Origin of the sequence: Roseovarius sp. MMSF_3350 (assembly GCF_030733425.1) — a bacterium.
Taxonomy (GTDB): domain Bacteria; phylum Pseudomonadota; class Alphaproteobacteria; order Rhodobacterales; family Rhodobacteraceae; genus Roseovarius.
This window is the reverse complement of sequence record NZ_JASHIZ010000002.1, coordinates 220965-276066: the sequence shown is the minus strand read 5'-3', so window position 1 is coordinate 276066 and position 55102 is coordinate 220965. Positions and strand designations below refer to the sequence as shown.

Sequence of the window (55102 nt, the reverse complement as noted above, 5' to 3'; positions counted from 1 at the left end):
CGAACCGAGGGTGCCTGACCGAGCGTTGGTCACTGTCGCCTCGGACAGGTCGGCTTCCGGCGCATCCGGGGTGGCGACTAGAGTGTCGGTCTCTTCCGCGGGATCGGATGCGCTGGCAGGGTCAGGTTCCGTTTGGCCGGACGGCTGCGCCGCGATTTCCTGAGCAGAGTATCCAGGATCCCCGCCTTGATCTGCCGGATCCGAGGAGATTTCAGGGCTGGCAGCGACCTCGGGGACTTGCTCTATCGACGAAAGATCCTGGGACAGTTCCGGAAGATCCTGAGCGATCCCCCCACCCGCGGTCAGCCAAAACATCATGTGCGCTGTCAGAAGACCGCGCACGGCTTCAATTCCCCGTCTGTGTAATATTCGCGACCATGCCCCCGGTCTGGGTCACGACAATCGGAGGCGCGCCGTTCCCGTATTGCTGAAGGTTTGCAACGTTGTTGCTGTCAAACTGGTTGAGCTCCATAACGTTGTTTTGCCCTTCCTGCAGCATGTCCGCGCTGTTGTCCGCGCCATTCTGCCGAAGCGTCATCGCGTTGTTTTCGCCGATCTGCGTCTGGAACGCCACGTTATTCAACCCGACCTGTGACAGCGTCGCCTCGTTGCGATCCGAAACCGGGTTGTTCGTCGAGGACTGGCTGATGCTAAACGAGTTGACGGTGCCGTTGATCAGCACTTCGGCAATGTTGCCGAAACCGCTTTGTGCGATGTTACCCTGGTTGTTCGAACCGCTCAGGCGGACAAGCGCACTTTGATCCTCTCCGCGCTGATCGATCGCCAGAACGCTCGAACCGCTATCCGTGGTCACCTCCGCCAGGTTGTCCGTGCCGATCTGGTCAATCGTCACCTCCCCCGAAAGGTTGATCTGGTCGAGGTTATCCTGGGCCAAGGACAGGTTTGGCCACAGGAAAAGACAGGCGGCGCACAGATATGTCGTTCGGGTCATGGTGTCCTACCTTGCTGCAAGGTACCGCCAGGCCCGAAGGCCTGACAGCATGAGTTTAGCACATCTTCGCAGGTTACTGCATCACAGTCGAGCTGTTGCCGATGCCCTGTTGCGAGATGCCCGAGAAGTTGCCCGACGTCGCGGTCTGGTTGACCGTCGCGGTATTGCCAAGCGGGCCGACGACGCTCGGGCCGGTCTGAGCGATTTCGCTCGTGTTGTCCGAATTGGCCTGCGTCACCGAAGCGACGTTGATCAAACCGTCCTGGCTGATCAGGCTCGAATGGCCTTCGCCCGTCTGCATCACGGTCGCCAGGTGACCGCCAAGCGGTGCCTGGTTGATGGTGCTCATGTTGTCGTCGCCCAACTGGGTGACGTTCGCGGTTGCGCCAGATGGCAAGGCAGGCAGATCGCCATCTGCCGAGGATTGCGTGACGGTGCTGGTATTGCGCTCACCATCTTGCGTGACGTTCGCAGTATTGCCCAGCCCAGGCAGACCGCCCGATTGGGTGATCGTCGATGCGTTGTCGGCGCCCGACTGAACGTTCGACGCAAAGCCAGACTCGCCGCCCTGTTCGATGACCGAGTTGTGGCCAAGGCCGGTTTGCGAGATGTCGGCACTGTTGTCGTTGTCGTTCGACGCCGGGTTAAGCGCCCCGGTCCCGCTGCCCTGGTTGATGGACGCGATGTTGTCGTCGCCGTCCTGGCCGATCGTGGCGACGTTGTTGGAACCGCCGTTCGTACCGACGATCTGCGTCGTGTTGGCGGCGTTCCCCGTGCCGGTTTGCGTGATATCAGCCGTGCTGTCGGTGATATCCGCAGGGTCGAACGGGATTGTGCCTACGAACGGCACCGTGATTGTCCCCGCGCCCGGACCCTGCTGGGCCGATGCCGTGTTGGCCGATCCGCTCTGGTTGATGCCGGCAGTGTTGCCACCCTGGGTCGAGTCCTGAAGGACCGTCGCAGTGTTCGCCGCGCCGTTCGCCGCATTGTCCTGCGTGATCGACGCCGTCTGGGTGCCCGAGCCCTCGAGCTGGTCGATGATCGCGATGTTGGTGTCGGATCCGCCCCCGTCGGACTGGGTCACGTCGGCGACGTCATTGTCCCCGTTTTGGAAAATGGTGGAAGAGCCACCGGTACCACCCGTCTGGGTGACGGTCGACGCGTTGCCAAGGCCGATCTGTTCGATGGTGCTGTCATTGGCAAAGGCCGGTGCCGTGAAGGCGATGGTCATGGCCGAGGTGAGAAGAAGGTTTTTCATTTTTTTGTTCCGTTGAGAAAGTTTTTGATATGCATCCCGCGCGACCACCGCGCGGGATGTCTTTGATCAGCTTATTGGTTGACCATTGCCATGTTGCCGGTACCCGTCTGCGTGATGTTCGACAGGTTGCCGCTGGTCGCGGCCTGCACGACGGTCGCAACGTTTCCGGCGCCCACACCCGACTGCGTGATGTAGCTTTCGTTGTCATCACTGGTCTGGGTCACGGTCGCCGACTGGTTATCGTCATTCTGCATGATCGAGCTCAGGTTCATCGTACCGGACTGCGTGACCATCGCGGTGTGCAGATCGCCATCCTGCATGATCGTGCTGGTGTTGTCCGTGCCGCTCTGCACCAGTTCGGCCATGGCGCCTTGGCCATTCGACTGGTTGAAGGTGCTCATGCCGCCGGTGCCGGACTGGGTCACGGTCGCGACCGCGCTGGTGTTGGTCTGGTTGACATCGCTGGTGTTGCCCATGCCGCTTTGCGTGACCGTCGCGTTCGACTCGCGGCTCTGACCGCCTTGCTCGATGGTCGAGGTCTGGCCCGAGCCCGACTGGTCGACCGACGCCGTCACGGTGCGCGCGATCTGGGTGATCTCGCTGCTGTGGTTTTCACCGTTCTGGGTGACCGAGGCCGTCATTTCCTCGTTCGCACCCTGCGAGACGTCCGAGAAGTTGCCTTCACCGATCTGGAACACGTCAACCAGTGCGGCCGAGCCGCGCTGCTGCACGTTGGACGCGTTGCCGACACCGTCTTGGTACACGTTGGCATCGGTGAACGGGTTGGCATCTTGGCCGAACACGTTCTGCAACACGGTCGAGGTGTTGTCCTGACCGGTCTGTTCGTTGCGTGCGGTCACGCCCGAGCCGGCACCGTCCTCCGGCGGCTGGTTCGGGTTGCCCGACTGCACGATGCTCGAGTCGTTGCCAGAGCCGTCCTGGATGATGCGGCCGTTCAGGCTGAAGCCCGAGGGGATGCCATCCGGCGGGTTCTGCGGCATGCCGTTCGAGTTCTGGTCGATCGACGCGGTGTTGGTCGGCGCGTTCGGCTGGTCCGGGTTGGACTGTTCGATCCGGGCGCGGGCGTTGCCACCCAGCTGGTTGATCGTCGCCATGTTGGTCGGAACCGAGAAGCCGGGTACGCCGTTCGGGTCTTCGGATTGGGTCACCTCGGCAAGATTGCCGGTGCCATCCTGGTTGATGTCCGAGACACCTTCGTTGCCGCCGGTCTGGTCGACATTGACGGTGTTCAAGGCGCCGATCTGGTCGATCGTGCTGTCATTGGCCAGCGCGGCAGAGGCGCCGGCCATCAGTGCGAGTGCCGAGGCACTGGGAATCAGAAAACGTTTCATATCTTGAATCCTAGTTGGAATAGGGTTGTACCGCCCGGTCAGACAGGCACCCGACCGGGCGGCAAACTGGCTTTGAAATTATTGGTTGACGGTCGCCATGTTGCCGGCGCCCGACTGCATGATCATCGACATATTGCCGCTGGTCACCGTCTGCATAACCTCTGCGGTGTTGCCCGGGTTCGACGTGCTGGCGACCGGATCGCCGCCATCCTGTTCGATGGTCGACGAGTTGTTGTTGGTCGACTGGGTCACCGAAGCGAACTGATCGGCGCTGCCCGGGCCAGCCACCAGCGAGGTCTGCAACACCGAGCTGGTGTTGTTGTTGCCGCTCTGGTTGATGACGGAGGCAATCGAGCTGTTGGCGCGGCCCTCTTGAGTCACGTCACTGCTGTTGTTGTTGCCCGACTGATCAACCTCGGTCTCACCGAAGTTCGCGCTTTGCGACACGGTGCTGTTGTTGCCCGATCCGGTCTGCGACACGACGGCGTCGTTATCCAGGCCGGACTGGGTCACGTCGGACATGTTGCCGGTCGACGCTTGGTTCACGTTGGCGCTGTTCAGGTTACCACGCTGAAGAACCGTCGAAATGTGATCGGTGCCTTCCTGCGTGATCATGGCCGTCTGACCCCGGCGGTCGACCGGATCGACATCACGACCCTGCTCGACGCTCGAGAAGTTGTTCGAGCCATCTTGCATCACGTCTGCAACAGCCGACGGCGGGCCATCGTTGAACTGGGTGATCTCGGACACGTTGCTGGGATTGCCGCTGGGATCGCCCGTCTGGTTGACGGTCGCCTGTGCGCCCGAACCTTCCTGGGTGATCGTCGAGGTGTTCGATGCGGTGTTGAAATCGGGCGTGCCGTTGTTGGGATCGTCCGACTGCGTCACGCTGGCCGTGTGGCTGTCGCCGATCTGGCTGACGCTCGAGACGCCTTCCGAACCACCGGTCTGGTCGATGGTGGCGGTGTTCAGGCCGCCAATCTGGCTGATCTCGCTGTCATTCGCGAATGCCTGACCAGCAAAAGTCAGCGCACACAGCGATACACTTGTAATAAAGTGCTTTTTCATGAGGTAAACCTCCTCTAAAAGCACCAAAGGTACCTTTGGTGCCGGGTTGGCGGTCGCAATGCGACCTCTGATCAGGCGTGGTGTCTCAGGTGTCCAGCCAAGCGGACGCCACGCCTCCTCGTTTCGCCCCTGTCGGGACGACAGTCATCTCTGCTCAGGTTATTTTTTTATTGTCAGGCGTCGATGTAGCGCCCGATTTTTTCAGCGGCGTTCGTAGGTCGCTGTATTCTTGATCTGTGACGGCAGAGGGTCTGATCCGTCCGTCGTTCTTCAAATATTGCCTTATCAACCGCTGACCGACGCGGGGATCCTTGAACGTCCAGTAATCCCTGTGCGCCATTTCCAGGATCAGCGAGTAAACAGCCAGCTCGATCGCACGCCTGAATGCGACAAAGCCCGGTTCGTTCGAAGTTACCCCGGCCTCGAGTTCGAGGATCTCGTCCGCGTCGATGTAGCGGAAGACGCTTGCGCCAACGCTTGTGGAAAGGATCGATTTCTGCACCACAACCGATGCCAGCACTTCGCCGGTCTTCACGCTGACGGTGCGCAGGTTCACGCTGATCGTGTCTTTGCGGTACTCTCCGCTTGCCCCGATGCCAAGCAGCGCCGCGCCGGCGCCCCCGGTCAGAACGTTGGTGTCATAGCCCACGACCCCGCCTTCGAGGATCACGCCCGCAAACAGCATGGGCGGCAGGGCCTTGGGGTTGATTTCCTTTTCCTTCAGATAGATCTGACGCATCTCCTGGATGATGCGACGCTCCTGCAAAAGGTTGTCGAGGTTGCTGCGCTCGACCACGCGGAACCAATTTCCGTTGCCAGTATCGCGCAGCGCCTTCATCAGGACGGCGCCCCCGCCTTGCGAGACGGCCTTCGACAGCGTCTGCACGGTGTCGGAGGGCTTGAACTGACCTGTCTGGTCCTCGAAATCGTAGACGGCGATGTCAACGCGGCTGGCCGGCGGCGGCATATCGAGCAGCGTGCTGCGCGTGGCGGTGATCTGCGGCAGCGTCGGCTCTTCACGGCCCAACTCCTGGAAGGAGGTGCACCCCGATGCCGAGAGTGCCATCATGATAAGACATCCGTTAGCGACCACAATTTTCGCCTTACTCAGCATACTTTCGAATTCACCCTTCAGCTGCATCAATTCAGCGCGGTCTGCACAACGGGCAGCACGATCTCGGTGCTGGAACCGTCGAGCAAATTGGTTATCCGCACGCTGATATTATCCAGGGTACGTTCGTAAAAAATCTCCTGGTCACCGATAACGATCGTATCGGAATCCCCTGGTTGGGCCCCCGTGATCACCTCCGACAAGCCGGATGAAAGCGACGACAGCAAGCGGCTCTGAAGCTGACGGACGAAAAGGTCAGACTGCGAATTGCCAGTCGTACCAAGGGTGCCCCCGTCATCGACATGCTGGTTCTGGATATCCGCCAGTGAAAGCAGGTGCGAAGAATTGAAAGAGTCGCCGCCAAAAGAGGGATTGTTGAACTCGAAAACGAGATCTTGGGAAAGCGCCGGCCCGGTACCCGCAACGAGAGCGGCCAAAACCGCGGCGCGCTTCAGTAAAAGCTTCGGAACCACCAATATAAACCCCAATTCCTTCCTCCCCCGAGCGTTGCAGCCTAAGATCGTCGCTATGTTATCGTTTGCTTACGACGAGATCGTTAGAAGACCGCACATTCAATACGCTTGGACCAGAATAGCACCGGCACAAAATCGACATATTACAGACAAACGTGTAAAGAAATTCGTTAAACTTTCAACCTTTGTGGGAAAACAATCGGGTGCGGTATCAAGAACAATACGGACCCCGTGACATTTTTGAATCATTTCGAACCGAGCTTGTCGATCCATTTAGTGACAGGTCGGAGATTTTATTTTTGAAGTGAAGGACTTGCGATTAGCCGACATAATCATGCAGGCCGAATGTTGCTCGAACCAAATCTTTTCGTAAAAACATCTTCAAGGAGATAGCATTCAGCCAGGTTCTATCTCTGATAGAAGCGCGATCTCCTTGTCATACAAAATCGCTTCGTGAATCGAAGCAGAATTGTGGCTTGAGCGGTTGCCGGATCGTGTCTGGTCGAATCAAATCGGTCTCGCAAACGGCGACTGCAATCCAGCGGGTCCGTTGCTGACCTGTCCCCCATGGCTCCCTTATTCATCAAGAGATTCTGCGGGTTCGTGCACGGCTCCTTAACCTTGGACCGCCAGAGGCTGTATATCTCCGATTGCCTCACGATGACAGGCTGGTGACGCCCTCGGATAATGCATGGCAATCGCGACGTTGTATCCGATCGCGCTGCGGGCTCCGTCCTCGCCGCAGCGCCTACGCAACCGAACGTGAAAGGGTGACACACAGGGGCGACGCATCCCTGAAGACGACCTGCCATGGGAATGGCCACGCCTCTTTTTTTCAATAAAATCAAGTGGTACCCGCGGCCGGACTCGAACCGGCACGGCCTTTCGGCCTGGAGATTTTAAGTCTCCTGTGTCTACCATTCCACCACGCGGGCAAGCCGTTGATTTTCAACGATATGCAGTCGAATATACGGCGGAATCGAAGGCGTCACAAGCGCCAAAGCGGACATTCGAAACCGGCACAGCCGCACAAACCCCGGCACAGCGCAATTCCCCGATACCGGACACGATCTTTAGCCCCGCATTTCAAGGTGCATTCTGGGCCAAGCTGGACAAGACTGGAGATTGCTGGGAGTGGGCTTCATCGCTCTGTGGTGGTGAATACGGCAGAGTGCGCCCACCGGGTGAGCGGGCACATTTCCGGGCACACCGAATTGCATACTTCCTGCACTATGGCGAAGATCCTGGCCCGCTAGATGTTTGCCACAAGTGCGACAACCCAAAGTGCTGTCGCCCGTCTCATCTGTTCCTCGGAACCCACATCGACAATATGGCCGATATGGCATCGAAAGGCCGCGCCAGAAGCGGGCCGCAAGGTGGCGAGGCGAACGGCAACTCAGCACTCACCCTGCGCGACGTTGAACGTATGGTGCAGATGTTCCGCGAGGGGCTGACGAACAAGGCCATTGCCGAAAAACTGGCGGTTGGTCACTCGATGGTGTCGCGCATCCGCGTCGGGCGCTCATGGCGCAAAGAGACTGAGGCTATGGGGTACGAGCCGAAGCAAAGCAAGCTGTCCCCCAAAAGCGGGAAAACCAAGTGCAATCTTCTAGGGTGCAGGGAACAATGAATCCAATCGACTTTCATGTGGGCCAACGGCTTACGACAGGCCCGCGCCCGACTACAGACCGTGAACATACAGAAAAAGTGGGTTCGCCCAGAAAGGAAAGAAGATGGTAGGCGGAAGAGTTATCGAAATAGCCAAGGTGGCCGAGGGCAAGTGGCGGATATGGTGCGTGAACGGCAGCGACGAATGCGCCGTTTTCGTTGAGCCTGATGATGCCGTTGGGATGCCAGAACTTGGCGAAGAAATCTGGTGGCAGTGCGGAAAGGTTTATTTCGACGGCGATCAAAAGCAGCTGCGAAAGATAGCCAATAGTCACGACCCGAGGTCAGCATGACATGCCGCGAACGGATGGTGAAAGTGGGGTCGGGCGGAAAGGAGTGAGAGATGGATAAAGAAATAGAACCTTGTCCGTTCTGCGGGTCAGTCGATCTGGATCGAGACAAATGGAGGAAGTACATTGAGTGCAAATCTTGCGGATGCTACGGGCCGGACGCTATCTGGCCGGGCACTGCGACTTCTGCATGGAACACCCGCGCCCTAATCGCCCAAGAACAGGAAGGATGAAGGAATGAGTGAAGCGGGACAACGCTTGATAAAATCGGCGCAGGATGAAAAGAACAAACAACGAGCGCCAGAGCGTATTTGGGTTGAGGTGTGTTGCATCATTAGCGGTGAACTTCAGTGGGAGGCGGGCGATTGGGCTGTTGACCCAGACGACCTCATGCCGGAAATGGGGCCGCACATGGAATACGTCCGCGCCGACACGATAGAAGCCCTCCAGGCCAAGCTGCGAGAGGCAGAGGGGGCTTTGGAGCGCCTGCCGGACGGCTTTTGGGAGGTCTGGACCAGCAACAGCTTCAGACGCATATCACGGCAAGGTGGCGGTGACGGAGACGTTCTGTGTGGCATTACGCATAAATCAGACGGACACCCTGACCTTTCATGGAATGAGGCCCAGTGTCAGGCATTGTGCGATTTGGTCAACGGCCTCCGCGCCGCGCTTGCAGCCCTACGGGAAAGGTAATGCGTTTGCATTGCCCGAAAGCAACCCAAATCGCTTGCCTAGCAAAACCTAAATCAGATAGGCAAGCACCGCCAGCGCCAACACGCCGATGCAGAGCAACAGGCCGCGTTCGTCGGCGTTCATTTCACGGCCTCAAGCGCCAGTTCTTCGGCGCAGCGTTTTATGAAACGTTTTTCATTTCTCATAGTGTTGTTTTTCCTGTATAAATAACGAAAGGGGCCTGACGCGCCAACGTCAAACCCCTCTCTAACCGCAACGGATCGTATGGAGATCACGTCATGGCTGCAAGGCCCTTACCAACACCCGAAGAACTTCGTCAACTGCTTCGGTATGAGCCGGAGACAGGCAAACTGTTTTGGCTGCACCGGCCCAAAGAAATGTTTCCTTGTGAGGGCAGTTACAAAACTTGGAACTCTAGATTCGCAGGGAACGAAGCCTTCACGGCAAGCGTCGATCCCGGCTATCGGTACGGCACGATTAATGGGGGAAAGTTTTTCGCCCACCGCGTGGCATACGCGATTTACCATGGCAAGTGGCCAGAAAATCACACTGACCACATTAATGGCGACCCGTCGGACAACCGTATCGCCAACCTTCGCGATGTTTCCCAGTCGGGCAACATGCGCAACTCCAGAAAACAAAGCAACAATTCTAGCGGGCACACCGGTGTTTACTGGTTCGCGCGAGATAAAAAATGGCGAGCGTTGGGGTATGTCTCTGGCCGCCAGATTTACCTCGGATTATTCGACAGCATTGAGGATGCAATTGCTGCGCGCGATGAATTCAATAAGCAGAACAGTTTCACGGACCGTCACGGCAAGTGATTGTATCTCTGCCAGCTTTTTCTACAGTGACAGTCGCCGAACACACGAACCCACAAATTCCAGAACGGCTTGTTTCTATTAGCATAAGCATGGGCACACCATGAGCGATTATCTCGTGTGATTAGATTCCGAGTTAAGCGGGAAATATCGTCAAGCATGTCACTGCCTCGATAGTAACGTCTTTATATCGTTCCGTATCTCAGCGAGGTACTTGTGCGTCTCGCCTTCGTGTCGCTCAATCCGCGCGTGCGTCGCGGAAACGTCAGCCTTGCGGTCCTCTTTTTCCCGCTCGATATCTCGTTCCAATGTTCTGTGCTTCTGCTTGTTAAGGGCCTGTCCGATTTCCATGCGGACTGCGAACGCCGCCAAAACAACGCCCACCGGCCAAAGGATTTTGAACCACTCAATTACAGTCACCGCCCACACACTCCAGTCATACTGTCGTCCAAATCCGCAACCCATTCGCTCAACGGATCTTCTCCGAGCGTCGGCATGGATAGCCGCAGGTTTGCGTAGGTGCTACACCCCGCCCCAATCGCCGTCATTCCGGCGCACGCGGTCAGCAGGAGAAAGGCCGCTATCCCGACCTTCGCGGAGCCTATCGCGGCCAGCGGCTTCCCGCCTTTGCTTGTCCTCATGGAATTTAACCTCGGTTTTGTTCTTGCCGTTGCTGCGGCCCGTGAAGTACGCGACAACCGCAAGGACGGCTCCCGCAATGACGGGCCAGAACTCGGACAGTAGGCCCCAGATCATGCCCGCACCGTCACCTGCTGCTTCGTCAGGAAGCGCAGAGCCATATTCAGAACCGCCAGCCCAACCATGAATTTCATCTGATGTTCATCGGGGATGGTGTCGGTCAGGTTCACCGCCTCGACACCGCTTAGAACGGCGCTGATCAGGTTTATCCAGAGCGTTTTGCTTTGCCAAATGGGTTTCATTGAACTTCTCCTGTGCTGCCTGAGCCAACTGTGCCGGGCGGGTCGCCACACGTTACGTTGTACGGCCATTGAAAGGGGCGCGGGTCACATGGCGTCAGCGGTTCTGTGCGCGGCCACTGCGGGGGCATCGGCTCGTAATATGTTGGGAAATGCGGATGCACCTGCCAGGGTGCCGCTCGTGCAGGTTCTGGGCACGTTTTTACGTCAGGCGCGTGGGCTTTGCCGCAGTTCGGACAGTTCCATCCGTTGTTCATGTCCTGCCTCCAAAAATACTGAGAATGGCCTTGATGATTGACGCCCAGAAGCCGCCTGTGGGGGCTGTGGGGCGCTTCATGCGCTTTAGGACATAAGCCCCGTCCACGGTCTTAAGGATGCCTGACAGCCGCCCCATGCCGTTTGTCTGCCACACCGGGATATCGTCTCCGTTGGCGTCGTAATTGCCCGTCCGAAACAGGTTCATTTCAGCCGTGCGGCGCTTGCGAATTTCAGGCGGCTTCAACCACCCCATGAAGTGCCGGTATGCGTCGGCTTCGCCCGCGTTGATTGCCCGCGTGAGTTTGGCCTTGTAGATGCCGCCTGTATTGAAGTCGAACGACACCAGGGCGTCGAACTCGTGTTGCTTCAGGGGAACCCGGATAGCGCCGTTAACACGGTCCTCATACGTACCCACGTCAACGCGAAACACCTCAAGCGCAAAGTCAATCGCGCCGTCCAGATCCTTCGGCATGTCTCGCTGCATTTGGATGGGGTTAGGCCCGCCAGCTGCGGCTGTGTGCCCGACACCGAAAGTCCAGACACCTACACTGTCGCGATAGGGCGCGGGCACAATGCCTTCATGCTCTGCTATCTCTAGCAGGCCCTTGTTGGATAGTTTCATGCCACCCCACTTTCCGGCTGTGCGATGAAGTCTAGAAGTTGTTTGATACTCATGCCATTCTATCCCTGCGAGAATAGGAGCCCGCCATGAAGGTTGCGGAAACGGACAACGAAGATTACTGCGAGTTTTGCGGTGAACCGCTGAAGGATGACGAGTTCAGCGTCGTCATGGGAGAGGTGGTTTGCCACAAGTGCGAACCGCCCTCACCAAGCGAGGCAACGCATTAAAGCGCCCGCTCGTAGGTGCCGCTCATTCGGATTTGTGACGAGTTGGTGAAGTCGCCAGCGTCCATGCCTTGCGAAAGGTTTGTTGCGGCATTGAGGTAAAGCGGCTGGATTTCACCGCTCGCCAAAAGCAGTCCGCCGTTTGGCCCTTGCGTTGGAAAGCCCGCTGAATACGAAACAGTCGCGCCGTAGTCGGCACCAGAACGCGGCTGCGGCAGGCTCATGGCAATGGTTGCCGTCCCGGTGGAAGACCCCTTGGCCGAAAGCCGAATATCGCACCACCACGTAACGGTGCGGCCTTCGATGATATAACCTGCATCACGGCTGGAATACGTTTGACCGGCAGACGCCCCGCCGAACTCAATTACTGCGTCTGAAACCGTAACCCGACGATTATGCGGGCTGACGTCGATGAACTGCGATGTGCCGTTAACAATTACATCGTCGTCAATGGTGAACGACCGATCAACGTGGCATCCCTTGACGGTGGGAACGCCCTTGTTTGCCGCCGTTTCAACCAGCGCCTCAGCATCGCAACGGAATAGACAGCCATTTACCAGCAAGCCATTATCGCTGGGATTGAAGGTGGCATCCACACTTTCGTGATAGATAGGAATGTAGCCCGTCTTAACGCCGGTTTCGTTTACAAAAACGCAACCTGGGTTAACCGTGATGTTGTTGCTGTTTTCCAGGTGAATAGCGTAGCGGTCTGTCGAGCCGTGGTCAGTCGTGCCGGGTTGTGTATCTTGTTGCAGAAACAAGGTGTCACCAATTGACACATACTGCCGCCCCTCAATGTAAATCCCCTTATCACGGTAAGCGAGTTGCCGGGAAAAGCATTTCAAATCCGGCTCAACGCCAGCAGAAGAACCAACAGCGCGGGATACGTCAAAAGCAACCTTGACGTTGGTGCAGCTTGCATTGAGAACGCCGGCCTCTGCTGCCACATCGTCCGAGACATAAACAATCCCGGTTTTGCATTGGCTGATATCGCTTTCCGCATCCACGATGGGCGCGTAGCAGTCGGTCAGGTCCATGCCGTAATCGGACAGGTAATGGGCGCTGTCGTCGGCGTAGCGGATTGCGTCTTTCTGGGCCGTGGTGAACCCAGCATCAGCCACGATCTGCTTCGGCCCGATGAAGCGGAAAGCCTTGTGGATATGTCGCCCGGTAAACACAGCGGACAGCCCGCCCGTGAAGTATCCAGGCGTTGCAATGTCGTCTACGCCGCTTTCTTGCGTGATGAACTCATTGCCCGTGTCGATAAGTATATTTTCGGTATAAACAGCAAGCGCGACATAGGCCCCCGTGCGTTGGGACAGCAGGGTAATAGCCACACCGCAATTGCCCGATCCAGACACAGCGCGAACGCAGAAATCCCGAAGATCCACAAAGAACTTATCGCCGGGCGTTTTCTCAATGAGGAACGCGCCGTCAGTATTTTCCGACCCATCGACAGTTATGATTGTTCGCGCGTTGCCTTCGCCCACAATCTTGAGGTTCACATCAATCAAGGCCGTGGGCTTGCTGACTTCGACCTGACTTGCCAAGCGGTACGTGCCTGCCGGAATAAACAACGTCTGGTTATAATCGTTCGCCCAATTCGCAGCCCCCTCAAACGCGGCAGAGTTGTCGGTTGTTTCGTCGCCCAAGGCCCCCCAATGCTGCGGCGTGATTACCTCATCCGCAGGGGACCACGTTTGGCCGTCATTAGTCGTAAGAGCCGTGCCATCATCGTCGCGCACGTATCGACACACACGCCCGTCAACAATCGCGGAAATCACCTGTACAGGTGCCGGAATGTCCGCCGCTTCCGCCGCCGCATAGCTTGCGAATGCTGCCGCAGAAAGCCTGTCCAGCTCGTCCTTGTCGCCGTCCTCGAATGCGCCTTCGCTCGGGGGCTGCTGCGCACTGTCTGCCAAGGCACCTTGGGCGGCAGTAGCGTAGTCGCTGCTGTCGAACGCCTTGACCTGTGCGAGGTTTGTCACCTCGCTGTCCATAAGCGCCCCGGCTGCGGTGACATTGGCTGTGTCGGTAACGTCAGCCCCGGTTTCTATCCCGTCCAGCTTTGTTTTGTCGCCATCGACAAAAGCGCCTTCGGACAGAATGTCCTGCTTGCCTGCCAGATCAGACTCGTTGTCCTCGAACAAGATCTGCTCAAAGATAGTCGTTGTGGTGCTGCCGAAGCTTGCCTTGATATCGTACTCGCCGTTTGGCAGGGACAGCCCGAACACGCCATTTACATCGGTTTTCAGGTCAACGACCTCGGCCCCGGTTTTGTCGTACAGCGTGACTGCCGTATCGGTGCCTGCCTCAAATGCCGTGATGGTTGCCCCGGCAATAACATTCCCGGCCCGGTCAGTGACCGGCTCTGTGATGTGCTGCATGATTTGCCTGTTGTTTTAGGATGCCCAGAAGGTGACGCGGGCGTAGACTTCACCGCCGCCACGGCTTGCCGCGCGGCCAAACGATGTGCCGCTGGTGTTCTGCTCTAGCCGGTAAGTTTTGCCGGAAACGACCGCACAGCCGCCGTGCGAGTGCGCCACTGTCCCGCCTGCGGTCAGAACCGAAGACCCCTGCGCGGTAACGCTGCTGTCCGTCACGTTATAAAGCCGGGTTTGGAAGCTATCCCGACCGGGAGCTGTCCAGTTCACCCAACCATCAGATGTAAAGGTGAACTCGTTGGAACTGATGGAGACCACGCCGTCAGGGTCATATGCTTCCGTTGCGATGGCCCGCTTGGTCCATGTATCCGCCGTGACTGCCGTGGGGTCCGAGCCGTCTGCCCTGCGCTCCTCAATGACCGCAGAGGGAATGACCGAAAGCGTGTCGAAAAGAGCCTTCGTGGATTGCTGCGAGGGCGGACGCGTGGCGCTGTCCGTCGCAAAATCATCCTCATCCAGAACCTGATTGAGAACAAAGGCAGTCGTCGCAAGTTGCGTGGTGTTGGTTCCCACAGTCGCCGTGGGAGCCGTGGGCGTGCCCGTGAGGGCTGGCGAGGCTAGTTGACCCTCAAGGTTCTCCTGCACCTGCTCGATAGCGTCCTGCACGTTCGTGTCAGGGATAGCCACAGTGGGGTCAAAGCTGACGAGCGATGCCCCGCCTGCAGACGTAGGCACCGTGGGGTGCGGGTCGCTCGGAAAGCCCGGAAGCGAAGCCCCCTCGGTGTCCTGCACGTCCACCTTGACGTTCTGCGTGGCGAATGTTGCCGCAAACGTGCCGGTTGCATCTGCCGTGAGAGGTTGGGAAACCGCGACCGTTCCCGCGCTGTCGGAATACACCTCTAGCGGGGTGGTGGTTCCTGCCTCATAGAAATACGCCAACGCCCCCGCAACAATGTCGCCATTGTCATCGGTTGCGCGGGCCAGGATAATCCTGTCCGCCATGCTACTTGTCCTGTGGTTGGGGATTGCCTGCCGCGCCAGTCGCCACTATCTATAAGCGTATGAGGACGGCTTTAATTATTGTTTGGAGTTGTATCGCCGCATTTTGCGGCCTTGCGCTCTACACGCTTGGATGGGACGGGTTGATTGTTTCGATTTGGCCCGTCATTTTAGGTCTCTTGTTTACTTGGCGAATGTTCAAGGTCGCCAAATCTTACGGGCTAACTGACGACACACCGCGACGGTAAAGAGGCTCATTTGGCGAATTGGCGCTTGATGTTGCGGCGCTCTCTGCCGCCGTGAGCCTAAGAATTGTGCGAGCGTCTTGCGCCAGCGGTCCGCCATCCCGTGCGATTACACGCAATTGGCGACTGTCACCTCGTGCTGCCTTGTTCAACGCACGCAACATACGTGGCGAGGTCAGAGCCTTTGCGCTACCCCAAGATCCAAGAAGAAAGGCAGCGGTACTAATCGGAGCCTGAGTTGCAGAGGCACCCAAGCCAGCACCGACCACGACATTGCCGGTACGTGAGGCGTTGCGTTCTGCGTTGGCAGATTTAGCTAGTTCCGCGACTTCGGCCAGTTTGTTCATTTCCTTCCTAGCTTCGCCGGACAGCAAGACCGACTTGGCCTCGGGCGACATTTTGTTCCATTCCGTGAGAAACACTGCGGGCGAAAATTCATCGCCAGCCGCGTTTTGTGCGCCAGGGCGGGATTTTCCAAGGCGATCAATGATTGACGCCGAAATGTCGTTCCAGTCCTCACGCGGCACCGATGCCTTAATTTGAAACATTCTGCGGGCGTCTGAAGATGCACGATCCGCTTTTGTCATGTTAACGAACGCCTCAAATGCCCGTTCGGGGCTGTCGGCCCGAATCGTTTTGTCTAGAGACTTCTCGATGCGCTCAGCGCCGCGCCGATAATAGTTTTGCGCTCGCTTGAAGGACTTCTCTGCGGCAGGGCCTGCCTCCTGTGCGATTGTCGCCATATCCTCGCTCAGACGGGCGTAAATCTGCTTGGCGCGGCCCTCTGAAATGTCATTTAGCGCACCTCTTTGAGTGCTTAGGCTTTCACCGACCGCCGAGCGAAAGTCGGACAGTGCTTTCCAAGTCAGGCCACGCTCCAAATCATCTGCCACCGCTTCGAGCCGGGGCAAACCCAATTCAGACGCGATTTTTTCGCTGTCGCCATACTCTGCGATTGTTTCGCGAAGATACTTGACTGTTGACGGCGCAGAAACCTTTGATTGCGCGGGCATATGCCGCCCAACATCGTCAAAGAGTTCCTTGCTCTTTTCTTTAAACTCTACGACAAACTTATCCACGCCAGTTTTTAGCTTTTCACCTGCCGTAAGGGCGCTTGCAGGCTTGCCGATACGCGACACAGCGCCGTCAAACGCACTCTCAATCTCACCGACAAAACGCGCATTGTCCCGTGCGATTTGCGACCCCGCAAGCGGCACGCCCTCAAGCGCACCAGCCGTCATGGAGCGCCCCTTACCACCCGCTCCAAGAGAGGGCGTAACACCGAGGTCATCCGCAGAGCGGGCGGACTGCTCAAGTGCTGTGGGTTGGCGTTCCAGTGATTTTGCGGCTTTTGCCACTTTCCCGCTTGCGAGAGCCGCAGAGGACACACCTGATAATTCGGGCGCGGCCACCTCACCCATCATCATCAAGTCACGGGCCAACTTTCTTTCGTTGGTCGGACTACCCCCAAGCGCTTCACCGACAAGGCCAGCGCCGAAGCCGTAAACAGATCCCGCCGCGCTCAGCGCCGCGCCACCCACGTCACCAGCAAACGCTACAGGCCCCCTTGCATTTTCCGGCACCCAATCCGGCAACATTTGCCGAGTCGGGCTTTGCTCCGAATCCATGACGCCGCTGCCGAACGCCTTGAATGCCGCAATCGGTCCCTCTGTGGCATCTTCAATGGTGTCGCCAAAACGGTCACGTTGTGGGCCTGGGTCACGGTTTTCGACCGTTTGCCCCGTGCCTGCGTTGTACAGATCCCCGTTCACTGTGGGGGTCAAGGGGGCGTCATCTGCAACCGGCGCAGTTGTGCCTCCGCCAGCCATCTGCGCAACAGCACGGGCAGCGCCTTCCTCCGTCGCCCCCTCTACTTGATAGGTGGTGCCGTCTGGCCCGGTGATTTCAAATGTCGCCATCATTGCACCTTCTTGACGCGGTATTTCTGACCGTCAATTTCAACTTCTGTGAAGCCGGTGCTTTCCGCCTGCTCGGGCTGCGCCTCTTGACTGCCGCCGATCCCACCACGCGTATCTGCCCCACCGGGGGCCTGCATCGTGTCGCCAGATGCTTGCACAAGGCTCCGAGCAAACGCATCACGCTGTTCGCGCTTTTGCTGGATCGTTGCGGGGTCGTCACCATAACGCGGGAAATAGGTTTCCATCACGCGACGAATTTCCGGCTCGGTTGCAGCCGCGCCCGTTTGGATGCGAAGAACACCTTCGGCCCATTGGCGCTTAAGAGCCTCGTAGCGCCGCGCCTCTGGGGACGTGACGACATTTCCGAGGACACCGCCGCCAGCCGCCGCAGAGCGGGCGCTTACGGGATCAAAGTTGGGGTCATCTTCCATCGCATTGATCGCGGGCATGGTCTCATTCATCAGCCCGCCGAAAAGGCGCAGGGTGGATTGACGCTCGCTCGGGGGCTTGCCGCCGCCTTCATCACCGAAGCCCTCGGCCAGCCGAACGCTACCATCCGCGCCAACCTCGATGTTTTGCTTCAGTTTGTCAGAGCGATTGTATTCAATACGCGTCAACGGCTCACGCCCCGCCGCGCGTTCTTCCGCGACGTACCGGCCATACTCGTCGGCAGGCTCCGGCCCCTGCGCGTAATCCTGCGCCTCGGTCAATGCCTCGATAGTGCCTGTGGCCTGCGCCAGATGCGCAGGGAACTGCTCAAACGGGTATTGCTGCGGGTCCAGCCCGTTGCGTTGCAGCCAAGCGTTGTAGGTATCGCGGTCGCCTGCCTGATACATCGCAGCCGCGCCGCGAAGCACGCCTTGAAGCTGTTCAGCCGCCTGCGCACGCTCATCTGCCGAAAGTTTCGCCGCATCAAGTCGCGCCTGACGCTTGGCTTCCTCTTTCAGCATCCCCATTTTCTCACGGTCAATTTGCATGGACTGCCGCGTCTGCTCCATGCCCAAACGCGAACTCTGCACGTCCATAGCCGCCATCGGGTCAATTCCGGCCAGTGCGTTCAGCGCGTTCTGATCGCCACTTGCGATGCCTGCGCCGTGCTGCTGGTAGAGGTTCGTCAGCGCGTTCTGCCGTTGGTTGGCGTTTGCATAAGCCGCCGCCTCGGTTGAACGAGCGAGCGTGTTGACCAGATCCGGCTGCTGGCCTGCCAAAATTATGTTCGCGTTCATTCGGGACATGCTGGCCTCTAAGTGAAGGAAAGTTTGTTTGCAGGACGCGCGCGGGTCATGAATGCTCGTGGATCGAGGGCATTGCTCAGACGCGGCATAGGCGGCTCCTGACGCTGTGACAGGGCGTTCTGGGGTGTCGGGTTAAAGGGAGTGGCCGAAGGGCCTGACAGGGCGTTCTGTGGGGCCTGCTGGATGCCTAGAGCGGCCATCGTGTCGCTTGCTACGCCCTCCGCACCAGACCAAGCCGCACGCAGCCAATCAGGGGCATTTTCGCCCTTACCGCCTGCGCCCCAAACCGCTTCATTGCCAAAACCGATGTGCATGGAACCGGGTTGCATGTATCCATCGCCAGCGCCGATGCCCGTTACGCCGTTTGCGCGTGCCCTGCGTACGATTTCCTCGAAAATAGGACGATCTTGCGGGTTGGCCCAGTCCAGCTTGCGACCGTCTTTATAGAAAAACACGTCAGCCGCGTTGCCGTGGTCATGGCGTGTCGATCCGGTACGCGCCCCGCCAGAACCCTTTGCAGCCTGTCCGCCCGAGAACACTTCCATTTCCACACCCAATTCAGGCAGGAAGGACAGCGCCCCCATGAGCCGGTCGTTGATGGGCTGGTTGCGAATTGCGCCTTGGTTGGCGTAGCGGACATAATTCATGACTTACACCCAGCTTCCGTTGCCAAAAAGGCTGTTCGAGCCGCCGAAAATGCTGCTGCCGCTGTTGCCGCCAAGAGCGTTTTGGTAATTCCACACGCCAATGGCGTTGTTGATACCGCCGCTCAGGGCGTTTGCAGAGCCGATAGCACCCGCCGCCTGCGCGTTGCCGATGTTCGCTAGCGCATTCCCCGCGCCGGAAGCGTAGTTCGCCCCTGCGTTGGCCGCGTTGCCCGCTGCGGCCTGTCCGCTGTCCGCAATGCCAGTCAGGCGGTTGAGATAATCCTGGTAAAACCCGCCCGTAAGTGCGTTGGCGTTGTCCTGCTGCGCCTTGATCGTGGCCCCGGAGAACAGGTTGCCCCGCGATGCCGCGCTGCTGTCCACCGCTTGTTGCGTGCGGTCCAGCACGTAATCCTGAAACGGGGTTGTTTCAAAGCCGCCGTATTCCGTCCCGCCGATCGGGTTTGCGTCCGCGTATTCTTGCGCTGCGTCACGGGTGTTGAATACCTGATCACCCACGCGGAAGCGGGTTGCACCTGCGCCGCCCGGTCCAGTGCCATTTTCAGGGCGATTGCCATAGAACGGCTGGCCCTGCCCGTCCGTCCAAACACTGCCTTGGCTTCCTGCCACACGCGTGTAATCGCCAGCACCGCCGCCTGTCGCCGGATCTTGGAACTCCACAATCTCAGGAGCCGTGCCGCCGAATGTCGGACGCGGGCCGAGGCCCATTTCAAACATAAGCGCGGATTGCGCGTCATATCCACCGTCAAGAAACGGCTGGAACCGCTCGACGGTTTCACCGTAAATCCGTTCTTCAAGGTCAATCTGCCGGTTTGCCGCTGCGGTCTGCGCCTTGGCGGCGTCCTTGGCCGACTTCGACCCGATAAGACCGCCCGCAATGCTGCCGACTGCGCCGATTACGCCACCCATTATGTCAACTCCTGAATGGTGATTTCTTCATCTGGCAGGGTCAGCCGCCCAACCTCTTTGAAGCCCGCCCGCCGTACCAGCGAGAGGCAGGCGCGATTGCTTGCCGCGATGTGCGCCACGATGCTTTGGGGGCTGTAGTCGCCCCGGAACTCGTCAATCAGATCCAGCCCCGGTTGCAGGGTGTTGCCCCACGCCGAAGGCTTCACGGCAATGTGTGTCGCCGCAATTCCCGGCCAGTAGGCGTCATGAAACGCCATGCAGACCCCATCCTTGGCGTAGTAGGCCATGCCTTCTGTCGGCAGGCTTCCAGCGTCGATCCTTGATGCTTTCTGCTGTGTCGGGTGCGCGAAGTATTCCCGCGCCTCGTCAACCGTTATTCTCACGGCTCAAGCGTAGTTATTCGATCTTCGTGGTCGTTCACCTCGGCCCGCAGCGCGATAACCTCGGAAACCAGCTTTTCCAGAAACTGCTGGCTGATCATCGTGGTTTTGCCGTCTTGCCCAACAAAAGGAAGATTTGCTTGGTACTTTTCAGCCGCCATCACGCCACCTCGATAAACGCCGTGGATTCAAGCGGGATTTCCGCCTTGTCCGTCATTGTTGCCTCAAGCGTGGCTCGCCGGTACTGCCCCAAGGCATTCAGCGTAACCAGTTTGTCGTAATCGCCCTTTACGCCCGTATCGCGCCACCGTTCCCGTCCCCAGGTTCGCGCTCTGTCCTTTGACATGCGGAACATGATTTCAGGAGCGCGGCCCGATACATCGACAATCCCCGTTGCCACCTGCATCTGCACGCGCGACACCGTGAACCGCTTGCCGTCATTCTCAAGCGTGCTGGAAATGGCCCGACGCCACAAAGGCCCGTCCGCTTCCTTGTTCGACCGCTCAAGCCGCCTGATCTGTCCCGAGGCGGTGCCGACGAAAAACACGCCGTTATGCTTGGCCGATACACTCGCAGACCACGGGCCGAACTCGATGCCTTCCGCCCGTTCGTGCCATTCGTTGGAGACCAGGTCATACACCCACGCGGGACGGTCCTTGAACTGAATAACGCAGAACTCATGAGCCTCGTCTTGATAATAGAAGCACGACTGCGGCCTGCCCTGCGTGATTGAGGTTTCCACCCCTCTTGTTGAAACCGGCTTCATACTGCCTCCTGAAATAAGGAGGACTTTGTTGTTCGTTCCGACGAAAAACGCCCCGTTGGGAAACTTGGACACCAGCCCGAATGCCTTCAAGCCAAAGTCAACATCGGCCCCCGAGACAGGCTGTAGGAATGTGGTGCTTTCCCCGCTGCCGGTCAGATACCAGCGCTCAATGCTGCGTTCCCCGAAGATCCAGTATTGCGGACCAATCGCCATGCCGCGAATTATGTCGTCATCCCGGCTTTCCGCCGATGCAAAGTCTAGCCCATCGAATGACGTGCTGTCGGCAACGTCAGACCAGCCGAACCGCCGCCCGTTCTTTTCCGTTATCACCGTACGCTGGCCGATGAAGTCCACCGAACCAACATTATCAAATGCCCCTGTCAAGGGGGTTGTTACCGTCCCGTCCGAGGCGACGTTGTAATACTCACCGCCCGCCGCGATGGTGATAGCCCCGTTGTTCCCGGCCATCGTCGTATCTGCCGCGTCTGAAATGGTGCCAATCTCCACAGCATCCACAAAACCGGACACGCGGCATGTCGTGTCGTCCGGGTCGACCGGCATGATGCCGCCACCGCCTGGATTGATCCCGCCAGACTGGACCTCGTACCATTCCCCGCCCAACTCAGCGAATTGCCGCGTCGGTCCCGTTCCGCCGTCAATCCGGTACAGCTTGCCGCCGTTTACGGCGTACAGTTCGCCCTCGATTTCCTCCATTGCCCGGATGAACACCGAAGGAAGATCAACCAAAATCGACGTTCCCAGAACCGATTTCAGGATATACTTGTCGCCATGCCGCTCCCGGTACAGGTTCAACAGCCGCGACGTGTTCGATTGCTGGTTGTCGTCGTCCTGTAGGGACTGGCCGACCCATTGAACAACGGGCATTAGCGGATCCTCGGATGCGGCCAGTACCGCGAGGGCGTGCGTGTCAGTGACGTAGGCACAGACGACGCGGAAATTTCCATGTAAGCCGCTTGCATCTTGCGGAACCAGTCATCCGCATCGAATGCCTGCGGGCGCACGTAATCAGGCGAGAGGCGGCTAGCGAGAAGGTAAACCGTCCCTTCCTGGTATTCGTCAGCAAGCGGAAAAGTGTCCGATGACGTCACGTCCGTATGCTCGGTATCCACCCCCGCCAACTTCCAGGCGTGAAGCATCATGTTGAAGGCATCGACACCAACCGAGATATCGTCGGCGTTCAGGTCTTCATCCTGCGCCGTCACGTTGATCTTGCGGTAAGCCCGCGTCACGATATCGAGAACTGTTGCCATGCTGCCCTCCAAAGAAAGGAGCGCCCCCGAAGGGACGCCCCGTTATCGTTAGCCCCAGAGGCGGCACGCAAGGTCAGGATAAATCGCATCCCAACCATAGAGCGCGTCGATACGGATGATATCTTCATCCGAATCAATGTCGTAATCCTTCACGACACGCAGGCTCAGGCCGTTGTGGCTTTCCCGCGCCTTGAAGGCCGCGCCATCGGGCATTTCCAGCGGTACAGTCACCAGGGCAAAGGCGTTCTTGTGGAAGCCCATGTTTTGCGGGTAGGTCGTGCCACCCGTGCCCAGAACGTTGATATCCGCATCGTTTGCCGGTGCCGCGCTCACGGTCTGGAACGGGCCGGACGTGATGATTGCGGGCGAGATGGTCAGGGTTGCCGGACCAGTGGACGCGCCCGAGTTCGCATCTGCGATAACAGTGAACTGTTGCAGATACGGCATCACTTGCTTGCCGGTGGTGCCTTCACCCGGAACCGGGTTCACCGCATACACGCCGTCGATGGTGATGACGTCGCCAGCCTTGAGGATGCCGGTGGTGGAGTTGGTCCAGCCATCGGTGACAAGGCTTTGGGTGTTTGCGCCGGTCGCGTTGGCATAGGTCACTTCCTGCGACCCGCCGTTGACCTTGGGCGAACCCGTGGCAACGCCGACCGTGTGATTGGTGACGTTCTGCGTCGAGAAGGTGGCAAACTTGGCGATACGGCCAATCATTGCGTCCTTGTATGCAGACGAACCCATTGCGCCGACTGCATCCAGCGTAAGCTGGTCGCCAGCAACCGCGTAGTGCGCGGCGGGGTTGAGCATCATGGTCCGGTTGTCGGCCATGACGGCCATTTCGTCCAGGCGCTGCGCTGCCGCCGCAACATCGGCAAAGCTGTCCGGCGTGGTGCCGGGCGAGCCAACGCTGTTCCAGACACGGCTGTAAAGCGCGTGGCCGCTGCGGTCCATCGTGTTTGCAAGGGTAATCATTGCGGGCTTGATGTACCGCTCCGAATACTCCTCGATGGAAAGCGTCAGGTCTTGCGTCGAGAACTTCCACGACACGTGCTTGCGCTCGTCAACGGTGATGGTGGTCGATTTCTCTTCCACGTTCTGGTTGACGCGCGTTGCGCCGTCCGCCGTGTAGAATTTGACCGGCTTGCGGATCGACACGCTGTCGCCCACCCCGCCAGTGAACTCTTTCTTGTATTCACGGTGGACTTGGTTGGCGAGAACAAGGTTGTTCTCAAGTTGCGACAATGCCTCCTTGGCAATGACGCTGGGAGTGATAATGGTGTTAGCCATCTTTCAGTTTCCTTAAAGCCCGCGCCAAGCCTTGTATTCGGCCATTGTCATCTTCGAGGGGTCTTTGACCCCCGCAGATGCTTTCGGCTTCACAGGCTCGATAGGATCGGGTGTTTCGCTGGTGGTCTTTGGCTGCGGAAGGCTTAGGCGGGCCATCATGCCCCCCAACTCTACTGCCGCTTCCAAAGGGTTCATTTGCGCGATCTGCGCTGCCTCTTTAGGGTGCTTCCCAAGGTGGTAGGCCAGATCCGCGCCCATGTCCGACGACGAGATAATCTGTGCCATCGTGTCGTTGATCGGCAGGTGCGGGTTTTGGGCCACCTCTGCAAAATCAGCGTAACGGGTCTGAGCATCCTTAACCTGGGCGGCCCAATTCTCGGCTGCCTCACGTTGTTCCTGCTCTTTCAGGCTATCCAGTCGTTTCTGGTGGGTCTGGGCCTCTTCCTCGATTTCCCGCTTCTGCCGCGCGTCAAGGGCCTGCATACTCTTGTGAGCCGCAAGAGCCGCCTGGTACTCGGCGTAATCCTGGAAATCTTCTTCCTTGGGGGGCTGCGTTTGCTGCGCTGCTTGTTCGATGCGGTCAAGACGGGCCTTGAAGCGTTGCGCCTCCTGTTCCGCCTCGGCCTTTTCTTGCCTCAGCCTTTCCATTTCGGCCTTCCGGCGTTCCCGCCGTGCCTTGGAAGGGCTGATTTCTTCCTCGGATGCTTCCGGCTTTGCGCCTTCCTCACCCTCGGCGGGCTGGTCTTTCACCTGCCCTTCTGTGTTTTCCGTCGCTTCCGACTCCGTGCCTTCGGGCACAACGGCATCATCACCTGCCTCGGGGGCAGGGGTTTGCTGCTCTTCCATGATTTTTACCTTAGAAAGTGGGGCGTGGCCCCTGTTGCATCGCGCCTTGAAGCGCACGGGCGACTTCCTGTTGGACAATCTGTCCAATCGCCGCGTTTAGCTGGCCGTTTTTCGCGGCCAATTCCAATTGCTCGTTCATGACCTCGAATTGCGCCTTCTGGGCGTCAAATCCGGCCTCTTTCGCCTCGGCTTGACCCTTTTCAATCTCGGCCATGACCTTGGCTTGCTCGATCTGCGCCGCCTGCTGCTGTTGCTGCATTGCGGCCTGCATCTGCTGCTGTTCCTCGGGCGAAAGGTCGTCCATGTCCCGAATACCGGGGGGCAACATTTTCTTGAGCCGGTCTGCAAATTCATCCGCGCCGGGCCAATCCATGTTTTTCGCAATCAGGTCCGCCGTGGCTGCGCCCGCTGCCGGGAATGCACGCACGAACTCAATCATGCTCTCCGCCGCCTCCTGACGCTTGGTCGAGTAGTTCGGGCCGACCGATATTTTCACGTCATACTTGCCGATGGTCAGGCTGTTGACCGGCACCGGGCCGTCAATGGTCATCTGCATTCCGTTGATCGGCACCATCTTCTCCGCGTCGTCCTTGCCAAGAATGCGAATGATGCGGTTGGTGTCGTATACCTTCGGAATCATGTTGACGATAATGCGCCCCGAACACGCCACGGCCTTGGCTACGTTGTCCGAGTAGATCGACGTGGACACATCGCTTTCCATCTGGCGCTGACGAATGGCAACACCTGACTTCTCGTTGCTCTGATTGCCGAGTGCCGCGTCATAGACGCCTGTGGTGCCCTTCAAGTCTTCCGCAGCGGTCATGACCTCCTGCATCATGCCTTGCGATGCAATGGGCGGTGTGGCCCTCTGCGGCACGCCAGGGGCCTTATCATCCGGGTTGTACGGCAGGTAAGGCCGGTTGCTGTCGTTGGCCTGATTCCAGAATGTCTCAAACCCGGCAACCTGCTTGGGCGTGACCAGATACGGGGCTTTGGGCTGCAATGCCACAAGTTCCGTCTGTGCCGAACGCCAGTAGTTATAAAGCTGCTGCGGATCTTTGGCGAAACGAATGACGCTGGTGCGCTGAACGCGGTCGCCTACATGCAGCTCCTCGCCCATGACACCGACAACAGGAATATAATCGCACGGGATTTCCTGCGGGCCTTCCAGCACTTCCTTACCGCTGATCTTGGCCCACATGACCTTGTGAGACTTGACCTTGCGCTTGCGAACGATGTTGAGCGGCGCAACCGGATCACGCACAACCTGACCGCTCGGAAGCAAGCCAAGTTCGTATTCTTCCGGCTCCTTCCAGAAATACTCCGCGACAACCATAGAGCCTTCGTTTTGCCAGTGCTCCAAGCCGTCCGTCTCGGCGTCGTTCTCCATGTCAACCAGGGCAGCTTTGGGGTACGCCTTCCTGAAGTCGTCCTTGCGCATTTGCTCGGTGATAAAGCAGTAATCCGCATCCTCGCGCGTTGACATGCGGGCCTGCGGGTCGAAGTACACAGAGAACGGATTGTGGATCCGCTCAATTTTGATGACCTGATTAAAGCTGTCGTCGTCCTCGTATTCCGTGCGGATGCGGAAATAGCCCATCGAACACGCCGCAGCGCTTTCCCCTGCCGATTCATAAACTGACGTGGCATCCGAGGCGTACTGGATGTGCCGCACCAGACCTTCAACAATCTCGGCCACGTCCTGCGATGCTTCACTGTCCCCCGGAAGCACGTTGATGGACGGGTTCATGCGGCGAATATCGCCCGTTACCTGCCGCACGAATTGCGGAAGCCTGTTGATCGTCAGGCAGGGCCGCCCCTCTTGCTCACGCGACTGGCGGATATCATCAGGCCACTGGTGCCCTGCAATAGCCTCAAGGTCGTGCAGCGCCTCCTCGCGGTTCTCACGATCCGCGTCTACTGCCTCGTCCATGCGGTCGAGCGCGGCGCGTATAATATCGTCTTTCTTCATGCGCCTAACCAGCCCCCGCCGCCCCTGCGGCCAATGTTGAATTTCGACGCATCCGGCACCGTGTCCACCATGTCGGGGAACAACTCGGACATGGCCCAGACCAGCGAGTCCGCCCGGTCAGGTGAATCCTCGCCCTGGTAGCCTTCATTCGTGAATTGCGTCATTTGGTTCTCAAGTTCCGGGAAATGCCCAACATGGCGCACCCGGCCCTGTGCGTAGAGCGCCGCTATCGGCTCTGCCCTTACGTGCTTGCCCTTGGTGGCCCTGACCTCGATCACGTTGACGTTGGGGGCCACCGCGCGGATCGTGTGGGCAATCATGTCGCCGCCGTTGTTGACCTCTGCAACAATGGCGTCCGCCTTATGCTTGTGATACATGGCAATGGCTTGCTTGGCCCAATCCATCGGTGAGCCGCTTATGCTGCCGTCCTCGATCACATAACCCGTCTGATCGGAGGCGCGGCCACAGGCCACAATCCCGTGTTCATCGCTGTCCTCTGTGTTCGTCACAGCCGGATCAATCGCAACGACCGTGCGCTCCAACTCAGGCGCGACACCCTCGCGATATGCGTCTATGTCTTTTTGCGACCAAAGCGCCCCCGGCAAGTCCCCGAGGATTTCCGCGTTAAGTTCCTGCCTGCCCAGCCGTGTCCCGGCGTAGCGGTCGTAAACCTTCTTGATGAAGCTTTTTGCGAGGTTGGCCTTGTTGTCGAGCGTTGAGCCGCGCGTGACGTGGACCCTGCCCTCTTGCCCTGCCACGATAGCCTTGATGAGTTCCGTTGGCCGGGGCGTTGTTGTAACGCATACCTTCGGATGATCCCCAAGCCGCAAACCGAATTGCAGCATGTCCCACGTTTCCCGAGCGTAGCGATACTTCGCCAACTCATCGACCCAGGCCGTATCAAACTCAGGGCCGCGAAGCTGGTTCGGCTCTGTCCCGTTGTACCCCAGCGCCTGTGCCCCGTTGGGCCATGAAATACGCACGGGCTTGAACCGGGCCTTTGCCTCGGGGCAAACCTTCAGGATGCGGGCAACCATGACTTCCTCAAGGTCTTTTTGCGTTTCCGCTATGAGCGCAATGCTTTGAGCGCCCGCCGCAACCTGCTCCTTGACCCACTGTGCGCCGCTTTCCGTCTTGCCGAAACCACGGCCAGCCAGAACGCACCAGATATCCCAGTCACCTTCCGGCGCGACTTGCTCCGGCCTTGCCAGAAACCCGCGCCAATCTGTGAGTAGGGCCTTGGCCTCCTGATCGGTGAGTTGGGAAAGCGCCGCCGCCCTCTCACTCTCCGTCAGGCTCGCCAGACGTTCCGCTGCGCTCTGCAATGCTATCCAGGTATGCAGCCAGCTTGGCCGCGCCCTGCCCTACTTCTTCTGTTTGAATGGGCGGCATGTCCGCGTCACCACCAAGGGCCAGCTTGTCGCCAAAGACCTTCGGCAGTGCTTTCGACAAAAGCCACTTGCGCGTATCGACCCTCAGTCGTGACCGCTGAACGTGGTCGCCGTTGTACTTGTCGCCGCCTTCTTCATCGACAACCCAATCGTTCCGGCCATCGTCTGCAATCTCAAGAAGTTCATCGGCCATTGCGAGGTATCCAGCCTCTCTAGCCTTTGTGTATTGCGTATAAAATCCTTCACGATCTTCCGCCGCCCAGAGGCGCACCGTGCTTTCGTGCGGCATACCTTCATCGCGACAAACCGCCCTGAGGGTTTCGCCCGTCATGAGCCTTGCGCAGATTTCGTCAGCGACTTCTTGCGAATAGATTGACGGACGCCCACGCGCCTCGACTGCCTCTGTCATTGCTGCCCCTTACGACGCGACCGGCGCTTGCGGAATGCAAGGTTGGCCTTCGCGCCTGCTAGGTGTTGGTATGCTTCTTGCCTGCGGCCTTGCTCATGCTGCCGCCTCACTTCCGTGCCTTTCGGAGTACCCATTTTGCCTGTTGAACTCCGCACGAGCGGCGATGGCATCTTCAAGATCTTCAAAATACCCAATATGTTTTTTGCGGCCATCGGCACCGCCAGACACCTGCCACTTACCGTAACGCTCGTACCAGTAAATGCCGTTATGCCCGCTGGTGTTATTGGACTTCATTTTAGAATTTCGAGAATTCTTTGAACTATTCACATCACGCAAGTTACCGATACGATTGTCCGCACGGTCGCCGTTGATGTGGTCAATCTGGCCCTTGGGCCATTTCCCGTAGTAGACAACCCAGGCCACACGGTGAGCCTTAAGCATCACGCCGCCAATAGCACCTTGACGATTTCCCCGCATTTCTCGCCGCGAACGACTTACACCAGCCATAATGGCGTCACTCTATGGCTTAGCGTGTCTGCGATTTTCCACGCCGCCGCTGAAATAGAAAAAGCCACCCCGGTTAGGAGGTGGCTGTGTGTTGGAGCGGACAGAGGGAATCGAACCCTGCTCACGAAGGCTTGGAAGGCCCCGGACTTGTCCCGCAAGCTTGTCCGCTGAATCCAGATGCGCTGTGCGCAGGGCTGGTGACTTGTTGAGCGCGGCGAGGGTGATCAACTTCCCCGGCCAGATTGCGGGCTGGTCTCTGTGCGCCCGTCGAGCCCGCGCTCATGAAGGTGTGCCGCCTGCGTGCAATTTGCTACGTGAGCCATCAGGCCATTAAAACGACACACCCACATCAACGCGGCTGAATCAAAAAAGCAGGCAAAACGCAAAATCTCGCCCACCTCTCCGACGATACCCACAATAGGGCAATTAGATTTACAGTCAACCCTACAGTTCAAGCGCGTCCGCCAATCTCGTTAGTGCCTCCTGCATGTGTTCAATGCCCTTGCGATAGTTCCTGCCGCGATAGCATTTGAGTTCACCCGGCCCATTGCCCCGAACGCAGATGCAATCCAGTAGCGCCCGGTCCTTGCTATGAATAAGCCCAAAGATCGAGGTGAACTTGCTGATCCGGTCCATCAGGATTGCGATGTGCTGGTCAGGCTTGGGCGACGTATCCACCTGGATTGCCTTGATAGCTGGTGGGCTTTTTTCCGTCTGCTCATAGGCCATGCGCACGGCCAAGGCGGCAAGCACTTGACGTTGTTCCAGAATGCCCCGCCTTTGATATTGCTCCACCATGTCGATGCGCCGCGCCCGCTTTACCCCGTTGGGGTTGATCTTCTTGCCCGTGAGCGGGTCTGTGTAGTCCGCAGGCTCAATGACGGGGGTATACCCGTTAGACCGCATCCAGTTGGCTGTGACGCGCTGTGCGTGCTGCTTGCGGGCCGCGTCGGCCTTCTTGTCACCAGTGGGTTCCTCCGCCTTCCTGACGGCCTCTCGCGCCTTTGGATTGCGCATGAGGTGGCTTCGAAACTCACGCACGATCCTTGGCACGTCTCCGAGAACCGCCAGCGTCTGTGACCCCATGTCCCACGTTGTCGCGGGGGTGTAGGGTTTTGCCTTGCCTGTTGATTTTGCCATGCTACTCGTCCCTCTGAAAGTGCAGTTCCGCCCGCTCCTTTGCGGTTGCCCCGATCTGCCTCCGCAGCGTGTTGATATACTTCTGGTCCTGCTCATGCATCCGCTGTAAGTCCTCCACCCGCTTGCGTAGCCCCACGTTCTGCGCGGTGAGTTCGGCGTTGCGCTTTTCCAGGCGAAGGATGCGGATTTCGTCTTCATCGGTCATTGTGCTGCCACCATCAGTAGATCCTCGTATCGTCCCCATTGCGTTGCGATTGCCTTCGCCATGCCGGGAAGCGCAGCAATACATTTGCCGTCATGCTCAACCCACGGCCCCCACTCCTCAGACATTGGTCACCTCCCACGGCTCCGCCGGTAGCGACACGTCCATCTTGTGCGTCTGCTCGGCGTAGCTGCTGCCCGGCGCGTAGCGCTCTACCTGGACGACCCTGCGGCCCTCTTTCGGTGCCACGCGGAACCGATGGCGCAGGCAACGGTTGTTAGCGTATTTGCCAACCGCCGTGCAGCCGGGGTATGTGCAGGTCTTTCTGTAGTATTGGTCGCTCATGTCATCACCTCAAAACGGAATTGGGTCGCCATGCTCGAAAAACTCCGGCGTCAGCTTGATGTCCGGCAGTTTCGAGATTTCGGCGTGGGGGGAATGATGCTTGGCGGCTTCGACCAGGACGCTGTTCGCATAACCGCGCAGCGCCATGGCGGCTTCCCGCATCGTGAATAACTTCAAATCCGGGCGGCGCTCCCTGATGCGGGCCTGGTCCTCGATGTCCTGCACGATGCCGAACTTGAAGCCGTCCAGATCGAACTCCCAGACATCGCCCGGTTCTGGGTTGTGCCCTGCAGCTTCGGCCTCCTGGTTCATGGCGGCGAGACCCCTCATGCAGACCTGCGCCCGCTTGGCGACTTCCTCGGGGTCGTCGGCCTCCATCGCCGCATTCAGCTTCGCCATGGCCGAACCGTATTTCTGCGCCGTCTCGACGCTGACCAGTTCGGGGAACCCCGGCATAGGTGACGTGCGTTTCCCTGACGGCTGGCACTATTCGGACCCGATTACAGGCTGCACCTACTGCCCCGAATGCTGGGCGGAAATCATTGCTGCCGAGCCGGAGGAGGCAGCCCAATGACCCACCTCACCGAAACCACCACCCGCGACAAACCGGACCTGATCAACCCCGAACTTGAGAGCGCGGATTACTTCGGCCTACCGGGGGAGAAACGCGCCCCTCCCGGTTCCTGGCTGGGCTGGGTCATTATTGGATCGGCGCTGTTCTGGATCTTCGTGGCGCTATGGGGAGCGGGAGTGGTGTGATGCGTGATGGAAGGCCGATGTTTCACAATTTTCGCCCATACCGCATTCGTGGATGGCTGCTTGAAATAGCGTATATCCGCGTCACCCGTGCCATCTGGGGGCCACCCATACATGAACACGATTGGGTAGTGGGTTGTAAGTGTGGCCATCCAGTCTGCGAAGCTTGGAGGCCAGTTTTTTCTTATCTGCGCATTCGGAGTGGCGTCGTTTGACCACCCGCGCCTTTTTGAAACTCCCCCTTGGCCAGTGGACGTGGCGCACCCATGCACCCAAGGCACAGCAAAAGGCGATCTTTTAGGAAGGCTTGTGGAAGAGCCTGTCGGGCGTGTTGGGAAAGCGCCCGGCTACAACAATGGAGATGAGACGATGACTGACGAAGCGCCGGAACTGCTGCCCTGCCCGTTTTGTGGGGTGCCGCCACGGATAAGGCTGGGGAAGAAAGGTTCGTGCCAGATGCACGGAGACCCCTTCCAGCCTGTTGTGATCGAATGTGATTATTCGCAATGCAGGCGCGTTGTAATGGTATCCGCCGGAGACGTGTACAATGGCGGAGAGCAAAAGGCCCGCCGTGAAGCAGCCGAAGCGTGGAACACCCGAGACACCCGCCAGCAGGCCGAGGCCGTGGGGGCAGCGTATGAGGCGGCTGCGGCTTCTTTCGATAAGCAAGCCGAGGAAGCCGAAGAGCAAGAGAAATTGCTACCCCTATTCAATGACCGGGCAAGGGAGCACCTTCTACGCGCGGCAAGTGAAGCCCAGCGTTCTGCGTCTCGCATCCGCACCCTCACCCCCTCCGACGCCACCGCCGCGCTGGAACGTGTGAAGCGGGAGGCATTCGAGGCGGGGCTTCGAGCGGCACGAAATGCGTCCCTTCAAGCGCAATATCACGACGACAGGGACGACACTGTTGCGGCTGACGCAATCGACAGCCTTACCGCGAAAGGAACCCCCGATGACCAATGACACCGCACCGGAACTGATTGCCAACGAAAACCCGCACGGAGTGACCACCATTCGGGACTTCATGGTTCTCCTTGTTGACGCGATGAGGGGATACACTTGTGAATTTTCCGCTGACCCAGAACAACACAAGCAGGATTACGACTATTTTGATACCATGTTTGCGGAGTGTTTCAGCCGCTCCATAGCCAGCCAGCGGGACGAGGCCGTGGGGGCAATGGTGGAGGGGGCGGCACATCTCGTCGAATCGGCTTTCGCGTGTCGGTCTTGCGGAAAGGTTTTCTTGCCGTCTGACCCGCACACTGATGAAGACTGCCCCAAAGATCTCGCAGACTGGGATGTAGCCGATCCCGAGCAAGTTGCAGAAGCCATCCGCGCCCTCACCCCCTCCGACGCCACCGCCGCGCTGGAAACCCGTGACGCGCGGGTATGGGATGCGGCGATAGAGGCGGCGGTACAGAAACATGAAGAGCTTTGGCGGGAGACTGACGCCTATAAACGCGACCAAATCCGCGCCCTCAAGAAAGGAACCCCCGATGCCCCTTAAGAAAGACGCGACGAAAACGATTGAACTTGGGTGGGGCGCAAAGCCTATCTCCGAACAATTCCCACAACTTGATAAAAAAGAAGTGGATCACTTCCAGCGAGACAGCGAAGATTTAAGCCGCCTCAAGATACGCGGGCTGATTTCTCACACTGAACACCGTAAGGCTGTTTCTCGGTTCGCCAAGAAGGTTTCAGCGGCCCTTAAGAAAGGAACCCACGATGCCCCATGACCAGCGACTGACGGACCCGGAGCAGTGGTTGCAGAAAGCTGAATGCCTGCTGAAATCTTACGAGCACGATGTGTTCCAAAAGAAGGTTTCGCCTGAAGCTTACGAAGTCATCCGCGCCCTATCCGCCGCGCTGACGGCTTTGGACCTAGAGAAGATCGAGATTGTCTGCGGATTTCTACAGCACCACCCAACGCTCAAGGGAACAGCCATGGCGCGGCGGGCCGGTGAAATTTCGAAGGCAATAACTGAAATGGAGGGGAAATAATGTTCCGTTGGATATGTCGTTGCCGCCGATGCAAACGCGCCCGCGCCCGTGCGATGCTGGCTGACCGGGGAGAGTGAGGGATGGTTGAGAAAAGCGAGACAGAAAAATACGAGCCGGTAACGGTCGGCGTCGAGACGCAAATTCTCGGGCGCGCCGTCGAGGCGCTAATAGCGCTTTCCGACGACTTGGAGGCCGAGCTTCGCGCTAGGTATCCAGAAGAGGTCTTGAAATACGCGTCCGAGGCTCGACGCTATCGGCGCGACATGCAGGCGGTCCAAGATGGCCGGCGCAGTATTCAGGAGTTGAACAGGATTCCGGGTTTCTGCTGGGTGGGGGATGACTGATGCTCCTGGCCGTTAAGGACACGACTGCCGCCCGGATGCTGGATATGCCATGATGACTGTATGCGAAATAGCACGGGAATGTTCCCTTTCCCCTCGCACTGTGGCAAGGATGTGCGCTAATGGGGAGATTCCGGCGTACAAGCTGGGCCGTCACTGGCGCGTGGATCGTCGGGACTTCCTGCGCTGGCTCAGGTCAAACAAGACGGCACAATGGCGACAGTTTACAAGCGTGGAGACATCTGGTGGGTCCGCTTCCAATGGCGCGGGAAGGAAATCCGCAAGTCAGCTAAAACGACTGTTAAGCGAGAAGCCAGAGAATATCTCGCGGAACTTCAATCCCAGTATCGCAGGTTAGATCACGGGGGCAGGCCGCGCATTCCATTTGAACAAGCCGCTATCGCCTACATCGAAGAACACGTCTCCCGGAAAAAGCTTTCAACAATCTCTTTCTATCAAAACTGCCTGAGCGTTCTACAAGAGGAATTCGGGCAAAACTATCTGGACGAAATCACGCGCGGCAAGATAGCCTCATTCGAGGCGAAAAAACTCCGTACGTTATCCCCGGCGAGAGTGAAGCACTACCGTGCTACCCTGTCAGGTCTATTCAAGGTTGCATTAAATCACGAATGGATTGATGCGAACCCGTGCCGGGATCTGAAGCCGATAACCCTTCAGAACGCTAGGTTTCGCTTTCTGACAAAGCGAGAATGGCAAGCGCTCAAGTCCGCCTTGCCCGAGCCGTGGAAAAGCGTGGCGGAAATGTCTGTCCTTCGAGGGATGCGCCTGGGCGAAATCTTGAACATGAAATGGGCCGACATTGACGAGATTACCGATACGATCACCCTGCCAGACACAAAGAGCGGTAGGCCACGCACGATTCCTCTGGAGAACGCCGTAGACGTTCTGGACCGCCAACCATCACAGACGGGGCGATGGGTATTCAGTAATGCGAAGGGCAGACCATTCCGCGTGGACAACGCCAGTAAGCGGATCAACAAGATTGCGCGAGATGTGGGGATCAAGGACTTCACCACGCACGACCTACGCCACACTTTCGCGTCGTGGTATGTCCAGCGTGGCGGCGACCTGTACCGGCTGCAACTCATTTTGGGGCATACCGGCCCCGCCATGACGCAGAGATACGCGCACTTGCGGGTTGATGATTTGCGAGAAACGCGCACAAAAACCGGCACACTGCACTAGAGATTTTTCGGGAAGAACGTTGACTTAAAACAATTTTTGCCGTAGGTTCGAACCTATGACAAAAGATTTTAAGTCTCCTGTGTCTACCATTCCACCACGCGGGCACGGCCCCCGTCGTAGCGTGACGCCTGTCCGATCACAACTCTTCTTCGCCCTGCTCCAGCACCGGCAAGAGGTGCCGCTCGCCCAACCACGGGTTCAGCGCCAGCGCGCGCCGCAGCGCCAGCGCCGCCTCACCGTTGCGGCCCAAGGCGTGCAGGGTCAGCGCCTGCCCCGTCCGCGCCGCGACGTGGCGCGGCTGCAATTCCACGGCCCGTGCAAGGTCCGGCAACGCCGCCTCGAAATCCTGCCGCAGGAAATGGATGAAGGCCCGCTGGTTGTACCCTTCCGCATAGTCCGGACAATAGGCCACCAGCGCCTCCGCCGCCGTCATCGCCGCGTCATGGTCATACGCCTCGCGCCGCGCCATCGCCTCGTCCAGCAACCCTTGCGCCTTGGCATCCGGCGCTTCTGCCCACAGCGCCCACATCTTGTCCGACAGCGCCCGTCCCGCCGCCTCGTCCGGCGCATCCTGCGCGGCCTCGATCAGCCGCGACAGTTCCGCCGAATGGTCAGGCGCTTCCGGACAGGTCCCGGCCCAGGCCGGGCCGGCCAGCACGCAGGCAATCACCAAAATTCTCATGGGATCAATGATGCGCCCCGACCCCCGCAAGATCAACGCGCAAATCCACCCGGTTCAAAAGACCTCCGACAGCGCGTTCTCCTTCACCGCCTCCATCGCCACGTAGGTCGAGGTTTTCGACACGTGCGGCAAGGTGCTGATCTGTTCGGCCAGCACCCGGCGATAATCCTGCATGTCCTGCGTCCGGATCTTCATCAGGTAATCGAAATTCCCCGCGATCAGATGCACCTGCTCGATCTCGGGGATCAGCTTCACCGCCGCGTTGAACTCCGCCAGCGCAGTTTCCCGCGTGTCGGTCAGGCTGACCTCCACGAAACTCACGTGATCCATCCCCAGCCGGATCGGGTCCACCAGCGCCCGATAACCCGAGATCACCCCATCCCGTTCCAGCCGACGCAGCCGCGCCTGCGTCGGCGATTTCGACAGCCCGATGCGCCCGGCAAGCTCGGTGATACTGATGCGCCCCTCCGCCACCAGCACGCGAAGAATCGCCTTGTCGAACTGATCAAGCTCGCTTGCATCCATTTGACTTGTCTCCCCCGTGAATTACCGTCCTTTTGGCCCGCGAAACGCCACCAATCGGGAAATCAGATCAGATATACAGTGGTACACTAGTCCAAACCGCCACCCCCCAGCAAGAGGACCGCAATGCCCTACGATTCCGACCTGCGCCGTGTGATCGACCAGACCACCTATGCCGAAGAGGCCGAAACCGTCGCCCGCCTGACAGAGCAGGCCGGGCTGTCGCAAGAGGACCGCGCGCGCATCTCGAAATCCGGCGCCGACCTCGTCCGCCGCATCCGCAACCAGTCGGATCCCGGCCTGATGGAGGTCTTCCTGGCCGAATACGGCCTCTCCACCGACGAGGGCATCGCGCTGATGTGCCTGGCCGAGGCGCTCCTGCGCGTGCCCGACGCCGACACGATCGACGCCCTGATCGAGGACAAGATCGCGCCCTCGGACTGGGGCAAGCACATGGGCCACTCCACCTCGCCGCTGGTCAACGCCTCCACCTGGGCCTTGATGCTGACCGGCAAGGTGCTGAAGGACGAAAACCCCGGCCCCGTCGGCCACCTGCGCGGCGCCATCCGCCGCCTGGGCGAGCCTGTCATCCGCACCGCCGTCGGCCGCGCCATGCGCGAAATGGGCCGCCAGTTCGTGCTGGGCGAGACCATCGAGTCAGCCATGGACCGCGCCGCGAAGATGGAAAAGAAAGGCTACACCTACTCCTACGACATGCTGGGTGAGGCCGCGCGCACCGACGCCGACGCCATCCGCTATCATCTTGCCTATTCCCGCGCGATCAGCGCCATTTCCAACGCCTGCACGCACAAGGACATCCGCAAGAACCCCGGCATCTCGGTCAAGCTCTCGGCCCTCCACCCCCGCTACGAGGTCGCGCAGCAGCATCAGGTCATGGACGTGCTCATGCCCCGCCTGCGCTCGCTCGCCATCCTCGCGAAATCCGCCCGCATGGGCCTCAACATCGACGCCGAGGAGGCCGACCGCCTGTCCCTCTCGCTCGACGTGATCGAAGCCACGCTCTCCGAGCCCTCCCTGGCCGGATGGGACGGCTTCGGCGTCGTGGTGCAGGCCTATGGCCAGCGCGCTTCCCACGTGCTCGACTACCTGCACGATCTCGCGCAAAAGCTGAACCGCCGCATCATGGTCCGCCTTGTCAAAGGCGCCTACTGGGACACCGAGATCAAGCAGGCCCAGGTCGAAGGCATCGACGGCTTCCCAGTCTTCACCTCGAAACCGGCCACCGACATTTCCTACATCGCCAACGCGCGCAAGCTCCTGACGATGACCGATCACATCTACCCGCAATTCGCCACGCATAACGCCCACACCGTGGCCGCCATCCTCGATATGGCGCGCGAGATGGACAAGGGCACCGAGACCTTCGAGTTCCAGCGCCTGCACGGCATGGGCGAGGCGCTGCACAACATCGTCATGAAGGACCACGGAACCAACTGCCGCATCTATGCCCCCGTCGGCGCCCACCGCGACCTGCTCGCATACCTCGTCCGCCGCCTGCTGGAAAACGGCGCCAACTCCAGCTTCGTCAACCAGATCGTGGACGAGGACGTGGCCCCCGAAACCGTCGCCCGCGACCCGTTCAAGGCGTACGCGGACGACCGCCCGCAACTGCCCACCGGGCCCGAGCTGTTCCTGCCCGAACGCCCCAATTCCCAGGGCTTCGACCTCAAGCACCAGCCGACCCTCGACATGATCGAGGCCGCCCGCGGCCCCTTCGCCAACGCCACGTGGAACGCAGCACCGCTGATCGCGGGCAAAGCGTCTCCGAACGCGCCCGAGGCGGTCTCCAACCCCGCCGACCCCTCCGACAGCCCAGGCACCGTCGCCACCGCCAGCAAGGAAGACATCGAAACCGCCCTCTCCGCCGCCGCGCCGTGGGACGCGCCCATCGAGGAGCGCGCCCGCATCCTCAACGCCGCCGCCGACCTCTACGAGGAAAACTTCGGCGAGATCTTCGCCATCCTCGCCCGCGAGGCCGGCAAGACCCCGATGGATGCCGTGGCCGAACTGCGCGAGGCGGTGGATTTCCTGCGCTACTACGCCGCCAACGCGCCGCAGGATCCGCCCGTGGGCACCTTCACCTGCATCAGCCCGTGGAACTTCCCGCTGGCCATCTTCACCGGCCAGATCAGCGCCGCGCTCGCCGCCGGCAACGCCGTGCTCGCCAAACCGGCGGAACAGACCCCGCTGATCGCCCATTACGCCATCTCGCTGATGCTGAAGGCCGGCGTGCCGGAAACCGCCGTGCAACTCCTGCCCGGCGCGGGCGACGTCGGCGCGGCGCTCACCTCCGACCCGCGCGTCGGCGGCGTGGCTTTCACCGGCTCCACCGAAACCGCGCTCAAGATCCGCGCCACCATGGCCGACACCCTCGCCCCCGGCGCACCCCTCATCGCCGAAACCGGCGGCCTCAACGCCATGATCGTCGATTCCACCGCCCTGCCCGAACAGGCCGTGCAGGCCATCGTCGAATCCGCCTTCCAGTCGGCGGGCCAACGCTGCTCCGCCCTGCGCTGCCTCTACGTGCAAGAGGACGTGGCGACAGGCTTCACCGAAATGCTCACCGGCGCCATGGACGCGCTTTCCATGGGCAAACCGTGGTCGCTCTCCACCGATGTCGGCCCGGTCATCGACGAAGAGGCCCGCCAGGGCATCGCCGCCCATATCGATGAGGCCCGCGCCGACGGCCGTCTCATCCACGAGATCCCCTCGCCGAACTCGGGCTGCTTCATCGCGCCCACGCTCATCAAGGTGAACGGGATCGAGGACATGCAGCGCGAGATCTTCGGCCCCGTCCTGCACATGGCGACCTTCAAGTCACGCGACCTCGACCGCGTCATCGACGCCATCAACGGCACCGGCTACGGCCTGACCTTCGGCCTGATGACCCGCATCGACGACCGCGTCCAGCACGTGACCGAGGCGGTGCATGCCGGCAACATCTACGTCAACCGCAACCAGATCGGCGCCATCGTGGGCAGCCAACCCTTTGGCGGCGAAGGGCTTTCGGGAACCGGCCCCAAGGCGGGCGGCCCCAACTACCTCGCCCGCTACACATCCCGCCCCGCCGAGCACTCAGATGCCACCTGGGACAGCACGATGGACGCAAAAGCCCTCCAATCCGCGCTCGACAAGGCCGCCAAGACCCACACGCCCCAGCCGGTCGAGGCCATCGTCCTGCCCGGCCCCACCGGCGAGTCGAACCGCCTCACGGCCCACGCCCGCCCGCCGCTCCTCTGCCTCGGCCCGACCAAGGAGATTGCCGAGGCGCAGGCCAAGGCGGTCGAGGCCCTGGGCGGCCGCGCCCTGCGCGCCACCGGCCATGTCGACGCCGACGCGCTCACCACGCTCTCGGGCTTTTCCGGCGCGCTCTGGTGGGGCGATGCCGACACGGCCCGCGCCTACGCATCGGCCCTCAGCCAGCGCAATGGCCCGATCCTGCCGCTGATCACCGGAATGCCGGACACCGGCCACGTGATGGGAGAACGGCATGTCTGCGTCGACACCACGGCGGCAGGCGGCAACGCGGCCCTGCTGGGTGGCGTCGCCTGAGCCACAGCCGGCACCCCGGCTTTTTCTTGCCGAAAATACTCACATCCCGCCGCCCGCCATCGGGCGCGGGGTCTAAGCCATGGCACAGCGCCCGCCACCCCGCCCATTTTCTGCGCAGAAAATGGCCTGGAAAATACGCATTTTCCAAAACAGAATTTGCGCAAATTCTGCCCGCCCCATCCCACGCGCCAGCTTGACTGTCCCGCGGCGCGCGGCCACTTTGCGCACATGATCCCCATACGCGACCATAACCCCTCGGGGCGTACCCCTTTCGTCACCTACGGGCTGATGGCGCTCAATATCGGGATCTTCCTCAGTTACTTCCCCGCCCTTTCGGGCGATCCCCGGGCGCTGATGCTGTTCTATTACGACTGGGCCATGGTCCCGGCGCTGGTCACGACCGAAGGCACTTACAGCACACTCCTGACGTCGACCTTCCTGCACGGCGGCTGGATGCACCTTGCCGGCAACATGCTCTTCCTGTGGATTTTCGGCGACAACATGGAAGAGGAGTTCGGGCACGTGGGCTACCTGATCTTCTACCTCGCCTGCGGACTTGCCGCCAGCGGGGCGCAGCTCGTCTCGGCCCCGCTCAGCCAGGTGCCCACCGTCGGTGCCTCGGGCGCCATCGCCGGTGTGATGGGCGGCTATCTGCTCCTGTTCCCCAAGGCCAAGATCGACATCTTCATCTTTCTCGTCTTCATCATCCGCATCATCTCGGTCCCCGCCTGGATCATGCTGGGCCTGTGGTTCTTCTTCCAGCTTTTCGGCGGCGCGGGCAGCAGCGCGGACGATGGCGGCGTGGCCTACTGGGCCCATGCCGGCGGCTTCGTCGCCGGTCTGGTCCTGACCCTGCCGCTCTTCCTGCGCCGGGGCGGTCCGGCCTATTGGGACCGCACCGAAGGCCACCCGCCCCATCCGGAAGCGAAATACAAGCTCAGCCGCACGAACATCCCCAAGGTCACCCGCAAATGACCCGGCACAAGGCCAGCTGCCATTGCGGCGCGGTGCGCTTCACGGTCGATATCGACGGCCCCATCGAAGGCGCGATGCGCTGCACCTGTTCCTTCTGCCGCCGCCGCGCCGCTCCCAATATCAGCGTGCCGCTCGACCGCCTGACGATCACAGACGGCGCCGACAACCTCACGCTCTACACCTGGGGCACCGGCACGGCACAGCACTATTTCTGCAAGACCTGCGGGATCTACACCCACCACCAGCGCCGCTCGGACCCCAATGAATACGGCGTGAACCTGGGCTGCATCGACGGCCAGAACCCGGCCCATTACGAGCCGATTCCGTGGAACGACGGCGTCAACCACCCCTCCGACGCGAAACCGGCCTGAGCCGCCTTACGCGTTGCGAATGATCCCGGCGAACTTGTCGAAAATCGCCTCGTTGGCGCAGACCACGTCGCCCCGCTCCAGCAACTCGGCGCCCGGCGTCAGCGGCTCGACGAACCCGCCCGCCTCTTTCACGATGATCACGCCCGCGGCGATGTCCCAGGCGTTCAGCCTGCGCTCCCAGAACCCCTCGTAGCGGCCCGCCGCCACATAGGCCATGTCCAGCGCCGCCGATCCCCAGCGCCGCACGCCCGCGCAGGTCGGCATCAGCCGCGCCAGGTCCTGCAAGGTCGCCGGCAGGTCGCCGCGCCCGCCAAAGGGCACGCCGGTGGCAAAGATCGACTCGATCATCTTCGACCGCCCCGACACCCGCAGCCGCTTTTCATTGATGAACGCACCTTCGCCCCTCTCGGCCAGGAACATCTCGTCCTTGGCGGCGTCAAAGATCACGCCCGCCACGACCTGCCCCTTGTGCTCCAGCGCGATCGAGACGCACCAATGCGGCAGCCCGTGCAGGAAATTCGTTGTCCCGTCCAGCGGGTCCACGATCCAGCGCCGCGTCGGGTCCTTGCCCTCTTCCTCGCCACCTTCCTCGGCCAGCCAGCCATAGGTCGGCCGCGCGCCCATCAGCTCTTCCTTCAGGATCGCCTCGGCCGCGATGTCGGCGCGGCTGACGAAATCGCCCGCACCCTTCATGCTGACCTGCAGGTTCTCGACCTCGCGGAAATCCTTGACCAGCGACCGCCCCGCCTTGCGCGCGGCTTTCAGCATGATGTTGAGATTGGCACTGCCGGGCATGTCTGGGGCTCCTTTGGGGTCAGGCCGCGCGTATACGCGGGCCTGCTCCAGCCTGCAAGAGGCCGCAGACGCCGGTGCGGCGACACCCCCTTTCCACCCGGCCGCCCTGCCCGTAGGTTGGCACCGCAACGGCAACAGGAGTCGGTGCATGGACAAGGTCAGCTTCACCCAGATGAAGGACGGCACGAAGGAGGATTACGAATTCCTCAACGAGCACGAGATCGACCATACGAAACACACCGCCAAGCGCCTGATGAAGGCGCTGGTGGAGCTGGATGAAAGCCTGTCGGGCTACCAGATCACGCGCCTCGGACATTCCCTGCAATCGGCCACCCGCGCCTGGCGCGACGGCGCGGATACCGACTGGGTCGTGGGCGCGCTTCTGCACGATATCGGCGACATCTACGCGCCCTACAATCACGACGAATACGCCGCCACGATCCTGAAACCCTTCGTGCGCGAACAGGTCACCTGGTGCGTCGCCACCCATGGCGATTTCCAGATGCTCTATTACGGCCACCACCTCGACGGGGCCGACCCCAACAAGCGCGACCGCCACGCCGGCCATGCCTATTTCGACGACTGCGCCGAATTCTGCGAACGCTGGGACCAGGCCTCGTTCGATCCCGGCTACGACACCCTGCCGCTCGAGTTCTTCGCGCCCATGGTCGAGGAGATCTTCGCCCGCACACCCTATGACCCGCAGGTGATCCGCCCCGGCGCGCGCGAACCGCTGGTGAACCCCGAGGTGGCGGCGGCGCGCTGACGCTGCGGTCGGGGCCGAGGGGCCAGCCCCTCACGTTGAAACTGCGTTTCAACGCTCACCCCGGGATATTTTCGGCCAGAGGAAAAGCCTGCCTCTTTCCCTCGCCCCGCGCTTTCGGTATTCGACCCAAGACCTTATTTCCAAGCACGGGACCTGCATCATGGCGATGGAAAAGACCTTCAACGCAGCCGAGGCTGAACCGCGCCTCTCGACCGCCTGGGAAGAGAGTGGCGCCTTCAGGGCCGGCGCCAATGCCAAACCCGGCGCCGACACCTATTCCATCATGATTCCGCCGCCCAACGTGACGGGCAGCCTGCACATGGGCCATGCCTTCAACAACACGTTGCAGGACATTCTCATCCGCTGGCACCGGATGCGCGGCTTCGACACGCTCTGGCAGCCCGGCACCGACCACGCCGGCATCGCCACGCAAATGGTGACCGAGCGCGACATGGCCGCCAACGGCGAGCCCACGCGCGTCGAGATGGGCCGCGAAGACTTCGAGAAACGCGTCTGGGAACAGAAGATCAAGTCCCGCGGGACCATCATCGGGCAACTCAAGCGCCTCGGCGCTTCCTGCGACTGGTCGCGCGAGGCGTTCACCATGTCCGGCGCCCCCTCGGCCCCCGAGGGCGAGGAGGGCAATTTCCACGACGCCGTCATCAAGGTCTTCGTGGATATGTATAGGAAGGGCCTGATCTATCGCGGCAAGCGGCTGGTCAACTGGGACCCGCATTTCGAGACCGCCATTTCCGATCTCGAGGTCGAGAACACCGAGGTCGCGGGCCACATGTGGCACTTCAAGTACCCGCTGGCGGGCGGGGCCACCTATACCTATGTCGAGCGCGACGAGGACGGAAACGTTACCCTCGAAGAAGAGCGCGACTATATCTCCATCGCCACCACGCGCCCCGAGACCATGCTTGGAGATGGCGCCGTTGCCGTTCATCCGTCAGATGAACGCTACGCGCCAATAGTCGGTAAACTCTGCGAAATTCCCGTTGGCCCCAAGGAGCACCGCCGCCTGATCCCGATCATCACCGACGACTACCCAGACCCCGATTTCGGCTCGGGCGCGGTCAAGATCACCGGCGCGCATGACTTCAACGACTATGCCGTGGCCCAGCGCGGCGGCATCCCGATGTACCGCCTGATGGATACCAAAGGCGCCATGCGCGACGACGGCGCGCCTTACGCCAGGATGGCCGAGGTCGCCATGGCGGTGGCCAAGGGCGAGCGCACCCTGACCGAGACCGAGGCCGACACGATCAACCTCGTCCCCGACGACCTGCGCGGGCTGGATCGCTTCGAGGCCCGTGAAAAGGTCGTCCAGCAGATCACCGAAGAGGGTCTGGCGGTCAATGTTGAGAATGATCAAGGCGAGCTGGTCCCGCTTGTGGAAAACAAGCCGATCATGCAGCCTTTTGGCGACCGCTCGAAGGTCGTGATCGAGCCGATGCTGACAGATCAGTGGTTCGTGGCCACCGACAAGATCGTCGGCCCCGCCATCGAGGCGGTCAAATCCGGCGAGGTCACCATCCTGCCGGAACAGGATCGCAAGGTCTATTTCAACTGGCTGGAAAACATCGAGCCGTGGTGCATCTCGCGCCAGCTCTGGTGGGGGCACCAGATTCCGGTCTGGTACGGGTTCGACCTGACCGCGCCGGACTTTCGCGATGCCGAAGGCGACGGGGCCCTCGATCTCGTTGAAATGCTTGAGGTTCTCAACGAAAGCCACTTTGCGCCCCTGATGGAATGCGCCCACGACTTCGAGACCACTGCGCAAGCCTTCGCGGCACAGCTCACCGACCTGCCCACGCCCCTGCAATCCATGACCGTGGTCGAGGCGAAGGACCGCGAGGATGCCCTGCACAAGCTCGCCTCCAGCCTTGCCGACTACACCGCCAGCCAGGACCCCACGCATCTCGTCTACCCGGTCTGGCGCGACCCCGATGTGCTCGACACCTGGTTTTCGTCCGGTCTCTGGCCCATCGGCACGCTGGGCTGGCCCGAAAAGACGCCTGAGCTGGAAAAATACTTTCCCACCAGCGTGTTGGTCACCGGCTTTGACATCATCTTCTTCTGGGTCGCCCGGATGATGATGATGCAGTACGCCGTCGTGGGCGAAAAGCCGTTCTCGGATGTCTACGTCCACGCGCTGGTGCGCGACGAGAAGGGCAAGAAGATGTCCAAATCCCTGGGCAACGTGCTCGACCCGCTGGAGCTGATCGACGAATACGGCGCCGACGCCGTCCGCTTCACCCTGACGGCCATGGCCGCTATGGGCCGCGACCTGAAGTTGTCGCCGCAACGCATTGCAGGCTATAGGAATTTCGGCACCAAACTCTGGAACGCCGCCCGTTTCGCCGAAATGAACGAGGCGGTCGGCAGCACAGGTGCGATTCCGCAACCAAAGCAGACTGTAAACCGTTGGATTCTCGGCGAAACCGCCAAGACCAAGGCCATCGTCGATTCCGCGCTGGCGCAGTATCGCTTCAACGACGCCGCCAACACGCTCTACGCCTTCGTCTGGGGCACGGTCTGCGACTGGTACGTGGAGTTCTCCAAGCCGCTCCTGCTGGACGGCACCGGCGAGGTGAAGCGCGAGACGCAGGACACCATGGCCTGGGTCATCGACCAGTGCCTGATCCTGCTGCACCCCATCATGCCCTTCATCACCGAAGAGCTCTGGGGCACGCTGGCCAGCCGCGACGGCATGCTGATCCACGCCGACTGGCCCGCCTACGGCGACGAGCTGATCGACGCCGAGGCGGATGCCGAGATGAACTGGGTCATCGCCCTGATCGACTCGGTCCGCTCGGCCCGTGCGCAGGTCCACGTTCCGGTGGGCCTCTACACCCCGCTCCTCGTCACCGAGTTCTCCAAATCCGCGCGCCTTGCCTGGGACAACAATTCCACGATGATCAAGCGCCTCGCACGGATCGAAAACCTCGAAGTGGTCGACAGCTTCCCCAAGGGCTGCATCACCATCCCCGCCGAGGGCGCCAGCTTCGGCCTGCCCCTGGCAGACGTCATTGACGTGGCCGAGGAAAAGGCGCGGCTGGAAAAAACCCTCGGCAAGCTGGAAAAGGAACTGGGCGGCCTGCGCGGCCGGCTGAACAACCCCAAATTCGTCGAAAGCGCCCCCGAAGACGTGGTCGAGGAAGCCCGCGAGAACCTCGCCGCCCGGGAAGAGGAAGCGAGCAAGCTGCGCGCCGCCCTCGACCGGCTGGCCGAACTGGGCTGATCCCGCAATTTCATTGTTCCAAAAATACTCATAACGCCACGTCCGCCCCGGACGTGGCGTTAACCTTTCCGGGTGCCGGACAATGGCACCGACGCCCTACCACCCAAATACCGACGCGATACCGACACGGGATTCGAGCGTTAACCTCTCTACCCTTCGCCTTGCACCCGCCCCTTCTTTGACGTTACCTCTCCTCATGACCGGCCCACGCTATACCGATATCGTCCGCGCCCTGCCCGCCTCCGTGCCGTTCGTCGGCCCCGAGGTGCGCGAGCGCGAAACAGGCAAAGCTTTTGCCGCCCGCCTCGGCGCCAACGAGAACGTCTTCGGCCCCTCGCCCAAGGCCATCGCGGCGATGCAGGAGGCGGTAAACGACATCTGGAAATACAGCGACGCCACCAGCCATGACCTGCGCCACGCACTGGCGGCACACCACGGCATTGCCCCGGATAATATCGTTGTGGGAGAAGGGATTGACGGGCTTCTGGGCTATCTCGTCCGCCTGCTGATCGCCCCCGGCGATGCCGTCGTCACCTCCGACGGCGCCTACCCCACCTTCAACTATCACGTGGCGGGCTTCGGCGGCGACCTGCACAAGGTGCCCTACAAGGACGATCACGAGGACCCGTCCGCGCTGTTAACCAAGGCGAAAGAGGTTGGCGCGAAACTCGTCTACCTCGCCAATCCCGACAACCCGATGGGCACATGGCACGATGGCGCGCTGATCCGCGCGGCACTCGATGATCTGCCCACAGGCTGCCTTTTGATGCTTGACGAGGCCTATATCGAATTCGCCCCCGACGGCACCGCGCCGGAGATACCAATAGATGACCCGCGCGTCATCCGGATGCGCACCTTTTCAAAGGCTTACGGCATTGCCGGCGCCCGCATCGCCTATGCCATGGGTGCGCCCGACCTGATCCGGAGCTTCGACAAGATCCGCAACCATTTCGGCGTCAACCGCGTCGCCCAGGCCGGCGCCTTGGCCGCCTTGCAGGACGAGGCGTGGCTGACAAAAACGATCACCCGGATGGTCGAGGCCCGCGACCGCATCGCCGAAATCGCCGCCGCCAACGGCCTGCACAGCCTGCCCTCGGCGGCCAATTTCGTCGCTGTCGACTGCGGTCGCGATGGCGATTTCGCCCGCACGGTCCTGAACGAACTGATCGAACGCGATCTCTTCGTGCGCATGCCGGGCGTGGCCCCGCTCAACCGCTGCATCCGCATCAGCTGTGGCCGCCCGCAGGATCTCGACCTGCTGGAACGGGCTTTGCCCGAGGCGCTCGCCACGGCGCGCGCGTAAAATTTAACTGACAGCACCGAATCCGGCACTAAAATCGGGGGCATGAAACGTGGTCAGATGCCCGCCGCACCGAACTACACCAATGCCGCACTGGTCATGGGGCTGGTTAATTTGCTTTGGATTTTCATGGCCTTGTGGATGATGTTCGGCCTGCCCGTGGTCATGGCCGTGGGCTACGGGCTGAACCTGCTGATCACCCGATTCAGCCGCTCGAGCGCCTAGACCCCTGCCAGAACCCGCGCCGCCTGCTGCACCGCACCATCGCCATGCGCGATATTCAGCGCAGTCAGCCCCGCCTCGACAGCCCCCAGAACGCCCAGCAGCGCGTGACCGTTCAGATGCCCCATATGCCCGATCCGGAAATAGCCGGTGCTCCGCGGGTCGTCCTCGGTTTGCATGCCAAGCCCGATGCCCAGCGTCACCCCCATATGCGCCTCGACCCACTGGCGCAACTCTTCGCCCAAGGGCTTGCCGATCGCCACGGATGTCACGGCCCGGCTGCGGTGCCCCGCGTTCGCGATATTCAGCCGCAGCGGCCCCGCCGCCCCCCACACCTCGCACGCGGCCCAGACCGCGCGGGCCAGCCGTTCGTGCCGCGCCCAGACCGCCTCGAGCCCCTCTTCACCAAGCATATCAAGGGCTTCGCGCAGGCCGTAGAGGTGATGCGTCGGCGCCGTACCGCCGAAATACTGATAGAACATCTCCGGCTCGCTGCGCGGGCTCCAATCCCAATAGCGGCTCACACGCGGCATTCCGCGCCGCCGCTCGTCCGCCTTGTCGTTGAAAAAGACAAAGCCCAGGCCAGGCGGCGTCATCAGCCCCTTCTGGCTGCCCGCGACCATCACATCGACACCCCAGGCGTCCATCTCGAAGCGGTCGCAAGCCAGCGAGGCGATGCAATCGGCCGCCAAGAGCGCGGGATGGCCCACCGCGTCCATCGCCGCACGCACCGCCGCCACATCGTTCAGAACGGACGAGGACGTGTCCACATGCGTGACCAACACCGCCTTGATATCACGAGATTTATCCGCCCGCAGCGCATCCTCGACGGCTTGGCAGTCGACCGGCGCCTGCCGCCCGAAATCCAGCATCTGCACCTCCAGCCCCCGCGCCTCGGCCACCTCGGCCCAGCCGTGGCCGAACCGCCCCGTGGCCAGCACCAGCACCCGCTCACCCAGCTGCACCGTGTTGGCCAGGCTCGCCTCCCACGCCGCATGTCCGTTGCCGATATAGATCGCCCCATGGCCCTTGGTCCGCGCAACCCCGCACAGGTCCGCCACCAGGTCCGGCATCATGTCCACCAGCTCGCCCGCATAGATATTCGACGAGGCACGGTTCATCGCCCGCAGCACCCGGTCGGGCATGACCGAAGGGCCGGGAATGGCCAGGTAGGGGCGTCCGCCGGCACCACTCATCATGTGTCTCCACTTCCAGAATTGCGTGCAACTTAGCCGCATCCCCGCCGCCGTCAATCGCCCTTCCTTGCCATGGGCGCGGCCTGCCCCTACATGGGGGCGTCACCGGCAGACGGCGAAGGGCCTACATGAAATTCATCAAGCGGATCACGGACTGGGAACGGGCCTTGCGCGCCTCCTACAACACCGACCTGTCGACACCGGAAAACCGCCGCCGGGCGCGGATCTACAACCTGTGGTTCGACCACGAGATCCTGCGCGGTGTCTGGACCAACTTCTTTCAGATCGCGCCGGGCGTTTACCGCTCCAACCACCCGACGATGAAGCGATTTACGAAGATGAAGGAAGAGGGCATCAACACGGTGCTGAACCTGCGCGGCGAATTCCCGTCGGCGCATTACTTCACCGAGGTCGAAACCTGCGCCGCGCTGGGAATGAACCTCGTCAGCATCAGCCTGCAGGCCCGCCATGCCCCGCCCGCCGAAGACCTCTTGGCGCTGATCGACACGTTCCGCACGCTGGAAAAACCCTTCGTCATGCACTGCAAGTCCGGCGCCGACCGCGCCGGGCTCGCCTCGGCCATCTACCTTCTAGTGATCGAAGGCGCGCCGCTCGCGGTGGCCCGCCGCCAGCTTGGCCTGCGCTACCTGCATGTCCGGCGCTCCAAGACCGGCACGCTCGATCATATCTTCGACGTGTACGAGGCCCGCAATGCCCAAGATCCCATCTCCTTCGAGGATTGGCTGAAAACCGAATACGACCACCTCGCCCTGCAAGCCGATTACCAGGCGACCTACAAACCCTGGTTCTGAGCGCGTTCAGTAGCGGCGCGCCAGGTCCTCGGGCCTGGCCCCGCCCAGGTAGCGCAGCAAAAGCCACAGGTTCCGCCCACCCCGGCGCAGCCAGCCGTCGCGCCTGTAGCGGTCGGCGCTCGTCGTCACCGCCGCGGGCAAGAGCGTGATCCGCCGCCCCAGCGCGCGCGCCAGCGCCACGTCCTCCATCAGCGGCACGTCAGGATAGCCCCCGGCGGCATCGTAATCGGACCGCGACAGCAACAGCCCCTGGTCCCCATAGGGCAGCCCGAACACCTTGCTACGCAGGTTGGCCCAGCCCGCTACGATGACCGGCGCCAGCCCGCTGGCGTCAAAGGACAGTCGGAACGCCGCCGCTCCCTGCCCTTGCGCGATGTGCGCCTTCACGACCTCCGGCCAGCCCTGTGGCAGCACCGTGTCGGCGTGCAGCATCAACAGCCACTCGCCCCGCGCCACGGATACGCCGCGCCGCAATTGCCCTCCCCGTGACGCGGCCCCGGTGACCAGCACCGCGCCCGCAGCCTCGGCGATCTGCCCGGTCGCGTCCTCCGATCCTCCGTCCGAGATCACCAGTTCCCGGATCAGGCCCGCCTCCAGCCCCTCGGCCAGCGCAGGCAGCGACCGCGCCAGCCCGGCTTCGGCATTCAATGTCGGCATCACCACGGAAAGTTTCGCCCGCATCGCTGCAAACCCTGTCATTTCACCGCCGGTTTCATATATGACGGCCAAAGCAATGACGAGGCCCCCGATGACCCGCAAGATCCTTCAGATCACCGGCGCCGATGCCCGCTCCTTTCTCCAGGGGCTGGTGACCAACGATATCGCAAAACTGGACCACGGGCTGGTCTACGCCGCCATGCTGACACCGCAGGGCAAATACCTCGCCGATTTCCTGCTGGTGCCCTGGGACGGCGCGATCCTGCTCGATGTGGACGAAAGTCTTGCCGACGGGCTTCTGCAACGGCTCAACATGTACAAGCTGCGCGCCGATGTGCAGATCACGCTGACAGATCTCGCGGTCTGGCGCGGCACCGGCGACCGTCCCGAAGGCGCCTTTGCCGATCCCCGCCACACGGCTCTGGGCTGGCGCCTCTACGGCGCCGAGGCGGGCGATGACGGCAGCGATTTCGAGGCGATCCGGGTGGCCCACTGCATCCCCCGCGCGACGGTCGAGTTGACCCCCGACACGTTCATCCTCGAAGCCGGGTTCGAGCGGCTGAACGGCGTCGATTTTCGCAAGGGGTGTTTCGTCGGGCAGGAAGTGACCGCGCGCATGAAGCACAAGACCGAACTGCGCAAGGGTCTGACCACGGTCGCGCTCGACGGCGACGCTCCGATCGGCACACCGATCACCGCGGACGGCAAGACTGTCGGCACGCTCTTCACCCAGTCCGGCGGGCGCGCCATTGCCTATCTGCGGTTTGATCGGGCGAAAGGCGCGATGCAGGCCGCGTCCGCGACCGTCACCCTGCCCGAGTGACGCGACGTCTCGACGCAGCGGGCCCGTGTGGCTCGCGCCCGGGGGTCAGGCGCGTTCGGCGTATTCCATCGTCTCGGTGTTCACGATGATCTCTTCATCCTGGCCCACGAAGGGCGGCACCATGACCTTCACGCCGTTGTCCAGAATCGCGGGCTTGAAGCTGTTGGCCGCCGTCTGACCCTTGACCACCGGCTCGGTCTCGACCACGCGGCAATTCACCTTCTGAGGCAAGGTCGCGTTCAGTGCTTCACTTTCATAAAATTCGACGGTGATCGTCATGCCGTCCTGCAGGAAGGGCCGGCGCTCGCCCAGCAGATCCGCCGGCAGTTCGATCTGCTCGTAAGTCTCTGAATCCATGAAGACAAGCATTCCGTCAGTTTCGTAAAGGAACTGCTGATCCTTCTGCTCCAGCCGGACGCGCTCGACTTTGTCGGCGCTTCTAAACCGTTCATTAAGCTTTGATCCGTTACGAAGGTTGCGCAACTCCACCTGGGCGAATGCGCCGCCTTTGCCGGGCTTTACATGATCCACTTTGACGGCACTCCAAAGGCCGTCATTGTGCTCGAGGACGTTACCGGGACGAATTTCGTTTCCGTTGATTTTGGGCATTGAGGCGAAACCATGACAAGAGGTTGATCAGTGTTACGCCAACCCTATATCTAGCGAAGCGATGGCGTGCAAGACGACGACATATCGTGCTGCATACGCAGCAAGCCATGCGGTCGACGCAAGGGTGGTATGCGATTGGGGACTATCCGAATCGCATAAAACCCGTCATAACCGGCGCCACGCCTGAAACACAAGAGCAATAAAAACAAGGACGAAACATGAAAGATTTCGTTGACGGTACGGCTTTCAACGCTGAACAAGGCAACCGTGCCCGCAAACTCTTCGCAGCCGTGGTACTGGCTGCACTGGACGACGCCATTGCCGATGACAAGAAGTATGGCAACGGGCCGGAACAGATCGCCCGCTGGGCCCGCTCACGCGATGGGCGCGAGGTCCTGTCCTGCGCGGGGATCGACCCGAACGAGCGTGTGGTTTCCGGACTGATGGAATTCGTGGGCAAGGGGATACGTACCTCTGTTGCCCTGTCGCGCGAGGAAAGCGAGCGCCGCAATGCCGCCGCCGCGCAGGCCGAAGCCGCCTGATCCCCGACGCCTCCGAATTTGAAAAAGCCCTGCCGTCTTGGCGGGGCTTTTTCGTTCATGGGTCAGGTCGCAAAGACAAAGCCCCAGATGAACAGCGGAGCAAGCTGCAATCCCGCCAGCCCCGCAATCGCCAGCCGAGACCGCAGACTTTTGAATCGCCACATCAACACACCGCACAGCAGCGCCGATAGCCCCATCTCCAGCGGCCCGACCAACCCGGCATGGTGTGCGCTGTCCCAATAGCTGATCGGGCTTTCGAAAACCCAGTCCGTCAACGGCCAGAAATGCGGACGCCCGTCGTCGTGGTGCAACGGAAAATCCAGCGCCAGGTGCATCAGACCCGATGCACCGAAAATCATTCCGTTTCTCGCGCCACACCACCACGCCAGACCGAACCCCGCGCCCCAGACAAGGAACGAGTTGTCGATCCTGAACATCTGTTGCCACGGCTCCGAGAAATAGAGCGTGCCAAAGACATATCCTGCGTCGAGACCCAGCAGGTAAAGCGAGACCGCGACCATCAGGTAAAGCGACAGGTCCGGCGCCAGACCACCTGCCACCGCGGCAACCGTGCGCCGCCGGTCACCCGGGCGGGCAAAGGCCGCGACCGCGAATATCACGTGGGCCGGCGTGTTCATCTTGTTCTTTCCCGCAGCGTTGTCGCCTGCCGCGCAGCTGCGCAGCGTGGCAGGCCTTTCCAATACCAGATAGCCGGGTCAAAGGCATCGCGGATTGCGAGACAGAAGGCATATGGACCTCATTGGTCCTTGTCTGGCATCGCGATCGCCATGCCGGTCGATACCCTGCCCGAGCTTCCGGGAACGCCCTGAAAGTGGGAAATTTTTCGGGCCGGCCGACGACGCCCGCGCGTCAGTCGAAATCCCGGCCCATCATCGCGCGGTGGATCTCGCGGCGCACCAGTTTTCGTACGTTGCGCGTGATCCGCTCGCCCAACGTGCCCTGCAATTCCTGCCGTACGATCTCGCTCACCAGGTCCCGCAGCGCATCCTCATCAAGGAACGCATCGGCATCCTCGCGATACCACTTGCCCTCGCCTTCCTGCGCCTCGACGGTCGCGGTGTCCCCGCTGCGCGGCGCAGAGGCATCCCGTTCTGCTGTCCCGCCATGGCGCGCCGAGTCGCGCGGCGCTTCGTGCTCGCCCGAAACGGCCGTGTCGTCTTCGGCGTCGTCCCCCCGGCGATCCTCTTCGGCCGACGCCGAATACTCGTCCTGCGCCGCGTAGGAAACGAAAACAGGCTCCTCTGGCTCGACGTGGTCCTCCCACGGAAGCGGCTCGGTCTGTCCGCCTGCATATGGGTCTTCCGACGCGCCATCCGGCTCCCACTGGTCGTCACGCGCGGCAACGGCGGCCTCGACCTCCGCGATCCGGGCCTCCAGTTCCGAGGTCACGACCTCACGCTCCGGCGCCTCCTCCACCGCGTCATCGCCGGCTTCGGTGTATTCGAAGGCAACATCCTCGTCTCCGACAAAGGCCGCCGCCCCGAAATCGACATCCTCTTCGGAGCCTTCGCCAAAGCCTTCCTCGGACAGATCGACAGACGACTCGTCCGCGTCCTCCCAAATGTCAGCCTCATTGGCGCGATCGTCCTCGGCCGTCAGCCACTCTTTCAGCTGCGCGTCGTCGCCTTGCCCCGCATCCTCATGAACGTCGTCGTGCGCATCGAAAGCCTCCGCCTGGTCCCGCCCATACAAGCCGGAGCCGGCCTCCTCGACACTCTCGTCAATCGCGTCTTGCCATTCATCAAGCGCCAGATGCTGGGGCTCGCCCTGCGCCAGCGGCTCCGCGCCGTGGTCCTCCGAATCGCCTTCGTCCTGCAGATCTTTCGGCTCGACCCGAAACGATGGAGTCAGGACCAGTCGCGCGCCACCCGCAGGCGCCGCGGCGTCCGGCGTGGCCCCATCCGAGACGGCAGGAGCAGGCTTTGACGTGTGCGCGGCTGCACGATCCGACTCCGCGTCCCTTGAGCCGGGCGACTTGTCGACCGATACCAGCCGACGAATAGACGACAGGACGTCCTCGATTTCCGCATTCGATACGGGATCAGACATGCTCAACTACCATTCTTGCCTGCGCTACAGTGTAGCGGCTGCCGCAAATTCGCACAACAATTTAGAACGCCGCCTTTTAGGCGCTTTTACCGTTCCGCGCCTGTGCCGACCGTACCGCTACTGACGCCCCAGCGATTTCAGAACCCTGTCCAACTGCTGGCCCTGCCTGCTCAGCGGCACGGGCGCGTCCTTGACCAGGTTGTAATAGGCCGCCGGGTCGTAGGTCTGCACGTTCAGGTTCAGGTCTTTCGCAGTCAGCTCGCCGATGGCCGCCAGCACCTGATAGGCCGCGATGGCCACATCGACATCCGCCGAAATCAGGTTGCTTCGCGCGTCCAGCAATTCCTGCTCGGCGTTCAGCACGTCCAGCGTGGTTCGTGCGCCCAGCGTCGCCTCTTCGCGCACGCCGCGAAAGGCCACCTGCGCTGCCCGCACCTGCTCTTGGCTTGCCTCGCGCACCACGCGTGCCGACTGCAAAATCGCGAACGCGTTGCCCACGTCCTGCACCACTGCGTGGCGCACCACGTGAAGGTTGCCACGCGCCGCGTCGCGCTGTGCCTGCGCCTGCCGCTTGGCAGAGCTCAGCAGCCCACCCTGATAGATCGGCGCCCGCATGTTCAGCCCGACACTGCCCGACCGGCCGTAGTCGCTGCCTTCCAGGTCCTCGCTGATCCCGAGCGTGCCCTGAGCGGTGAAGCGCGGCTTCATTGCCGCGTCCGCGGCCAGGATCGTCAGCTCGGCCGATGCCACCCGGCGCTGTGCCTCCAGGATGTCGGGATGGTTGCGCACCGCGATATTCTTCGAGGTCTCGATCCCGCCCGACAGGTTCGGCAACTGGCGCGGCGATTGCAACGCTCCGGGCGGCTGCCCGACGACGGCGACATATTCCTCGATCGCCTGGGCGAGGCTGCCCTGTGCCTGGGCAAGCTCGCCCTGGGTGCTGGCGACCCGCGCCTCGGCCTGGGCCACGTCGGTCCGCGTCACCTCTCCCACTTCGAAACGATCGCGGGCGGCCTGCAATTCCTGCCGCAGC

The 55102-nt window shown here is 60.8% G+C and carries 60 protein-coding genes, 2 tRNA genes and 2 pseudogenes (2 of these 64 only partly in view); 24 read left to right on the top strand and 40 right to left on the bottom strand.

Annotation, left to right across the window (positions count from 1 at the left end):
- From RBB31_RS03985 to RBB31_RS03950, 8 genes are all read right to left on the bottom strand, one after another.
- Nucleotides 1-315 carry the 5' portion of a hypothetical protein gene (locus RBB31_RS03985; RefSeq protein ID WP_306127956.1) on the bottom strand. 297 nt of this gene lie to the left of the window's left edge, so the window shows 315 of its 612 coding nt (coding positions 1-315); the start codon lies at nucleotides 313-315; its stop codon lies off the left edge, out of view.
- 31 nt (nucleotides 316-346) lie between these two features.
- Nucleotides 347-952 carry a hypothetical protein gene (locus tag RBB31_RS03980; protein ID WP_306127955.1) on the bottom strand — a complete coding sequence of 202 codons (606 nt, stop codon included), beginning with the start codon at nucleotides 950-952 and terminating at the stop codon, nucleotides 347-349.
- Between the two features lie 73 nt (nucleotides 953-1025).
- On the bottom strand, nucleotides 1026-2210 hold the full coding sequence (locus RBB31_RS03975) for a hypothetical protein (RefSeq protein WP_306127954.1): 1185 nt from the start codon (nucleotides 2208-2210) through the stop codon (nucleotides 1026-1028).
- Between the two features lie 71 nt (nucleotides 2211-2281).
- Nucleotides 2282-3562, bottom strand: a complete 1281-nt coding sequence (locus RBB31_RS03970) for a hypothetical protein (protein WP_306127953.1) — start codon at nucleotides 3560-3562, stop codon at nucleotides 2282-2284.
- Between the two features lie 78 nt (nucleotides 3563-3640).
- Complete coding sequence (locus RBB31_RS03965) at nucleotides 3641-4654, bottom strand: hypothetical protein (protein WP_306127952.1); 1014 nt, start codon at nucleotides 4652-4654, stop codon at nucleotides 3641-3643.
- Between the two features lie 130 nt (nucleotides 4655-4784).
- Nucleotides 4785-5699 carry a CsgG/HfaB family protein gene (locus RBB31_RS03960; RefSeq protein ID WP_306127951.1) on the bottom strand — a complete coding sequence of 305 codons (915 nt, stop codon included), beginning with the start codon at nucleotides 5697-5699 and terminating at the stop codon, nucleotides 4785-4787.
- A 71-nt stretch (nucleotides 5700-5770) separates the two neighbouring features.
- Nucleotides 5771-6229 (bottom strand): curli assembly protein CsgF, encoded by a 459-nt coding sequence (locus RBB31_RS03955; RefSeq protein WP_306127950.1) that lies wholly within the window; start codon nucleotides 6227-6229, stop codon nucleotides 5771-5773.
- A gap of 834 nt (nucleotides 6230-7063) precedes the next feature.
- Nucleotides 7064-7149: transfer RNA gene (locus tag RBB31_RS03950), tRNA-Leu, on the bottom strand.
- Between RBB31_RS03950 and RBB31_RS20560 the strand changes: the two are divergent.
- The 6 genes and pseudogenes from RBB31_RS20560 to RBB31_RS03930 all read left to right on the top strand — a co-directional run.
- Nucleotides 7125-7535, top strand: a pseudogene (locus RBB31_RS20560) (HNH endonuclease signature motif containing protein); the annotation flags it as partial. The gene RBB31_RS03950 and the pseudogene RBB31_RS20560 overlap by 25 nt on opposite strands.
- A gap of 9 nt (nucleotides 7536-7544) precedes the next feature.
- Nucleotides 7545-7844 (top strand): hypothetical protein, encoded by a 300-nt coding sequence (locus tag RBB31_RS03945; protein ID WP_306127949.1) that lies wholly within the window; start codon nucleotides 7545-7547, stop codon nucleotides 7842-7844.
- 103 nt (nucleotides 7845-7947) lie between these two features.
- On the top strand, nucleotides 7948-8175 hold the full coding sequence (locus RBB31_RS03940; RefSeq protein ID WP_306127948.1) for a hypothetical protein: 228 nt from the start codon (nucleotides 7948-7950) through the stop codon (nucleotides 8173-8175).
- 50 nt (nucleotides 8176-8225) lie between these two features.
- Complete coding sequence (locus tag RBB31_RS20555; RefSeq protein ID WP_371931286.1) at nucleotides 8226-8405, top strand: Lar family restriction alleviation protein; 180 nt, start codon at nucleotides 8226-8228, stop codon at nucleotides 8403-8405.
- A gap of 4 nt (nucleotides 8406-8409) precedes the next feature.
- Complete coding sequence (locus tag RBB31_RS03935) at nucleotides 8410-8865, top strand: hypothetical protein (RefSeq protein ID WP_306127947.1); 456 nt, start codon at nucleotides 8410-8412, stop codon at nucleotides 8863-8865.
- A 278-nt stretch (nucleotides 8866-9143) separates the two neighbouring features.
- Entirely contained in the window at nucleotides 9144-9689 is a 546-nt protein-coding gene (locus tag RBB31_RS03930) for an HNH endonuclease signature motif containing protein (protein WP_306127946.1), read from the top strand.
- Between the two features lie 749 nt (nucleotides 9690-10438).
- Here the strand turns inward: RBB31_RS03930 and RBB31_RS03925 are convergent.
- The 23 genes from RBB31_RS03925 to RBB31_RS03815 all read right to left on the bottom strand — a co-directional run bounded on the left by RBB31_RS03925 (nucleotide 10439) and on the right by RBB31_RS03815 (nucleotide 31059).
- The gene (locus tag RBB31_RS03925; RefSeq protein WP_306127945.1) at nucleotides 10439-10627 is read right to left on the bottom strand and encodes a hypothetical protein; all 189 of its coding nucleotides are present in this window, start codon (nucleotides 10625-10627) and stop codon (nucleotides 10439-10441) included.
- 250 nt (nucleotides 10628-10877) lie between these two features.
- Nucleotides 10878-11504 (bottom strand): lysozyme, encoded by a 627-nt coding sequence (locus RBB31_RS03920; protein WP_306127944.1) that lies wholly within the window; start codon nucleotides 11502-11504, stop codon nucleotides 10878-10880.
- A gap of 223 nt (nucleotides 11505-11727) precedes the next feature.
- Complete coding sequence (locus RBB31_RS03915) at nucleotides 11728-14115, bottom strand: glycosyl hydrolase family 28-related protein (RefSeq protein WP_306127943.1); 2388 nt, start codon at nucleotides 14113-14115, stop codon at nucleotides 11728-11730.
- A gap of 15 nt (nucleotides 14116-14130) precedes the next feature.
- Complete coding sequence (locus RBB31_RS03910) at nucleotides 14131-15114, bottom strand: hypothetical protein (RefSeq protein ID WP_306127942.1); 984 nt, start codon at nucleotides 15112-15114, stop codon at nucleotides 14131-14133.
- Nucleotides 15115-15325: 211 nt separating this feature from the next.
- Nucleotides 15326-17275 (bottom strand): hypothetical protein, encoded by a 1950-nt coding sequence (locus RBB31_RS03905; protein ID WP_306127941.1) that lies wholly within the window; start codon nucleotides 17273-17275, stop codon nucleotides 15326-15328.
- Nucleotides 17275-18510 carry a hypothetical protein gene (locus tag RBB31_RS03900; RefSeq protein WP_306127940.1) on the bottom strand — a complete coding sequence of 412 codons (1236 nt, stop codon included), beginning with the start codon at nucleotides 18508-18510 and terminating at the stop codon, nucleotides 17275-17277. Before RBB31_RS03900 ends, RBB31_RS03905 begins: the two co-directional genes overlap by 1 nt.
- An 8-nt stretch (nucleotides 18511-18518) precedes the next feature.
- Nucleotides 18519-19157 carry a hypothetical protein gene (locus RBB31_RS03895; protein WP_306127939.1) on the bottom strand — a complete coding sequence of 213 codons (639 nt, stop codon included), beginning with the start codon at nucleotides 19155-19157 and terminating at the stop codon, nucleotides 18519-18521.
- A gap of 3 nt (nucleotides 19158-19160) precedes the next feature.
- On the bottom strand, nucleotides 19161-20084 hold the full coding sequence (locus RBB31_RS03890; RefSeq protein ID WP_306127938.1) for a hypothetical protein: 924 nt from the start codon (nucleotides 20082-20084) through the stop codon (nucleotides 19161-19163).
- Entirely contained in the window at nucleotides 20084-20467 is a 384-nt protein-coding gene (locus tag RBB31_RS03885) for a hypothetical protein (RefSeq protein ID WP_306127937.1), read from the bottom strand. The genes RBB31_RS03890 and RBB31_RS03885 overlap by 1 nt, the downstream gene beginning before the upstream one ends.
- Nucleotides 20464-20625: a hypothetical protein gene (locus RBB31_RS03880; protein WP_306127936.1), complete on the bottom strand. Its 162-nt coding sequence runs from the start codon at nucleotides 20623-20625 to the stop codon at nucleotides 20464-20466. Before RBB31_RS03880 ends, RBB31_RS03885 begins: the two co-directional genes overlap by 4 nt.
- A complete protein-coding gene (locus RBB31_RS03875; RefSeq protein ID WP_306127935.1) occupies nucleotides 20625-22115 on the bottom strand; it encodes a hypothetical protein in 1491 nt (496 codons plus the stop codon). The genes RBB31_RS03880 and RBB31_RS03875 overlap by 1 nt, the downstream gene beginning before the upstream one ends.
- A complete protein-coding gene (locus RBB31_RS03870) occupies nucleotides 22115-22501 on the bottom strand; it encodes a hypothetical protein (protein WP_306127934.1) in 387 nt (128 codons plus the stop codon). Before RBB31_RS03870 ends, RBB31_RS03875 begins: the two co-directional genes overlap by 1 nt.
- Before the next feature lie 48 nt (nucleotides 22502-22549).
- Nucleotides 22550-23791 (bottom strand): P22 phage major capsid protein family protein, encoded by a 1242-nt coding sequence (locus tag RBB31_RS03865; RefSeq protein WP_306127933.1) that lies wholly within the window; start codon nucleotides 23789-23791, stop codon nucleotides 22550-22552.
- 12 nt (nucleotides 23792-23803) lie between these two features.
- Nucleotides 23804-24637 carry a hypothetical protein gene (locus RBB31_RS03860; RefSeq protein ID WP_306127932.1) on the bottom strand — a complete coding sequence of 278 codons (834 nt, stop codon included), beginning with the start codon at nucleotides 24635-24637 and terminating at the stop codon, nucleotides 23804-23806.
- 10 nt (nucleotides 24638-24647) lie between these two features.
- On the bottom strand, nucleotides 24648-26609 hold the full coding sequence (locus tag RBB31_RS03855; protein ID WP_306127931.1) for a portal protein: 1962 nt from the start codon (nucleotides 26607-26609) through the stop codon (nucleotides 24648-24650).
- Complete coding sequence (locus tag RBB31_RS03850) at nucleotides 26606-27934, bottom strand: DNA-packaging protein (RefSeq protein ID WP_306127930.1); 1329 nt, start codon at nucleotides 27932-27934, stop codon at nucleotides 26606-26608. The genes RBB31_RS03855 and RBB31_RS03850 overlap by 4 nt, the downstream gene beginning before the upstream one ends.
- On the bottom strand, nucleotides 27891-28409 hold the full coding sequence (locus RBB31_RS03845; protein WP_306127929.1) for a hypothetical protein: 519 nt from the start codon (nucleotides 28407-28409) through the stop codon (nucleotides 27891-27893). Before RBB31_RS03845 ends, RBB31_RS03850 begins: the two co-directional genes overlap by 44 nt.
- Nucleotides 28410-28502: 93 nt before the next feature.
- Nucleotides 28503-28916 carry an HNH endonuclease signature motif containing protein gene (locus tag RBB31_RS03840; protein WP_306127928.1) on the bottom strand — a complete coding sequence of 138 codons (414 nt, stop codon included), beginning with the start codon at nucleotides 28914-28916 and terminating at the stop codon, nucleotides 28503-28505.
- 92 nt (nucleotides 28917-29008) lie between these two features.
- Nucleotides 29009-29084: transfer RNA gene (locus tag RBB31_RS03835), tRNA-Gly, on the bottom strand.
- A 276-nt stretch (nucleotides 29085-29360) separates the two neighbouring features.
- On the bottom strand, nucleotides 29361-30056 hold the full coding sequence (locus tag RBB31_RS03830) for a hypothetical protein (RefSeq protein WP_306127927.1): 696 nt from the start codon (nucleotides 30054-30056) through the stop codon (nucleotides 29361-29363).
- A gap of 1 nt (nucleotide 30057) precedes the next feature.
- A complete protein-coding gene (locus RBB31_RS03825) occupies nucleotides 30058-30261 on the bottom strand; it encodes a hypothetical protein (RefSeq protein ID WP_306127926.1) in 204 nt (67 codons plus the stop codon).
- 117 nt (nucleotides 30262-30378) lie between these two features.
- A complete protein-coding gene (locus tag RBB31_RS03820) occupies nucleotides 30379-30603 on the bottom strand; it encodes a hypothetical protein (protein WP_306127925.1) in 225 nt (74 codons plus the stop codon).
- Nucleotides 30604-30612: 9 nt separating this feature from the next.
- On the bottom strand, nucleotides 30613-31059 hold the full coding sequence (locus RBB31_RS03815) for a hypothetical protein (RefSeq protein ID WP_306127924.1): 447 nt from the start codon (nucleotides 31057-31059) through the stop codon (nucleotides 30613-30615).
- 114 nt (nucleotides 31060-31173) lie between these two features.
- Between RBB31_RS03815 and RBB31_RS03810 the strand changes: the two genes are divergently transcribed.
- The 8 genes and pseudogenes from RBB31_RS03810 (at nucleotide 31174) to RBB31_RS03780 (ending at nucleotide 34907) form a co-directional block, all read left to right on the top strand.
- Complete coding sequence (locus tag RBB31_RS03810; RefSeq protein WP_306127923.1) at nucleotides 31174-31362, top strand: hypothetical protein; 189 nt, start codon at nucleotides 31174-31176, stop codon at nucleotides 31360-31362.
- 366 nt (nucleotides 31363-31728) lie between these two features.
- Nucleotides 31729-32322, top strand: a complete 594-nt coding sequence (locus tag RBB31_RS03805; protein WP_306127922.1) for a Lar family restriction alleviation protein — start codon at nucleotides 31729-31731, stop codon at nucleotides 32320-32322.
- Nucleotides 32312-32866 (top strand): hypothetical protein, encoded by a 555-nt coding sequence (locus RBB31_RS03800; protein ID WP_306127921.1) that lies wholly within the window; start codon nucleotides 32312-32314, stop codon nucleotides 32864-32866. The genes RBB31_RS03805 and RBB31_RS03800 overlap by 11 nt, the downstream gene beginning before the upstream one ends.
- Nucleotides 32856-33095 carry a hypothetical protein gene (locus RBB31_RS03795; RefSeq protein WP_306127920.1) on the top strand — a complete coding sequence of 80 codons (240 nt, stop codon included), beginning with the start codon at nucleotides 32856-32858 and terminating at the stop codon, nucleotides 33093-33095. Before RBB31_RS03800 ends, RBB31_RS03795 begins: the two co-directional genes overlap by 11 nt.
- A complete protein-coding gene (locus RBB31_RS03790; protein ID WP_306127919.1) occupies nucleotides 33085-33360 on the top strand; it encodes a hypothetical protein in 276 nt (91 codons plus the stop codon). The genes RBB31_RS03795 and RBB31_RS03790 overlap by 11 nt, the downstream gene beginning before the upstream one ends.
- 80 nt (nucleotides 33361-33440) lie before the next feature.
- A complete protein-coding gene (locus RBB31_RS03785) occupies nucleotides 33441-33704 on the top strand; it encodes a hypothetical protein (protein ID WP_306127918.1) in 264 nt (87 codons plus the stop codon).
- 49 nt (nucleotides 33705-33753) lie between these two features.
- Nucleotides 33754-33891 (top strand): annotated as a pseudogene (locus tag RBB31_RS20550) (helix-turn-helix domain-containing protein); the annotation flags it as partial.
- A 23-nt stretch (nucleotides 33892-33914) separates the two neighbouring features.
- Nucleotides 33915-34907: a site-specific integrase gene (locus tag RBB31_RS03780; protein ID WP_306127917.1), complete on the top strand. Its 993-nt coding sequence runs from the start codon at nucleotides 33915-33917 to the stop codon at nucleotides 34905-34907.
- Nucleotides 34908-35043: 136 nt separating this feature from the next.
- Here RBB31_RS03780 and RBB31_RS03775 read toward each other — a convergent pair whose 3' ends face one another.
- Together RBB31_RS03775 and RBB31_RS03770 are read right to left on the bottom strand one after the other, a co-directional pair.
- Nucleotides 35044-35589, bottom strand: a complete 546-nt coding sequence (locus RBB31_RS03775) for a hypothetical protein (protein WP_306127916.1) — start codon at nucleotides 35587-35589, stop codon at nucleotides 35044-35046.
- Between the two features lie 54 nt (nucleotides 35590-35643).
- The gene (locus tag RBB31_RS03770) at nucleotides 35644-36114 is read right to left on the bottom strand and encodes an Lrp/AsnC family transcriptional regulator (protein WP_306127915.1); all 471 of its coding nucleotides are present in this window, start codon (nucleotides 36112-36114) and stop codon (nucleotides 35644-35646) included.
- Between the two features lie 123 nt (nucleotides 36115-36237).
- Between RBB31_RS03770 and putA the strand changes: the two genes are divergently transcribed.
- From putA to RBB31_RS03755, 3 genes are all read left to right on the top strand, one after another.
- Nucleotides 36238-39684: a bifunctional proline dehydrogenase/L-glutamate gamma-semialdehyde dehydrogenase PutA gene (putA, locus tag RBB31_RS03765; protein WP_306127914.1), complete on the top strand. Its 3447-nt coding sequence runs from the start codon at nucleotides 36238-36240 to the stop codon at nucleotides 39682-39684.
- Nucleotides 39685-39912: 228 nt separating this feature from the next.
- Nucleotides 39913-40659, top strand: coding sequence for a rhomboid family intramembrane serine protease (locus RBB31_RS03760; protein WP_306127913.1), 747 nt, complete (start codon nucleotides 39913-39915; stop codon nucleotides 40657-40659).
- A complete protein-coding gene (locus tag RBB31_RS03755) occupies nucleotides 40656-41030 on the top strand; it encodes a GFA family protein (protein WP_306127912.1) in 375 nt (124 codons plus the stop codon). Before RBB31_RS03760 ends, RBB31_RS03755 begins: the two co-directional genes overlap by 4 nt.
- Before the next feature lie 6 nt (nucleotides 41031-41036).
- Here the strand turns inward: RBB31_RS03755 and RBB31_RS03750 are convergent, their stop codons facing one another.
- Complete coding sequence (locus RBB31_RS03750) at nucleotides 41037-41825, bottom strand: inositol monophosphatase family protein (RefSeq protein WP_306127911.1); 789 nt, start codon at nucleotides 41823-41825, stop codon at nucleotides 41037-41039.
- A 148-nt stretch (nucleotides 41826-41973) separates the two neighbouring features.
- On the opposite strand from RBB31_RS03750, the gene RBB31_RS03745 reads away from it, so the two are divergent.
- The 4 genes from RBB31_RS03745 to RBB31_RS03730 all read left to right on the top strand — a co-directional run bounded on the left by RBB31_RS03745 (nucleotide 41974) and on the right by RBB31_RS03730 (nucleotide 47363).
- Nucleotides 41974-42591, top strand: a complete 618-nt coding sequence (locus tag RBB31_RS03745) for an HD domain-containing protein (protein ID WP_306127910.1) — start codon at nucleotides 41974-41976, stop codon at nucleotides 42589-42591.
- 160 nt (nucleotides 42592-42751) lie between these two features.
- Nucleotides 42752-45838, top strand: a complete 3087-nt coding sequence (locus RBB31_RS03740; RefSeq protein WP_306127909.1) for a valine--tRNA ligase — start codon at nucleotides 42752-42754, stop codon at nucleotides 45836-45838.
- Nucleotides 45839-46034: 196 nt separating this feature from the next.
- Entirely contained in the window at nucleotides 46035-47141 is a 1107-nt protein-coding gene (locus tag RBB31_RS03735) for a pyridoxal phosphate-dependent aminotransferase (RefSeq protein WP_306127908.1), read from the top strand.
- A gap of 42 nt (nucleotides 47142-47183) precedes the next feature.
- A complete protein-coding gene (locus RBB31_RS03730; protein ID WP_306127907.1) occupies nucleotides 47184-47363 on the top strand; it encodes a hypothetical protein in 180 nt (59 codons plus the stop codon).
- On the opposite strand, the gene RBB31_RS03725 is transcribed toward RBB31_RS03730, so the two are convergent.
- A complete protein-coding gene (locus RBB31_RS03725; RefSeq protein WP_306127906.1) occupies nucleotides 47360-48556 on the bottom strand; it encodes an alanine--glyoxylate aminotransferase family protein in 1197 nt (398 codons plus the stop codon). The two genes, RBB31_RS03730 and RBB31_RS03725, sit on opposite strands and share 4 nt — an antisense overlap.
- A 128-nt stretch (nucleotides 48557-48684) precedes the next feature.
- Between RBB31_RS03725 and RBB31_RS03720 the strand changes: the two genes are divergently transcribed.
- Nucleotides 48685-49368 carry a tyrosine-protein phosphatase gene (locus RBB31_RS03720; RefSeq protein ID WP_306127905.1) on the top strand — a complete coding sequence of 228 codons (684 nt, stop codon included), beginning with the start codon at nucleotides 48685-48687 and terminating at the stop codon, nucleotides 49366-49368.
- Between the two features lie 6 nt (nucleotides 49369-49374).
- On the opposite strand, the gene RBB31_RS03715 is transcribed toward RBB31_RS03720, so the two are convergent.
- Complete coding sequence (locus RBB31_RS03715) at nucleotides 49375-50049, bottom strand: TIGR04283 family arsenosugar biosynthesis glycosyltransferase (protein WP_306127904.1); 675 nt, start codon at nucleotides 50047-50049, stop codon at nucleotides 49375-49377.
- A 67-nt stretch (nucleotides 50050-50116) separates the two neighbouring features.
- Between RBB31_RS03715 and RBB31_RS03710 the strand changes: the two genes are divergently transcribed.
- Nucleotides 50117-50848, top strand: coding sequence for a folate-binding protein YgfZ (locus RBB31_RS03710; protein ID WP_306127903.1), 732 nt, complete (start codon nucleotides 50117-50119; stop codon nucleotides 50846-50848).
- Nucleotides 50849-50893: 45 nt separating this feature from the next.
- Here the strand turns inward: RBB31_RS03710 and efp are convergent, their stop codons facing one another.
- Nucleotides 50894-51457 carry an elongation factor P gene (efp, locus tag RBB31_RS03705; protein WP_306127902.1) on the bottom strand — a complete coding sequence of 188 codons (564 nt, stop codon included), beginning with the start codon at nucleotides 51455-51457 and terminating at the stop codon, nucleotides 50894-50896.
- 218 nt (nucleotides 51458-51675) lie between these two features.
- Here efp and RBB31_RS03700 point away from each other — a divergent pair, with 218 nt between their 5' ends.
- Nucleotides 51676-51999: a DUF6280 family protein gene (locus RBB31_RS03700; protein WP_306127901.1), complete on the top strand. Its 324-nt coding sequence runs from the start codon at nucleotides 51676-51678 to the stop codon at nucleotides 51997-51999.
- Between the two features lie 62 nt (nucleotides 52000-52061).
- Here the strand turns inward: RBB31_RS03700 and RBB31_RS03695 are convergent, their stop codons facing one another.
- The 3 genes from RBB31_RS03695 to RBB31_RS03685 form a co-directional block, all read right to left on the bottom strand.
- Complete coding sequence (locus RBB31_RS03695; protein ID WP_306127900.1) at nucleotides 52062-52637, bottom strand: cobalamin biosynthesis protein CobQ; 576 nt, start codon at nucleotides 52635-52637, stop codon at nucleotides 52062-52064.
- A 232-nt stretch (nucleotides 52638-52869) separates the two neighbouring features.
- A complete protein-coding gene (locus tag RBB31_RS03690) occupies nucleotides 52870-54069 on the bottom strand; it encodes a hypothetical protein (RefSeq protein ID WP_306127899.1) in 1200 nt (399 codons plus the stop codon).
- Between the two features lie 117 nt (nucleotides 54070-54186).
- Nucleotides 54187-55102, bottom strand: the 3' portion of a protein-coding gene (locus tag RBB31_RS03685; RefSeq protein ID WP_306127898.1) for a TolC family outer membrane protein. 470 nt of this gene lie beyond the right edge of the window; 916 of the gene's 1386 nt are visible here — the last part of the coding sequence; its start codon lies off the right edge, out of view; the stop codon is at nucleotides 54187-54189.

Bases quoted from the DNA above. Each gene is read 5' to 3' on its own strand.
- RBB31_RS03980 (WP_306127955.1), bottom strand. From the start codon at position 952: ATGACCCGAACGACATATCTGTGCGCCGCCTGTCTTTTCCTGTGGCCA.
- RBB31_RS03975 (WP_306127954.1), bottom strand. From the start codon at position 2,210: ATGAAAAACCTTCTTCTCACCTCGGCCATGACCATCGCCTTCACGGCA.
- RBB31_RS03970 (WP_306127953.1), bottom strand. From the start codon at position 3,562: ATGAAACGTTTTCTGATTCCCAGTGCCTCGGCACTCGCACTGATGGCC.
- RBB31_RS03960 (WP_306127951.1), bottom strand. From the start codon at position 5,699: ATGATGGCACTCTCGGCATCGGGGTGCACCTCCTTCCAGGAGTTGGGC.
- RBB31_RS03945 (WP_306127949.1), top strand. From the start codon at position 7,545: ATGGCCGATATGGCATCGAAAGGCCGCGCCAGAAGCGGGCCGCAAGGT.
- RBB31_RS03940 (WP_306127948.1), top strand. From the start codon at position 7,948: ATGGTAGGCGGAAGAGTTATCGAAATAGCCAAGGTGGCCGAGGGCAAG.
- RBB31_RS20555 (WP_371931286.1), top strand. From the start codon at position 8,226: ATGGATAAAGAAATAGAACCTTGTCCGTTCTGCGGGTCAGTCGATCTG.
- RBB31_RS03935 (WP_306127947.1), top strand. From the start codon at position 8,410: ATGAGTGAAGCGGGACAACGCTTGATAAAATCGGCGCAGGATGAAAAG.
- RBB31_RS03930 (WP_306127946.1), top strand. From the start codon at position 9,144: ATGGCTGCAAGGCCCTTACCAACACCCGAAGAACTTCGTCAACTGCTT.
- RBB31_RS03925 (WP_306127945.1), bottom strand. From the start codon at position 10,627: ATGAAACCCATTTGGCAAAGCAAAACGCTCTGGATAAACCTGATCAGC.
- RBB31_RS03920 (WP_306127944.1), bottom strand. From the start codon at position 11,504: ATGAAACTATCCAACAAGGGCCTGCTAGAGATAGCAGAGCATGAAGGC.
- RBB31_RS03915 (WP_306127943.1), bottom strand. From the start codon at position 14,115: ATGCAGCACATCACAGAGCCGGTCACTGACCGGGCCGGGAATGTTATT.
- RBB31_RS03910 (WP_306127942.1), bottom strand. From the start codon at position 15,114: ATGGCGGACAGGATTATCCTGGCCCGCGCAACCGATGACAATGGCGAC.
- RBB31_RS03905 (WP_306127941.1), bottom strand. From the start codon at position 17,275: ATGGCGACATTTGAAATCACCGGGCCAGACGGCACCACCTATCAAGTA.
- RBB31_RS03900 (WP_306127940.1), bottom strand. From the start codon at position 18,510: ATGTCCCGAATGAACGCGAACATAATTTTGGCAGGCCAGCAGCCGGAT.
- RBB31_RS03895 (WP_306127939.1), bottom strand. From the start codon at position 19,157: ATGAATTATGTCCGCTACGCCAACCAAGGCGCAATTCGCAACCAGCCC.
- RBB31_RS03890 (WP_306127938.1), bottom strand. From the start codon at position 20,084: ATGGGTGGCGTAATCGGCGCAGTCGGCAGCATTGCGGGCGGTCTTATC.
- RBB31_RS03880 (WP_306127936.1), bottom strand. From the start codon at position 20,625: ATGGCGGCTGAAAAGTACCAAGCAAATCTTCCTTTTGTTGGGCAAGAC.
- RBB31_RS03875 (WP_306127935.1), bottom strand. From the start codon at position 22,115: ATGCCCGTTGTTCAATGGGTCGGCCAGTCCCTACAGGACGACGACAAC.
- RBB31_RS03870 (WP_306127934.1), bottom strand. From the start codon at position 22,501: ATGGCAACAGTTCTCGATATCGTGACGCGGGCTTACCGCAAGATCAAC.
- RBB31_RS03865 (WP_306127933.1), bottom strand. From the start codon at position 23,791: ATGGCTAACACCATTATCACTCCCAGCGTCATTGCCAAGGAGGCATTG.
- RBB31_RS03860 (WP_306127932.1), bottom strand. From the start codon at position 24,637: ATGGAAGAGCAGCAAACCCCTGCCCCCGAGGCAGGTGATGATGCCGTT.
- RBB31_RS03855 (WP_306127931.1), bottom strand. From the start codon at position 26,609: ATGAAGAAAGACGATATTATACGCGCCGCGCTCGACCGCATGGACGAG.
- RBB31_RS03845 (WP_306127929.1), bottom strand. From the start codon at position 28,409: ATGACAGAGGCAGTCGAGGCGCGTGGGCGTCCGTCAATCTATTCGCAA.
- RBB31_RS03840 (WP_306127928.1), bottom strand. From the start codon at position 28,916: ATGGCTGGTGTAAGTCGTTCGCGGCGAGAAATGCGGGGAAATCGTCAA.
- RBB31_RS03830 (WP_306127927.1), bottom strand. From the start codon at position 30,056: ATGGCAAAATCAACAGGCAAGGCAAAACCCTACACCCCCGCGACAACG.
- RBB31_RS03825 (WP_306127926.1), bottom strand. From the start codon at position 30,261: ATGACCGATGAAGACGAAATCCGCATCCTTCGCCTGGAAAAGCGCAAC.
- RBB31_RS03820 (WP_306127925.1), bottom strand. From the start codon at position 30,603: ATGAGCGACCAATACTACAGAAAGACCTGCACATACCCCGGCTGCACG.
- RBB31_RS03815 (WP_306127924.1), bottom strand. From the start codon at position 31,059: ATGCCGGGGTTCCCCGAACTGGTCAGCGTCGAGACGGCGCAGAAATAC.
- RBB31_RS03810 (WP_306127923.1), top strand. From the start codon at position 31,174: ATGACCCACCTCACCGAAACCACCACCCGCGACAAACCGGACCTGATC.
- RBB31_RS03805 (WP_306127922.1), top strand. From the start codon at position 31,729: ATGACTGACGAAGCGCCGGAACTGCTGCCCTGCCCGTTTTGTGGGGTG.
- RBB31_RS03800 (WP_306127921.1), top strand. From the start codon at position 32,312: ATGACCAATGACACCGCACCGGAACTGATTGCCAACGAAAACCCGCAC.
- RBB31_RS03795 (WP_306127920.1), top strand. From the start codon at position 32,856: ATGCCCCTTAAGAAAGACGCGACGAAAACGATTGAACTTGGGTGGGGC.
- RBB31_RS03790 (WP_306127919.1), top strand. From the start codon at position 33,085: ATGCCCCATGACCAGCGACTGACGGACCCGGAGCAGTGGTTGCAGAAA.
- RBB31_RS03785 (WP_306127918.1), top strand. From the start codon at position 33,441: ATGGTTGAGAAAAGCGAGACAGAAAAATACGAGCCGGTAACGGTCGGC.
- RBB31_RS03780 (WP_306127917.1), top strand. From the start codon at position 33,915: ATGGCGACAGTTTACAAGCGTGGAGACATCTGGTGGGTCCGCTTCCAA.
- RBB31_RS03775 (WP_306127916.1), bottom strand. From the start codon at position 35,589: ATGAGAATTTTGGTGATTGCCTGCGTGCTGGCCGGCCCGGCCTGGGCC.
- RBB31_RS03770 (WP_306127915.1), bottom strand. From the start codon at position 36,114: ATGGATGCAAGCGAGCTTGATCAGTTCGACAAGGCGATTCTTCGCGTG.
- putA (WP_306127914.1), top strand. From the start codon at position 36,238: ATGCCCTACGATTCCGACCTGCGCCGTGTGATCGACCAGACCACCTAT.
- RBB31_RS03760 (WP_306127913.1), top strand. From the start codon at position 39,913: ATGATCCCCATACGCGACCATAACCCCTCGGGGCGTACCCCTTTCGTC.
- RBB31_RS03755 (WP_306127912.1), top strand. From the start codon at position 40,656: ATGACCCGGCACAAGGCCAGCTGCCATTGCGGCGCGGTGCGCTTCACG.
- RBB31_RS03750 (WP_306127911.1), bottom strand. From the start codon at position 41,825: ATGCCCGGCAGTGCCAATCTCAACATCATGCTGAAAGCCGCGCGCAAG.
- RBB31_RS03745 (WP_306127910.1), top strand. From the start codon at position 41,974: ATGGACAAGGTCAGCTTCACCCAGATGAAGGACGGCACGAAGGAGGAT.
- RBB31_RS03740 (WP_306127909.1), top strand. From the start codon at position 42,752: ATGGCGATGGAAAAGACCTTCAACGCAGCCGAGGCTGAACCGCGCCTC.
- RBB31_RS03735 (WP_306127908.1), top strand. From the start codon at position 46,035: ATGACCGGCCCACGCTATACCGATATCGTCCGCGCCCTGCCCGCCTCC.
- RBB31_RS03730 (WP_306127907.1), top strand. From the start codon at position 47,184: ATGAAACGTGGTCAGATGCCCGCCGCACCGAACTACACCAATGCCGCA.
- RBB31_RS03725 (WP_306127906.1), bottom strand. From the start codon at position 48,556: ATGAGTGGTGCCGGCGGACGCCCCTACCTGGCCATTCCCGGCCCTTCG.
- RBB31_RS03720 (WP_306127905.1), top strand. From the start codon at position 48,685: ATGAAATTCATCAAGCGGATCACGGACTGGGAACGGGCCTTGCGCGCC.
- RBB31_RS03715 (WP_306127904.1), bottom strand. From the start codon at position 50,049: ATGCGGGCGAAACTTTCCGTGGTGATGCCGACATTGAATGCCGAAGCC.
- RBB31_RS03710 (WP_306127903.1), top strand. From the start codon at position 50,117: ATGACCCGCAAGATCCTTCAGATCACCGGCGCCGATGCCCGCTCCTTT.
- efp (WP_306127902.1), bottom strand. From the start codon at position 51,457: ATGCCCAAAATCAACGGAAACGAAATTCGTCCCGGTAACGTCCTCGAG.
- RBB31_RS03700 (WP_306127901.1), top strand. From the start codon at position 51,676: ATGAAAGATTTCGTTGACGGTACGGCTTTCAACGCTGAACAAGGCAAC.
- RBB31_RS03695 (WP_306127900.1), bottom strand. From the start codon at position 52,637: ATGAACACGCCGGCCCACGTGATATTCGCGGTCGCGGCCTTTGCCCGC.
- RBB31_RS03690 (WP_306127899.1), bottom strand. From the start codon at position 54,069: ATGTCTGATCCCGTATCGAATGCGGAAATCGAGGACGTCCTGTCGTCT.